General features: G+C 33.5%; 57 protein-coding genes and 1 pseudogene (1 of these 58 running past the window's edge). 42 read left to right on the top strand and 16 right to left on the bottom strand.

Going from position 1 to position 57,671, the window contains the following annotated elements; translation table 11 throughout:
• The 3 genes from ERX40_RS10155 to ERX40_RS10145 all read left to right on the top strand — a co-directional run.
• Positions 1-1,175, top strand: partial view of an AAA family ATPase gene (locus tag ERX40_RS10155; protein ID WP_133418391.1) — the 3' portion only. Its footprint begins 736 nt before the window's first position; only the last 1,175 of its 1,911 coding nucleotides appear in the window; its start codon lies off the left edge, out of view; the stop codon is at positions 1,173-1,175.
• 24 nt (positions 1,176-1,199) lie between these two features.
• Entirely contained in the window at positions 1,200-1,796 is a 597-nt protein-coding gene (locus ERX40_RS10150; protein ID WP_133444697.1) for a hypothetical protein, read from the top strand.
• A gap of 210 nt (positions 1,797-2,006) precedes the next feature.
• A complete protein-coding gene (locus tag ERX40_RS10145; protein WP_133418389.1) occupies positions 2,007-2,597 on the top strand; it encodes a hypothetical protein in 591 nt (196 codons plus the stop codon).
• Between the two features lie 26 nt (positions 2,598-2,623).
• Here the strand turns inward: ERX40_RS10145 and ERX40_RS10140 are convergent, their stop codons facing one another.
• Complete coding sequence (locus ERX40_RS10140; RefSeq protein WP_133418388.1) at positions 2,624-2,821, bottom strand: hypothetical protein; 198 nt, start codon at positions 2,819-2,821, stop codon at positions 2,624-2,626.
• Between the two features lie 73 nt (positions 2,822-2,894).
• On the opposite strand from ERX40_RS10140, the gene ERX40_RS10135 reads away from it, so the two are divergent.
• A complete protein-coding gene (locus tag ERX40_RS10135; RefSeq protein ID WP_133418387.1) occupies positions 2,895-3,206 on the top strand; it encodes a hypothetical protein in 312 nt (103 codons plus the stop codon).
• Positions 3,207-4,369: 1,163 nt separating this feature from the next.
• Here ERX40_RS10135 and ERX40_RS10130 read toward each other — a convergent pair.
• From ERX40_RS10130 to ERX40_RS10120, 3 genes are all read right to left on the bottom strand, one after another.
• Entirely contained in the window at positions 4,370-5,326 is a 957-nt protein-coding gene (locus tag ERX40_RS10130) for an SAV1803-related protein (protein ID WP_133418386.1), read from the bottom strand.
• 41 nt (positions 5,327-5,367) lie between these two features.
• Positions 5,368-6,699 (bottom strand): hypothetical protein, encoded by a 1,332-nt coding sequence (locus ERX40_RS10125; RefSeq protein ID WP_133418385.1) that lies wholly within the window; start codon positions 6,697-6,699, stop codon positions 5,368-5,370.
• Positions 6,700-6,835: 136 nt separating this feature from the next.
• Entirely contained in the window at positions 6,836-7,747 is a 912-nt protein-coding gene (locus tag ERX40_RS10120) for a helix-turn-helix domain-containing protein (RefSeq protein WP_133418384.1), read from the bottom strand.
• A 662-nt stretch (positions 7,748-8,409) separates the two neighbouring features.
• On the opposite strand from ERX40_RS10120, the gene ERX40_RS11350 reads away from it, so the two are divergent.
• From ERX40_RS11350 to ERX40_RS10050, 16 genes are all read left to right on the top strand, one after another.
• Positions 8,410-8,553, top strand: coding sequence for a hypothetical protein (locus ERX40_RS11350; protein WP_165980747.1), 144 nt, complete (start codon positions 8,410-8,412; stop codon positions 8,551-8,553).
• A 168-nt stretch (positions 8,554-8,721) separates the two neighbouring features.
• The gene (locus tag ERX40_RS10115; RefSeq protein WP_133418400.1) at positions 8,722-9,090 is read left to right on the top strand and encodes a type II toxin-antitoxin system RelE/ParE family toxin; all 369 of its coding nucleotides are present in this window, start codon (positions 8,722-8,724) and stop codon (positions 9,088-9,090) included.
• Positions 9,087-9,413: a helix-turn-helix domain-containing protein gene (locus ERX40_RS10110; RefSeq protein WP_133418383.1), complete on the top strand. Its 327-nt coding sequence runs from the start codon at positions 9,087-9,089 to the stop codon at positions 9,411-9,413. Before ERX40_RS10115 ends, ERX40_RS10110 begins: the two co-directional genes overlap by 4 nt.
• Before the next feature lie 94 nt (positions 9,414-9,507).
• A complete protein-coding gene (locus ERX40_RS10105) occupies positions 9,508-10,791 on the top strand; it encodes an AbiJ-related protein (protein ID WP_133418382.1) in 1,284 nt (427 codons plus the stop codon).
• Positions 10,792-10,964: 173 nt separating this feature from the next.
• Positions 10,965-12,356 (top strand): nucleotidyltransferase, encoded by a 1,392-nt coding sequence (locus ERX40_RS10100; RefSeq protein ID WP_133418381.1) that lies wholly within the window; start codon positions 10,965-10,967, stop codon positions 12,354-12,356.
• Positions 12,343-13,263, top strand: coding sequence for an SMODS-associated NUDIX domain-containing protein (locus tag ERX40_RS10095; RefSeq protein ID WP_133418380.1), 921 nt, complete (start codon positions 12,343-12,345; stop codon positions 13,261-13,263). Before ERX40_RS10100 ends, ERX40_RS10095 begins: the two co-directional genes overlap by 14 nt.
• Positions 13,264-13,792: 529 nt before the next feature.
• The gene (locus ERX40_RS10090; RefSeq protein ID WP_133418379.1) at positions 13,793-17,272 is read left to right on the top strand and encodes a DUF4064 domain-containing protein; all 3,480 of its coding nucleotides are present in this window, start codon (positions 13,793-13,795) and stop codon (positions 17,270-17,272) included.
• 12 nt (positions 17,273-17,284) lie between these two features.
• The gene (locus ERX40_RS10085) at positions 17,285-18,097 is read left to right on the top strand and encodes a hypothetical protein (RefSeq protein ID WP_133418378.1); all 813 of its coding nucleotides are present in this window, start codon (positions 17,285-17,287) and stop codon (positions 18,095-18,097) included.
• 101 nt (positions 18,098-18,198) lie between these two features.
• Positions 18,199-18,870, top strand: a complete 672-nt coding sequence (locus ERX40_RS10080) for a hypothetical protein (protein WP_133418377.1) — start codon at positions 18,199-18,201, stop codon at positions 18,868-18,870.
• Between the two features lie 15 nt (positions 18,871-18,885).
• Positions 18,886-19,050 carry a hypothetical protein gene (locus ERX40_RS11345; RefSeq protein WP_165980746.1) on the top strand — a complete coding sequence of 55 codons (165 nt, stop codon included), beginning with the start codon at positions 18,886-18,888 and terminating at the stop codon, positions 19,048-19,050.
• A gap of 56 nt (positions 19,051-19,106) precedes the next feature.
• Positions 19,107-19,391, top strand: a complete 285-nt coding sequence (locus ERX40_RS10075; RefSeq protein WP_133418376.1) for a hypothetical protein — start codon at positions 19,107-19,109, stop codon at positions 19,389-19,391.
• Positions 19,392-19,465: 74 nt separating this feature from the next.
• Positions 19,466-19,708 (top strand): hypothetical protein, encoded by a 243-nt coding sequence (locus ERX40_RS10070; RefSeq protein ID WP_133418375.1) that lies wholly within the window; start codon positions 19,466-19,468, stop codon positions 19,706-19,708.
• Between the two features lie 3 nt (positions 19,709-19,711).
• Complete coding sequence (locus ERX40_RS10065) at positions 19,712-21,832, top strand: hypothetical protein (RefSeq protein ID WP_165980745.1); 2,121 nt, start codon at positions 19,712-19,714, stop codon at positions 21,830-21,832.
• A 12-nt stretch (positions 21,833-21,844) separates the two neighbouring features.
• Positions 21,845-22,732, top strand: coding sequence for a tripartite tricarboxylate transporter TctB family protein (locus ERX40_RS10060; RefSeq protein ID WP_133418373.1), 888 nt, complete (start codon positions 21,845-21,847; stop codon positions 22,730-22,732).
• A gap of 37 nt (positions 22,733-22,769) precedes the next feature.
• The gene (locus ERX40_RS10055; protein ID WP_133418372.1) at positions 22,770-24,728 is read left to right on the top strand and encodes a hypothetical protein; all 1,959 of its coding nucleotides are present in this window, start codon (positions 22,770-22,772) and stop codon (positions 24,726-24,728) included.
• Between the two features lie 16 nt (positions 24,729-24,744).
• Complete coding sequence (locus ERX40_RS10050; protein WP_133418371.1) at positions 24,745-25,215, top strand: hypothetical protein; 471 nt, start codon at positions 24,745-24,747, stop codon at positions 25,213-25,215.
• 32 nt (positions 25,216-25,247) lie between these two features.
• Here the strand turns inward: ERX40_RS10050 and ERX40_RS10045 are convergent, their stop codons facing one another.
• The 3 genes from ERX40_RS10045 to ERX40_RS10035 form a co-directional block, all read right to left on the bottom strand.
• Positions 25,248-25,586, bottom strand: a complete 339-nt coding sequence (locus ERX40_RS10045; RefSeq protein WP_133418370.1) for a hypothetical protein — start codon at positions 25,584-25,586, stop codon at positions 25,248-25,250.
• Positions 25,587-25,602: 16 nt separating this feature from the next.
• Positions 25,603-26,334, bottom strand: a complete 732-nt coding sequence (locus ERX40_RS10040) for a hypothetical protein (RefSeq protein WP_133418369.1) — start codon at positions 26,332-26,334, stop codon at positions 25,603-25,605.
• A gap of 75 nt (positions 26,335-26,409) precedes the next feature.
• Complete coding sequence (locus ERX40_RS10035) at positions 26,410-26,874, bottom strand: hypothetical protein (RefSeq protein WP_133418368.1); 465 nt, start codon at positions 26,872-26,874, stop codon at positions 26,410-26,412.
• A gap of 83 nt (positions 26,875-26,957) precedes the next feature.
• On the opposite strand from ERX40_RS10035, the gene ERX40_RS10030 reads away from it, so the two are divergent.
• From ERX40_RS10030 to ERX40_RS09980, 11 genes are all read left to right on the top strand, one after another.
• Complete coding sequence (locus ERX40_RS10030; RefSeq protein WP_133418367.1) at positions 26,958-28,388, top strand: phage tail tip lysozyme; 1,431 nt, start codon at positions 26,958-26,960, stop codon at positions 28,386-28,388.
• 87 nt (positions 28,389-28,475) lie between these two features.
• On the top strand, positions 28,476-29,573 hold the full coding sequence (locus ERX40_RS10025) for an RNA-guided endonuclease InsQ/TnpB family protein (RefSeq protein WP_133418366.1): 1,098 nt from the start codon (positions 28,476-28,478) through the stop codon (positions 29,571-29,573).
• Between the two features lie 195 nt (positions 29,574-29,768).
• Entirely contained in the window at positions 29,769-30,305 is a 537-nt protein-coding gene (locus tag ERX40_RS10020) for a hypothetical protein (protein WP_133418365.1), read from the top strand.
• Positions 30,289-30,870, top strand: coding sequence for a hypothetical protein (locus ERX40_RS10015; protein WP_133418364.1), 582 nt, complete (start codon positions 30,289-30,291; stop codon positions 30,868-30,870). The genes ERX40_RS10020 and ERX40_RS10015 overlap by 17 nt, the downstream gene beginning before the upstream one ends.
• A 21-nt stretch (positions 30,871-30,891) precedes the next feature.
• Positions 30,892-31,344, top strand: coding sequence for a MerR family transcriptional regulator (locus ERX40_RS10010; RefSeq protein WP_133418363.1), 453 nt, complete (start codon positions 30,892-30,894; stop codon positions 31,342-31,344).
• A gap of 339 nt (positions 31,345-31,683) precedes the next feature.
• A complete protein-coding gene (locus tag ERX40_RS10005) occupies positions 31,684-31,920 on the top strand; it encodes a hypothetical protein (protein ID WP_133418362.1) in 237 nt (78 codons plus the stop codon).
• Between the two features lie 72 nt (positions 31,921-31,992).
• Positions 31,993-32,721, top strand: a complete 729-nt coding sequence (locus ERX40_RS10000) for a hypothetical protein (RefSeq protein WP_133418361.1) — start codon at positions 31,993-31,995, stop codon at positions 32,719-32,721.
• A 124-nt stretch (positions 32,722-32,845) separates the two neighbouring features.
• Positions 32,846-35,224, top strand: a complete 2,379-nt coding sequence (locus tag ERX40_RS09995) for an FtsK/SpoIIIE domain-containing protein (protein WP_133418360.1) — start codon at positions 32,846-32,848, stop codon at positions 35,222-35,224.
• 2 nt (positions 35,225-35,226) lie between these two features.
• A complete protein-coding gene (locus tag ERX40_RS09990) occupies positions 35,227-35,913 on the top strand; it encodes a hypothetical protein (protein WP_133418359.1) in 687 nt (228 codons plus the stop codon).
• A 15-nt stretch (positions 35,914-35,928) separates the two neighbouring features.
• Complete coding sequence (locus tag ERX40_RS09985; protein ID WP_133418358.1) at positions 35,929-36,684, top strand: helix-turn-helix domain-containing protein; 756 nt, start codon at positions 35,929-35,931, stop codon at positions 36,682-36,684.
• Entirely contained in the window at positions 36,671-37,135 is a 465-nt protein-coding gene (locus ERX40_RS09980) for a MarR family transcriptional regulator (protein WP_165980744.1), read from the top strand. The genes ERX40_RS09985 and ERX40_RS09980 overlap by 14 nt, the downstream gene beginning before the upstream one ends.
• A 17-nt stretch (positions 37,136-37,152) precedes the next feature.
• On the opposite strand, the gene ERX40_RS09975 is transcribed toward ERX40_RS09980, so the two are convergent.
• The 4 genes and pseudogenes from ERX40_RS09975 to ERX40_RS09960 all read right to left on the bottom strand — a co-directional run bounded on the left by ERX40_RS09975 (position 37,153) and on the right by ERX40_RS09960 (position 39,252).
• Positions 37,153-37,404, bottom strand: coding sequence for a helix-turn-helix domain-containing protein (locus ERX40_RS09975; RefSeq protein ID WP_165980743.1), 252 nt, complete (start codon positions 37,402-37,404; stop codon positions 37,153-37,155).
• 141 nt (positions 37,405-37,545) lie between these two features.
• Positions 37,546-38,651 (bottom strand): annotated as a pseudogene (locus ERX40_RS11625) (IS30 family transposase).
• Positions 38,652-38,736: 85 nt separating this feature from the next.
• Positions 38,737-38,991, bottom strand: coding sequence for a helix-turn-helix domain-containing protein (locus ERX40_RS09965; protein ID WP_133418355.1), 255 nt, complete (start codon positions 38,989-38,991; stop codon positions 38,737-38,739).
• Positions 38,992-39,018: 27 nt separating this feature from the next.
• Positions 39,019-39,252 (bottom strand): hypothetical protein, encoded by a 234-nt coding sequence (locus tag ERX40_RS09960; protein ID WP_133418354.1) that lies wholly within the window; start codon positions 39,250-39,252, stop codon positions 39,019-39,021.
• Positions 39,253-39,525: 273 nt separating this feature from the next.
• On the opposite strand from ERX40_RS09960, the gene ERX40_RS09950 reads away from it, so the two are divergent.
• On the top strand, positions 39,526-39,717 hold the full coding sequence (locus ERX40_RS09950; protein ID WP_133418353.1) for a plasmid replication-associated protein: 192 nt from the start codon (positions 39,526-39,528) through the stop codon (positions 39,715-39,717).
• A 221-nt stretch (positions 39,718-39,938) separates the two neighbouring features.
• On the opposite strand, the gene ERX40_RS09945 is transcribed toward ERX40_RS09950, so the two are convergent.
• From ERX40_RS09945 to ERX40_RS09935, 3 genes are read right to left on the bottom strand one after another with little or no spacing between them, the layout of a single operon-like run.
• Entirely contained in the window at positions 39,939-40,658 is a 720-nt protein-coding gene (locus ERX40_RS09945) for a coenzyme F420-0:L-glutamate ligase (protein ID WP_133418352.1), read from the bottom strand.
• Positions 40,651-41,514: a sugar phosphate isomerase/epimerase family protein gene (locus tag ERX40_RS09940; protein WP_133418351.1), complete on the bottom strand. Its 864-nt coding sequence runs from the start codon at positions 41,512-41,514 to the stop codon at positions 40,651-40,653. Before ERX40_RS09940 ends, ERX40_RS09945 begins: the two co-directional genes overlap by 8 nt.
• Positions 41,505-42,359: a shikimate dehydrogenase family protein gene (locus ERX40_RS09935; RefSeq protein WP_133418350.1), complete on the bottom strand. Its 855-nt coding sequence runs from the start codon at positions 42,357-42,359 to the stop codon at positions 41,505-41,507. Before ERX40_RS09935 ends, ERX40_RS09940 begins: the two co-directional genes overlap by 10 nt.
• Before the next feature lie 185 nt (positions 42,360-42,544).
• Here ERX40_RS09935 and ERX40_RS09930 point away from each other — a divergent pair, with 185 nt between their 5' ends.
• The 7 genes from ERX40_RS09930 to ERX40_RS09900 are packed head-to-tail and all read left to right on the top strand — an operon-like array spanning position 42,545 to position 51,582.
• The gene (locus ERX40_RS09930; protein ID WP_165980742.1) at positions 42,545-43,477 is read left to right on the top strand and encodes a hypothetical protein; all 933 of its coding nucleotides are present in this window, start codon (positions 42,545-42,547) and stop codon (positions 43,475-43,477) included.
• Between the two features lie 2 nt (positions 43,478-43,479).
• On the top strand, positions 43,480-44,712 hold the full coding sequence (locus ERX40_RS09925) for a methionine adenosyltransferase (protein WP_133418348.1): 1,233 nt from the start codon (positions 43,480-43,482) through the stop codon (positions 44,710-44,712).
• Positions 44,699-45,667 (top strand): hypothetical protein, encoded by a 969-nt coding sequence (locus ERX40_RS09920; RefSeq protein ID WP_133418347.1) that lies wholly within the window; start codon positions 44,699-44,701, stop codon positions 45,665-45,667. The genes ERX40_RS09925 and ERX40_RS09920 overlap by 14 nt, the downstream gene beginning before the upstream one ends.
• A 25-nt stretch (positions 45,668-45,692) precedes the next feature.
• Positions 45,693-46,415, top strand: coding sequence for an FkbM family methyltransferase (locus tag ERX40_RS09915; RefSeq protein ID WP_165980741.1), 723 nt, complete (start codon positions 45,693-45,695; stop codon positions 46,413-46,415).
• 5 nt (positions 46,416-46,420) lie between these two features.
• A complete protein-coding gene (locus ERX40_RS09910) occupies positions 46,421-47,461 on the top strand; it encodes a glycosyltransferase (RefSeq protein WP_133418345.1) in 1,041 nt (346 codons plus the stop codon).
• A gap of 9 nt (positions 47,462-47,470) precedes the next feature.
• Positions 47,471-50,389 carry a non-ribosomal peptide synthetase gene (locus tag ERX40_RS09905; protein WP_133418344.1) on the top strand — a complete coding sequence of 973 codons (2,919 nt, stop codon included), beginning with the start codon at positions 47,471-47,473 and terminating at the stop codon, positions 50,387-50,389.
• 20 nt (positions 50,390-50,409) lie between these two features.
• The gene (locus ERX40_RS09900) at positions 50,410-51,582 is read left to right on the top strand and encodes a nucleotide sugar dehydrogenase (protein WP_133418343.1); all 1,173 of its coding nucleotides are present in this window, start codon (positions 50,410-50,412) and stop codon (positions 51,580-51,582) included.
• A 101-nt stretch (positions 51,583-51,683) separates the two neighbouring features.
• Here ERX40_RS09900 and ERX40_RS09895 read toward each other — a convergent pair whose 3' ends face one another.
• On the bottom strand, positions 51,684-52,865 hold the full coding sequence (locus ERX40_RS09895; protein ID WP_133418342.1) for an ATP-grasp domain-containing protein: 1,182 nt from the start codon (positions 52,863-52,865) through the stop codon (positions 51,684-51,686).
• Between the two features lie 3 nt (positions 52,866-52,868).
• Positions 52,869-54,044, bottom strand: a complete 1,176-nt coding sequence (locus ERX40_RS09890) for an ATP-grasp domain-containing protein (RefSeq protein ID WP_133418341.1) — start codon at positions 54,042-54,044, stop codon at positions 52,869-52,871.
• A 73-nt stretch (positions 54,045-54,117) separates the two neighbouring features.
• Between ERX40_RS09890 and ERX40_RS09885 the strand changes: the two genes are divergently transcribed.
• The 3 genes from ERX40_RS09885 to ERX40_RS09875 all read left to right on the top strand — a co-directional run bounded on the left by ERX40_RS09885 (position 54,118) and on the right by ERX40_RS09875 (position 57,276).
• The gene (locus ERX40_RS09885; protein WP_133418340.1) at positions 54,118-55,287 is read left to right on the top strand and encodes an MFS transporter; all 1,170 of its coding nucleotides are present in this window, start codon (positions 54,118-54,120) and stop codon (positions 55,285-55,287) included.
• A gap of 11 nt (positions 55,288-55,298) precedes the next feature.
• Positions 55,299-56,489, top strand: a complete 1,191-nt coding sequence (locus ERX40_RS09880) for an ATP-grasp domain-containing protein (RefSeq protein ID WP_133418339.1) — start codon at positions 55,299-55,301, stop codon at positions 56,487-56,489.
• A gap of 61 nt (positions 56,490-56,550) precedes the next feature.
• Positions 56,551-57,276, top strand: coding sequence for a DUF6270 domain-containing protein (locus ERX40_RS09875; protein WP_133418338.1), 726 nt, complete (start codon positions 56,551-56,553; stop codon positions 57,274-57,276).
• The last annotated feature ends 395 nt before the right edge of the window (positions 57,277-57,671 follow it).

Below are 57,671 nucleotides of genomic sequence, written 5' to 3'. Positions count from 1 at the left end.
CCTCTAAGTCTATAGATATTCTTGAGACGATGCTTTCCATTCATGAGACAGATGGACGGACGATGGATAGAGAGCTAGTCAACTATGTATTCAGGACTTCAAATAACGTTGACCTTAACCCGCAGATTGATCCTGTACATACGACGAACGTTTTGAGAAGACGAGTGAGAGGACAGCCTCTAGTACTGTACACGATGGAGCGCATGATTGATAACACGGCTTGGGAATCACAAAGCAATGAAGTCAACCAGAGACCGACAACAGTCCTGATGGTTGGGACGTCGGGTACAGGTAAGACTGAGACTGCTAAGGCAATCAGTGAGGCTACAAAAGGCGATGAATCTGAGCTTGAAATATTCAGTATGACTGATTATGACAATGCGGAAAGTTCTGACCGCTTCCGTCTTGATCTCGGTATGATAGCCCGTCATAAACGCTCTGCCATATTTCTTTTCGATGAAATTGAAAAAGCGCATCCCAGTGTCATACTCGCAATGCTGCCTATACTCGATGAGGGTGAGGTGACATTCTTTGAAGAGGGTGCGGATGGCTATATGGTTAGACAGCATGCTTCTCTCAGGGGGTCGTTTATCTTCGCAACATCTAACTCAGGTTCAGAGATGTTTGAAGACATCAACCGTTACGCCAGAGAACTTCAGGATATAAAGCAGGATGAGATAGACAATTACTCTGAGGAATTGAAGTTCAGCTCAAGAAAACTTGAGCCTGTTATTCAGAAAGGACTTGAAAAGGACTTTCCAAAGGAGCTTCTCCAGAGGTTCACCTACTTCATTCCGTTCAATTCACTCAGCAATTCCACGAAGCTCGATATTGCTAACAAAATGCTGGCAGAGGAACTGAGACAGTTCAAAGAGAGAGGTTACAACATCTATATAAGTGACCGTCAGGACTGGATGCCAGGCTATGCTCAATATAAGGCTAACGAGATTGCCATGTACATTGTATTCGAGCGTATGATGTCACGTAATGCAGGTGCAAGCGGTGCACGTAATATCAGAAAAATTATCAAGACTGATATTGTCTCTGAAATCCTCTATACCATGAGAAAATATCCTAATCTGAAGCGGTTCAGACTCAAGACTAACGGCAAATGCAGCTTTGAGTCCAGAGATGATGCAGTGACTCGTGGTGCAATTATAGTAGAACCTTATTAATTTTAGTAAAATACAAACAAAAGGGTGATAAAAATTAATAAAGATACTATAAAAAAATTGATTGATGATTATAAGATATTGCAGAACCCTAAAACAACTACAGTGAATAAATACAGTGGAAATTATAATAATGTACGAATAAGCATATACTTCGATGCATGGGATCAAGCAAATTATAACTTTCAATTATTGTTGGTGTATGAAAAACAGTATTATCTAGTGAACTTGAGGATAATTGATGCAAATATTACTTCACGCTTTCTGCCTGATTTGCCTGTAACTTTACAAAGACAAATTATAGTCGAAGGAACATTGAACGCTTTCTATGAGCAAGTTGAGCATATTATCAATAATAATAAACGGATCACTCTTAATATAGAGAGAGATACCACATATATTAAAGCTCGTAAATATAGCCCATGTACTGGAGAAATGTTTCTTAAAGGTCTTACTCATAAAAATATGACATCTAAGATGATGATATGGATTGAGAAGAATACTAACATCAAGAAAGAGGACATCGAAAAGGTGAAAAGAGTAAGAAAAACATTCGTCAGAACAGACGATATAAATTTGAGAAAGAAGATAGATATTATCCTAAGAGATAATAATATTCAATAAGAGAAGCCGACCAAAGTATAAATTTTGGTCGGCTTCTTATATAGAAATTGATTTTTAAGACAATCATTAATTTATCTAAATATATAGTAAACGATATTATTTTTAATTAATTGTAAATTTCTAATTATTTATAAGAAAACGATTGCAATACGTATCAAATAGAGTAAAATATTATTTGTATTACAAATATATGAAAAAAGAGGGATTTAAATGAAGAAAATTGTTAGTTCATTTGTAGCCACTTCAATTATTTTAACAGGATTTTCGGGAGTGGTTCATGCTAGTGGAAACACATCACCTACTTCACAAAGTGTAGAAAGTTATCAGGCTCCTAAACTTTTAGAAAATCAATATGTAGATGAAAACGGGGATTTATACACTTTTGAATCTAAGCAGAAAAAAGATCTGTATGTTCAAATGCAAAAAAATACAGCATCTGCTAGTACTCAGGTTAGAAGTATTACAATTGGTGGTGCTCCTGCATACAAAGTATCTTCTAAACGTTACAACATGCAATTTGGCGGATATATTTCATCCTCATGGACAAAGAAAAAGGAATATACCATGGTTGCTGGTAGATCTTATGGATTCAGTGCAACAGTAGAAGGATTTGGGGTTAACTTCAATTTTACTTATGAAGATGGCGGTGTTATTCCGGCTGATTCAAAAAGATACAGTAAGTTAGCTAAATATGCTGATTTTACATTAACTAAATATAGAGTTGTGCATCCAAAAGTAGGAACATACTATGTAACAAAGAAGAGTGTGCATGATACTTATATAAGAGTGAAATATAAATAAGAATATAGCTAATACAAAAGATAAGCCTATCTAACGGGCTTATCTTTTGTATCTTTATTTATTTTAAAGTAAAGCATAATTATTAAAACTACTGTTAAAATAATCGGTACAATCAATGGTCTCCATTCTTGAAATAATTCAATATTTGATCGCACTAAATAATGTAAAAAAAACATCCAGGCAATATTCAAAGCTAAAATAAATATTTTGTCATTTGTTTTCATTATTGTCACCCCATTATATTTTAATAAGTTAATTGTAAACGCTTTATTATTTAATTGAAAGGATGAATTTCTAATGAAAAAAAATAAAATAATTACAGCAAGCATTATAGCAGCAGGAATTCTCTTGTCTGGTCTTAATATTAATTCCCAAAATAATCAAGTTTATCTAGTCTTAGATAAAGCTGAAGCAGCTGCTCAGAAAACAGAATTTGTAAAATATATATCTGCGAGCTGGGGGAAAGTTTCATCCTACACGTATAATGGGAAAACATTTTCTGCTGATAAGAGTAAATTTAGTAAATTAGCACAATATAGAACTTATGAAATTAATTGGTTCGGGTGGAAAGTAACCAAATCTACTTTCTATAAAGTTGTATATAAATAAAAGTTATCAAATGGTATTGCTGAAAGAATAAAGATGATTTTAACAATGGAGAATTATTTAATTCTATCGGTAAATACAACTGCACAGTGACAGTCAGACATAGCTCTAAGAGCAAGTATTATAATTTTGGAGAATATATTAGTGATACTTACGATTTCTCTCTACTCAGCTCTCGTGACAGTTTTAAGAATAAAGCACCTGTAACGTTCGGCAATAACTTTGCATACGCATGTGAAAAGTTAGGCGTTGTATATGATTTCCCAGTTAACTTATATGTTCAAGGTACTTTTTAAATCTTTAGCCTAGTGAAACCAAATTTATCAAACTATATAAGAGACTAGATAATTGATATGCTCAGTCTCTTTTTAATTGAATTAGTCTTTTAAGCACTATATCTTATTTGTTAAAAAAAGGATATAATGTAAATACGTTAAAATATAAATGTATCATATAAGGGAGTTTTTATAAGTGGGAAACAAATTATTGCCAAATATTATATTTATTAGCATGCTAATATTCTTCATATTAACATTTGTAAAGAATCACGGCTTTATATTAATGATTGCAGGGATTGGCTTTATTTCAATATGGACTGTTATCTACTTAGAACAAAAAAATAAGACTTCATCAAAAATAGAACATAGAAATAAGTTTTAGCATCTAATTAATGTTTTTAGAGGCGACAGTAATCACTGTATAGTTAAGACAACTAACAAAAGAGCAACAGGACTGGCTGACTTAGAGGCAAAAAAAGAGACTGAGCAATAATGCTCAGTCTCTTTTTAATTGAATTAGTCTCTTTAAACAACATACTCTTTAAACAACATATAATTAAACATCATATCTTGTTTATGATTTTATTATTAAATTTTTTCTCTGTCAATCATTATCAAGAGAAGTATATACATTCATTTATAGAGTCGGTTGCAAGTATCAGTTTCTTGTAATGGTATTGAAAATAGGTTTTGCAGCATTAGTTTGGTTACATACTAGAAATATGTTATTGTTCATCAGTTCAAGTCTGTACGTCAGCATTAAGATTAACCTCCATTCTTTAGAGTTAACCTTAATATAACAAAACTTTTAATATACACCTCTAACCAGAAAATAAAACGTTATTTTGGTTTTAATCTAATATGAGCTTGTAGAATAAAATATCGTTGCTATCTACTTTTTACAATATTATTAAATTCGCTTATTAAATCTTCTTTCAAAATACTCATCTTGTAAGAATAGAACTCCTTTTTCTTTGGAAATGTGTCTTTATAATGATAATCGAATAAATAATCCAGAATCTTTTTTCGGGAGGTATAGGGTGTAATTTTTAAATCTCTGAGAGCTGAGAACTGACTGTTAAAATCACGTATACGCTTTTCAATCTTCTCTTTTTCTTTGATTTTTCGTTGTCTATCCAGAAGTTCGTATATGTTGTACTGTAACTCCTTTTTCATCAATTGTTTTCTTTCTTTGAGGTTTTTGTAATCTTCATACTGTTTTATAGTCAAATTGAGATTCAAACGTCTGTGTAACTCTCTACGTCCTGACTTTTTCATATACAGCCTTTCGGATGCTGATTTTACTATGGGATCGACATAGGTCAACAGACTATAGATTTGCTCGGAACTTAGATGTGCCCTTTCCTTGCATATCTTCATCCATTGCGGCTTAGGCTCCTTTTTATCTATATACCATTCCTTAGCCTGCGGAATGAGGAAGAGCACGAGTCCTGAGTATCCTTTTTCACCGTTGGTTTCCTTTGTTATTAGAGCATGCAGAATAAGGTGCTCTATTAAATCACAATAGACCAGTCGTTCTTTTCTTTGATATTTAAACGAGTATTGATAGAACTGTATAAAGGCTTTGTTCGCTAAATTTTCAAACTCATATTCATCTATGTGATGACAATATAGACCATCAGATGTCCGTGAATAGTTGCTTTTTGTGATATTTGCTATTTCTCCGTTTAAAAAGCGTATATAAGACTGCTCCTTGAAATAATCAGTTGTTGCCGATCCGTGTTTTAACAGCAATCTTTCTACAGCCTGATGATAGGAAAGGCTCAGTAGAGAAATATAATGATTCAGGCTGTTACTGGATTTAATAAGGGGTACTGCACTCAATTAAGTATTCCTCTTTTCTATGCTGTATTTTAAGAGAGATATCATTGATTGAATAATTCATTAGCTTCATAGTGGATTCCCTCGACAGGTGTAAATACATGTCTTGTCTTTAGAGAGGGTACTTCATTCACGTTCTTATTAATATATGACTTCTTGTAATGGCGTGCGTTAGATACCTTTGAAACGTTTTTTGCTAAATCAGTAATATTATTATTTAATTTTAGTATGTCCAGAGCTTGGGAAAGAGGCTCGACTTTAAGCAGTTTCCTCTCATTGGGTACATCTATTAATAGAAAATCATTCGTTATACTGAATGATTCTACTAAATGGTTGTCTGTACAAGACTCTAGGAAATTGTATATGTTGTCTATAGTGACAGAGATATTTACATATGGCTTAATGTCGTCAATTTGAATTGACTCTCCTATAATCAATTCATTTTGATAATTTCTAAAAAGTTTTAGCTCATCCACTTTAAATACAATAGATTTCTTATTAATCACAGTGCTCATGAACAGGTAGCCGCTTTGATCTGTAGAGAACTTATAACGAGTGTCTCTATACTGATCAGTAAATAGTTGGATAAGATGCGCCTTATGGTTAGGCTCTAACACCTCAGACACGTTTGACTTCTCATAGATGCCCGTATATAGGAGTCTATCCATTACTACTGAAGCGGTTGTTTTATCGGTATTGGTGTCACTCAGTCTCTTGTACCACTCGATAACCTCCGTCTTTACAGCCCACTTGTTGTCAGTGTTATCCTTAAGATATTCGTCAATTTTGTTTCTTGTTTCAAGAACTTTTTCCCGTCTTTTTATACTCTCTGATATATGACTTTTTTCGTTCACAAAGCTTTTCTTCGCTTTCTCTAACTCTGTTATTCTCTTTTTTAGTTCTGAATATAGAGGAGAGGGGATGACAATCGTGGTATCGGGAATAGTTATCAGTTCATCATAGTCAGGAATTTCTTGAGAGAATGCCATTTCAAGCGCTACGTTGGTATAGCTCTTTACTTTATCAAGTCCGAACTCTTGTATACAGCTAGAGCCGACCCAGAACTCCTTGCCAGTAATTTTGTTCTTTATCAGATAAAGAGCTGATAACCCTGTGTGGCCGCATAGTTCACATTTATAGTCCTGCTCTTTATGTCTGACCTGATTAGCAAAAGTATACTCTTTTTTGCAGTTGTTCAGGATATCACTGCCATACTGTCGGATGTATGATTTAATACTATCGTCAGCCGCTTCAACATGATGAGGACTGTACGCCTTTATTCCGTTTGCCCGGATAAACTCTTTGAACCCCTTGTATTTATCTATCTCGGAACTATAAAAAATGATATTGATATTCTTTTTAGTCAAACTTTGCATAAGAAGCCCCCTTGAGAAATACTTTCTGTATTTTGATTATATCAAGGTTAAGACATAGATGAATATCATACAACTTAACCTGCCTTAATCGTATATATCGGCTATACTCAGAAACCTATTCCATGTCAGAGAGAACTTAGTACACGTAATCAGCTAAGCCCTCATGCAATTTAGGCAGACTGGTATTTGCCCATTTTTCCATAGCTGCACTCAGATCCAGATTGTTGCAGCAAGTCCTTTCATCCATGATTTCTACCAGCTTTTTACGAGCGATCTTTCTTGTATATGAAAACATATTCTTGATAGGTGCCGCACCGTCTTTATAGTGTCTGCGCATCGCCAGAAGAAGCCCTTTGAATGCATACTCCGCAATATCGTTGATCTCCTCACCAGTCAGATTACAGTCCTCAGTCTGAGCGACTATCATGCTGTAGAGTGTAGCTATCTGTTTGTCTGACAGAAAGGCAGAGTAAGACATATAGATGTCATAAGGTACATTATCAGGGCATGCTCTGAAGTCCATGATTTTATTAATTCGACTGATGAGTGCTTTATGCTTACGGGATCCTGTAACAGTAAAAGAATTTTTAATAGCTTTAAAGAATATAGTTTCTTTTTTAATCTTCACATACGCCATCGCTTGCTGTGACAGGGTTTTACCGTCCTTTTTAGAGGCGTTGCGATAGCCAGTTTGCGATAGCCGATTTTTTTCATCAAGCAGTTCATTTCGTCTGTCAACACTGTTAATGATATAGATGTTTGCCCCTTTTCCGCCCTTTATCACACGCATTGTGTTCACCTTTGTGATGAAAAAGTTATCGATGAGGTATTTGATATGGTCTTTGACTGTGCTGAGTGACTTTCCTGACAGTTCCGCTATCGTTCTATTCTTAAGGTAGGAAACACCTGTTACTACACAGCTGTGCTGTTTCAACAGATTATAGACGTCAAAATAAATCGGCTTGATGGACTTTTGGTGCTGTTGAGCATGATGATCCATCTCCCTTACGCTACTGAATGCTCGATACTCGGATAAATTAATTGTCATGTACGTCATCTTAATCTCCTCTTCTCTTAATGGAATATACAAAAAAATGGGACGGCAACAATGTGCCATCCCACCTATTGAATATCCATTAGCCCCTGAGAAGAAGATTTGACGGTTCGCCGACTAGACCTAAAAAGCCCTGAAAATCATGTTGATCCGGTCTTGATAGGTTTACGAAATATCAATCATCTGATATATTTGACTAAACGGTTAGACATTGTGGTGCTTTCACATTGTCGAGTCTTTTAAAAGTGGTTGGTACTTTTAACTGAGCCGTTTTCAAAGGAGCGGCTAGAAATGTGGGTCTATCACATTTTGAGTTCTTTCTGGAAGCCTGCCAGGGCGACCAGAAAGTGCCGTTCAAATTTTTGTATTAATTTACCTATATCATAGACCTTTTAAGAGAAGTTGTAAATAGATACATCATAAATATAAAACGTTATCAGTGAACTCCTATCTAATAGGAGTTCTTTTTTGTGGATGCTACGGAGCCCGTAGTGACAATATTCTTTAGAGTAAAAGAACATTTTAGTTATTTATAAATAATTAATAGTATATAATTAATTTAAAAATGTTTATTTGTGGTAATTGTGGTGTAATATTGTATAATATTAATGAGCATTATTCGATGGTCAATACACATAAGCTAAGGAGGCGTCTCAGTGAGTGATACTGTAAAGAAAGTAACAATGAAACAGTTAAGAAACAAAGGGATTGCTGATCAGCACGGAATCGATGGTCGGAAGTACCGTGAATTTGTTAAGGCTATGGCATTACGAGGTTTTGCAGTAAAGATTATTTTTTGAGAAGTAATCGGACATTTGAAAATGTATAAGATGCATAATATATCATTAATAATTACAGGTTCCTAGAGCATGTGCTCGAAAGAAAATGCTGAGACACGACTTTGATCGTGTCTTTTTTATGGACAAACCTGTTTGAATGAAATATTACTTATATGTTATAATTCGATAATGGCAAATAATAAATGGAAAATTGATATCTACAGGAAAGAAAATGGTGAGGAGCCCGTCAGGAATTTTCTTGATTCTCTCCCTAATAAAGAAAGAGCGAAAGTACTGAGAACTTTTCAACTGTTGGAGGAATTCGGAACTAGTTTAGGCATGCCACACAGAAGACATATCGATGAGGATATCTATGAGCTTCGTACAGTTTTAGGTAATAATATATTCAGGGTGTTTCATTTTCACTATAAGGAGGGAACTTTCATCCTCCTCAATGGTTTCCGTAAGAAAACAAATAAGACTCCTACAAAAGAGATTGAACGTGCTAAAAGATATCGTGATGATTATTTGAAGCAGAAAGGAGAGGGTAAAGTATGAGTTTTCTAAATGATTATTTGGAAGAGAACCTTAAAGACCCTGAGTTTGCTAAAGAATGGGAAGATAGCGAGCTTGAGTATACTCTCGCACGTAATATCATCAATCGAAGAAAGAATCTGCATCTTACTCAGAGAGAGGTTGCTGAGCGTATGCATACCAAACAGAATGTAGTATCGCGTATTGAGAATGGAAACATCAATGTGACTCTGAAGACCCTTAAGGCGATAGCAGGCGCATTACAGACTGATGTATCATCTCTTGTGCGGAATGAAGAGAGTGGGAGGACTAGTCAGATAGATCATTCCAATTTTATAAGAAATTAATTGATATTTTTATAAGCATTGACGATAATGCAGTGGATCAATTAAATTTTATATATAATGAAATATTTATTGAAAGAATTCAAAAGGAGTAAGGATGAATAAAATATCGAAGATCACAAAAAGAGATATTTTTGATTTATTCAATAACGGAATTAAACAAGTCCATTACTTTGAAAATTCAATCTATAATTGTAATTACCACGGAAGGCTTGAAGAGATTGAATTTCTTGAAAGATTGTATCACTTAGAAAGTATGGAGAGTTCAGATCACAGATATCTGAATGCAAAAGGAGATATTTGGCAACATACTGTAAATAATAATGACTATCCTGTTAATTGGGTTTTTAAGGATGAAAGATTTGAACTATTTGATGGTGATGATACAGTATTTTTAGATTTTATTTGTGAGATATTTCATCCGGAGGTCAGAGATGAATCTACTAATTGGAGACTTTTTTTCGACAGGATAAATGAACTGCTAAAGTATGATGAATTTGAGCTCTATTCATATCAGAAAATTTCTGGACGAGAGGTATTTACATGGAGGGTTTATTCTGAAAAGCACTTATATTTAATTCCGTACTCGATAAGACAGGAACAACGAATAAAATCTAAAGACATTAAGTTGAAATTATCGAAAGAGCTTAGATATCAAATTTTAAAGTTGCTTGAAGAGTATGATGAATTAAGATATTTTACTGATGAAACAAACTGGAACTATACGAAGCAACTCAGTGAACTGGCTATGGAGGAATTAGAAAAATTTTATATTCCTAAAAATTATGAAAACAATCATTACGTGCCTGCCAAGGACTTTGATTGTTTTATATATAATACCTCTCCATTTTCAGTGCTTGATGTGATAGAAGCTTTTGCTTATTTGTTAGAAGAGAATAGTCATTTTAAGGAAAGAGTCAACGATTTATTATCTCATCATAAAGTGAGTTTTAATTTAACTGATGGTGGAGAAATCATCAATACAAATGATGAGTTGTTTCAACTTAATCGTAAGAAACCAGTTAGAGAACCTGGATTGGAAAAGCTCTTGTTAATTGCAGAAGAAGAATATACAAAAGGTAATTATTCTACTGCTGTAGAAAAATTGTGGGATGCTTTTGAGCGACTTAAGACTTACTATTCGCCCTCCTTAGATAAAAAAAGCTCAGCAGAGAAAATTGTAAAAGAAGTTGCTAAAGAGCAAGAAGAATTTCAAAGGCTCTTTAATGATGAATTTAAGAGTCTGACCACAATAGGAAATAACTTTAAAATACGACATCACGAAACAACAAAAATAGATATTTCTGAAGAAATACATTACCAATACTTTTATAAAAGATGCATGGCTTTAATTTCTACAGTAATAAAAATTTTATATTAAATAGGCATAAAATTATAGCTAACTTAATACATAATTTACTTTCAATAATCATGGCAAGAAGCAGATATTTACAATAATATCTGCTTCTTTTTAAAGTGCATAATAAGCGCTTCGGAGACAACGGTATCGTATAATGGGAATAACTATCAAAAACAAGAAAAGGGGTACGATATATGTACGATTGCTCCAAAGAGATCAGCAGGTTCTATAACAAAAAGGTCGTCCTATCAGCACAGGAGCAGAACGAGCTGAGAAAGAGACGGAAGCAGAATATCAAGAGGATGAAAGACGGGCTCAAGGAATACAATGAGGAGGAGAAGACGGCCTATAAAATCGCTGAAGACCGGATACAGGGCAGTATGGCCATGCACACCATCACACAGAACGACGAGAAGGACTATGACATCGATGTGGGCATCGTGTTTGAAGCGGATGACCTGGATTATCTGGGAGCTCAGGCCACCCGCAACATGGTAGCGAATGCGCTCGGAAGAAAGACCAAGCAGTTCGCGGAACAGCCGGAGGTCAAGACCAGCTGTGTACGCCTGAAGTACAGCTCTCTCGGCTATCATATGGACTTCGCAATATTCCAGAGAAGCAGAGCTTCCGATTGGCATGACTACACCTATGAGCATGCAGGGTCGGACTGGTCGGTGAGAGATATCAGGGGGCTCGAGGACTGGTTCACCGAGCAGGTGAAGATGCAGGGGGATGACTTGCGGAAAATCATCCGTCTGTCCAAGATGTTCTGCAAGTCGCGGGACTCATGGAAGATGCCGAGCGGGCTCATCCAGTCCGTCCTATGTGACGAGAATTTCAAGAAGAACTATTCCCGTCTGGACGAGAAGTTTTACTACACCATGTGGGCGATTGTCCACCGTCTCGATATCTGGATTGATGTTAGTGCACCTGTCGACAACGGTCGGGCACTGGTGACGCGGGAGGTCGACCGTCAGAGGATGAGAAACTGGAGGAGCCGTCTGAAGGCCAGTCTGGAGAAGTTGGACATCCTCTTTGATGATGACTGCACGCAGGCAGATGCCCTGAAGGCTTGGTCTGAGTTCTTCAATCATCTTTACTGGGATGAGATGTACGAGTCCGCCTTGAGAAGAAGCCTTCGGGAGAGAAGTACGCCCGCCTTCGATGACACCGAGCAGTTCATCGATGAGCTCTATCCGGTTTACGAGCAGTACGACGTGTCAATTGACTGTTTTGTCACCGGGGACGGCTTCTCCGTCATGCCGATTGAAAGGTTCTTGGACAGATTGTCTCCACAGATCAGGAGATTCATTCCCTTCAACTTCTCCATTAGATGCAGGCTCGGGGAGACCGACTGTCCATCCTATGACAAGATTCTGTGGAAGGTTCGGAACATCGGCATCGAGGCGGAGAAACGCAATTGCATCAGGGGGCAGATAATGGATGGCAGGGGAGTTGAAATCGTGGAGAGCTCAGACTTCGCAGGCGCCCACTATATCGAGTGCTATCTGATTAAGAACGGCGTATGCATCGGTGTTGGACATGTGCCTGTCCCGATAGGAGGAACCAGACATGAAAAAATATAGCTACAGAAAGAAACTTATGAAAACGGTCGGATTACTGACTATATGGCTGATATCTGTCTGGTTCATCTATTACACTAATGAAAGGGAGATGTCTTTCGGAGAGGCAATGGCCAATCTGATTGCAGGCTCCATTATTTCCTACCTTGTGGCGAGTATCAGCCAATTGACTGACAACACCAGCTGGAAGTCATCACAGAGCACGCTGAAGAAAAACGGAGAGATAAATGACGACTCTGCTATCAGAATTTCATTCGCCTATCTCTTCAGAATCAAGATTGACGGCCATTACTTCTTGGTACCGAACAGCAGATCAGGCAAATATCAGCCTGTGGGGGGCGCTTATAAATTCTACAAAAAGGAAGCAGAGTATATGGCCTATCATTTCTCAGCTGAGAATGACAACCGTATCGCGGTAGATGAAGTTACCAAGATGGACTACAGACTACTGGTCAAGAGCAGAGACCTCAAGAAGTTTATCAGACGGTTCGATAAGACATCGTACAGAGAAGATGTCAGTGACCTCAGCAGAGAGTTTGTCGAGGAGATTTTCAGTACGGGCATTCTAGACAGGGAGACGTTCGGTGACCTTACCTACCGATTTGTAGGTCGGCATATGACGGATGTGGAGTATGGCCGTACATTCAGTCACTATGAACTGCTTCTAGCCGACATCATCGAAGTCCGACTGACTGATAGGCAGGAAGAACTGTTCAGAGACCTCATGCGACAGAAGTCTGACAAATATCTCTTTGCGTCAGCGGATGAGATTAATTCGCTTGGCGTCAACTACGTTACTCAGGAACTTGATGACAACATCGCTAACCATACCCCTAAAATCTTGAGTGAAAATACGGATGACCTGATCATGAGAAACAGACATCAATCATCTGTTACGGTCAGATTGTAACTGCCTCCATCTTGCTTATATTCCAATAGATAATAAGACCTCATTAGGTCTAAGATATGCTCTGGTCTGTCAAGGCGATAGCAGTCGCATTACAGACTGATGTATCATCTCTTGTGCGGAATGAAGAGAGGGGAGGACTGGTCAGATAGATCATCCCGATCTGATAAAAAATTAAAAATCCAGATAAGCTGTCTGGGTTATTATCGAATGAAAGAAGCGGATGTTATTAAGACATCCGCTTCTTTTTTTGTTCAATTAGAGTATATCATCTCGTCATTACAATAGCTGAAAACATAGATACCATTAGCATAATAGACTATTTATAGTTTTTTAAAATTAATTAAGTAAAATTAATGGAAAAATCTATAAATTTAAGCGGCTTTATAGTAAAATTAGCATAGATATTTATAAATATATTTGAGGTGGAGGAGATCTTCTGGACATATTCCTATATAGTGATAAATTGTGTCTTGATTGTGATGCTGAGTATGGAGTGGAAAACATAAAATTGAAAGGAGCGTGCTGACGTTTGAAGAATAAATTAGTATATCTGACTGTGTTGCTGTCTGTAATCTTGGTTGTCTGTGGTTCACTATTTTCTATCGCAGCATTTGCTGAAACCACGCAGCCCGTTTCTCCCGAACGACTCGATTATATAGATGAGGGTTCGTTGGATAATACAGGTAAGGAAAAAGACACATCAGATTTAGTGACAGAAGCTCTTAATGGTGGAAAAGAAGTGCCTGACAGTGAAAAGGGGCGTATGGTATCGAATGATAGTATGTGGACTATATATGCTCAATTCATAATGTCATCTTCAAAGAAGAATGAAAAAGGATCTGAAGATAAAAAAGATGGAGGGATAATAGGTGATGCCATATCAAGTGTGATCGGAGATGGCGGCGTTTCTTTAGATGTTCCTTACAATAAGATGAACTCACTTTCAAATGAGATAAGAGGAAAAAAAGATGGAGAAGAAGATAAATCAGGTACTCAAGTTGCTTCATTTTTGAGTACATATTCAAATTACAACTACATTGATACTGTTTCTGGCAATCGTATAGCCTCCGAGACATCTAATGGATTTGTGTATATCCTGAAGCAAATTGCGGGGATGCTGATAATGGGTTCTCTCACTCTCTATTACATTACGTTCGCTTGGTTAAAATTGATTGTGAATGGTATGACTGAGATAAATCCTTTCCGCATATTAGGGTTTGGAGATGAGAATGTCATTCTCAAAAATCCTATTTCCAGAGCCTTGCAGACTTTCTTCTCTGAACTAGGTCTCAATAATGCTTTCTTTACTGCGCTTGCTGATTTCGGTCTCATATTCATCGTGGGAATATTCGGATACTCGATGATGAAATATCTATCTGACAAGAACCTCGAGGGTGTATGGAAAACTTTAAGAAAGTTCGGTGTACAGATATTCACGATGTTTGCGATGATACCGATATTGATGCTGATTTACAGCGAAGTAGGCAAAGGAATCAAGCAGATGACTGAGGAAACATCAGTCAACAGCAACCTTGCCTCCCAATACATCCTGAATGTAAGAGGATGGGCAGCCTCTCAGAATTTAGCACCTCAAGGGTTAAATTCAACAACTGTGCCGGAATCAACAACGGACAAAGGGTTCATCGATAGTACTTATGATCCCGCAAGCTCACGCTCAATGATTGCTGACCTCAATCGTACCACCTATAATTCTCTTTACGGAAAAGGTCTCAGCAAGGAAACAGGTTATGATTTAGTGCGTAACTGGATGGGAAACAGCAATTTTAATGTCAACACTTATTTCGGTGATTTGAATCGGGGACAGACGGCAGGAGGGGATCGTCTGCTTCCTGCACATACTAATTTTAAGACTCATTATCCGAAGATGGAATACAAGGATATTGAATATGCCATGTGGTCTGGCACACAGAACATCAATGAAGAACTTCGGGATGTAACGAATGAACAGTTTAAACCTGATAAAGATGTAGGCGTTGAAAATAGATCTACATTCTCAACTCAGTCGGTGGCATTGATGCTACAGTCATCATTTGATGGTGGAGGTGCACACTTCTACGCATACAACCTAGCACCATCAGGGCTACAGGGAAATATGAAGAACCTGTCGACTGTAAAGACAGAGTGGAAATCATATACGATGCCAGGTGATGGACCACTCGGTGTATTTGGATCAGCTGTGTCATTGACAGCAAAGTCTCTAGGCTTTGCAATTCTTACGATCGCATGCATTCTGGCACTGCTGACAGTCAATCTGTTTGAAACAGCAGGACGTTTCTTTAAGTCTTTATTGAAAGCAGTCGGTTTCGGTAACTTCAACCAGTCAGTCGCAAGCTTCATGCTAGCATTAGCGTTTCTGGTCTCAGGACTCATTGCATTCCTGCTGCCGACATTATTCATCAACTTCATTACTGCGATTGTGGGGGCATTCAATAAAGCGAGCAATAACATTGTCCCGTCAGGCATCCTTGAGATTATTACGGGTGTAGCGACACTTTTTCTATGCACATACTTAGGATGGGGAGCAAATGTAGGCGGCAAAAGAGTGTCTCCTGTCAAAGCCTTTATCGGTATTCCTAATGACATGGCACTCGCATTCGCAGATAGAATTGATATGATGTCAGGTGATGACGTCAAGCGTGGTTTCACACAAGGCATGAGAGGCGCCAAACAGGCAGGTAAAAGATCAACGTCAAACGCAACTAAGACCGCTTCAGATACAGTCAAAGTGGGTGGCAGAAAATTACGCAGAGGCGCAACAGAAGCCACAATGACAGGTGCTAAGGAAGCGGTGGCAGGTATGGCTGCTGGAGGTGTTGCAGGTGCAGTTGTTGCAAGGTCAAAAGGCGCGGTTAAGGGAGGCTACAGCGGTTATACGGGCAAAGGATCAAAAACCCAAAAAGCTCAGGTGAAAGATAACGCCAAGGCGACAATGGATGAATACAAGGATGGCAGAAATGAAAGAGAGCTTACCACGGCAGAAAAGTTATACGGTAGAAATAATGAACATTCATATCCTGTGGAATCAGCAGGAGAGACAGTCAGCAGAAGTGATGATAACCATATTGTCTCTGACGATGATGCACATCCTGTAGAATCAGCAGGAGGAATCGGTCAGGAAGACGGAGATATGAAGCAGTCACTAAATGGAAGAAGAAGTGTAGGGAACAGTGGCACTTCAGTGCCTACAGGCGTAGCAGGAGGAGCAGCTAAAGCAGGAAAGTATAGTCAGCTCCCTGAGCGAAACAAAGCACTTGAGACGGCTTCTAACGCAAATGAATATGCGAGAAAACTGAAATATACTCAGAACGGCGAAGCGCTTGCCATGAATACCGAAAGCGCTAAGAGTCAGCTGAGAGATACAGAGTTTGTGAACGAAAAAGGTCAGGTAGATCATGAAAAAATCAAGAAGTTTAAATCTGACTACAGTAAATCATTGGAATCAGGGGATGTAACACCTCAGATTAAAGAGAAGAATGATAGATTGGATAAGGCTTATAGAAGCGGCGCAGCTGAACTGTATGATAAGCAGAATAAAAGTTATAATGAAATCAGCAGTCAATCTGGAGGTGGAAGTGTAGCCAATAAGGATAAACCGATAGTTACAAACACAAAACCGACAGAAAACATGAGAAACCGAACTATAAGTAATGACAGCAAAACTTCAGGTGCTTCTGAACCATCAAGCACTCCAAAATTTAATCATCGAAGAGAGACACCTACAGAAGTATCGGAAAAGAGAACTCAGGGTTCTTTAGGGATTCAGGGTCAAGACAAGCAGCCAGTAGACAGAACTGCCGAAGAAAGCAGAAATAATGTGAATAACAACTCACAGGGCAGAATCAACAGAACGGAACGGTTAAACAAACGTCCGAGACCTGAGACTATCAGAGAACAAAGAATACGTGCACAGCAGAAAAGACTCGATAAAGCAAGACGATTGAAAGAACAGCTCAAAAATCGTAGCAACACACCAGATTACAGAGAATAGGGAGGAACTATCATGAAAAAGATTTTACCATTGCTTATTATATTTGCTCTCTTTGTCACCGCATGTGGCGGTAACAAAGAGGCTGAAAAAAAAGAAGAGAAGAAAGATGACGGAAAGATACTTCAGGACGATGGCATGTTGAACTTCAAAAATGCTCTGGAAAAGGATGGAGCGGTAGCATACTTACTCAGCAATAATTCTGCCGATAAGTCAGGTAAGCTGCAACCAGATAGCCGTGTTGAGGGGATTATAGTCAATGAGAACGGAAAAATAACGGTATACAATACAGGTTATCATTATGAAAAAAGTATCAAGTTGAATCAGCTTGATGATCTCTCTGAAGATATTGTTAAGGAAAACGGAGTAAACGGAGACAAGGCTATCATTGAAAAGAAGATACAAGAAGCACGCGCTGTATATAAAATTAATTACGAAAATATCAATACTAATGACAATAAAAGTGATGATGCAGTGATAAAGCGTTATGAGTCAGCTGTTAATCTGAAATATAGAGCACCAGAGCCTAAGGATTTGATATATAAAATGAAAGATCAAGGTGAGGAGAAAGCGATATTTATTAATGCCTTACCTAACGATGTTGAAGAAGTTGGATATAAAGATGACGAAAATATATCAGTATTGAAAATTGTAGATGGTAAAGATAATGGGTTTACCCTTACTGAACCTACTGACTTAATAAGCACAGGGAAAAAACAATATATCGGTTATAAGACAAAAGCCAATGAAAATAACAGTGATTTCAGAGCGATCGCAGTTGAAGCTCCTAAAGGTACTAAAGGCATCACGTCAGGTTTAGATCAGTAAGTTGGGATGATAGAAGTGAAAAAATATTATCTATAGCAGCACTAACGCTTGTTCTCACTGGATGTACGAATCACGCTGAAGAGAAAAACGAGTCAGCGGTTGTGACCGGCAAAAAGAGTGAAAATAAAGTAATGAACTTTTATCAGTCGCTCAAGAATGAGGGTACGATTGCCTTTCTTATTCAGGATAGAGAAATTAAAAAAGAAGCTCAGATAAATGCGGTTATCGTCAATGACAAGGGTAAGATGAAAGTATATAAAACAGGTTTAGAGGACGACAAGATGCTTTCCCTTGCTGACGTCGAGCAGCTATCCGATAGAGCGATAATTAAAGAAGCGGCAAGACTGGATCAGGAAATTTTAGAGAAATCTATAAGGCAGGCACAACAAGAAAGTAAAAAATATTATAGTGAAAGCGGCAAGAGCAAGTATATATATAAGGATGCGCAAGAGCTGAAGTATACTGAACCAAAGTTGAGAAAAATTGAACTAAAGAAGCAAGAGGAGATCGGACATCCCTCTTATATGACTATTAATGCTAAACCGAGAGACCTTAAGCAGGTCGCAAATGATGTCAGACAGGGTTTGATGGTCTATAAAATAATTGATAATGATGACAAAGGTTATACACTCACAGATGAGTCAGATATGAGGGTGACAGGTCTTAAAAGGTATGCGGGTTACAAGACCGAAGAACGTGAGAGTACAAAAGAAGCAGGAATGTTCATTATCAAGACAGATGTAAAAATAGATGAGGTTAAAACAGGTTTATAATAAAGGGGGATGTAAATGAATAATTCAGAGCAAGAAAACAATAAAATAAGCCGTATAAAAAGGTTGAAAAATAAAGTGAAATATCGTCTCAAGGATGATTTTAGGAGTGTTGCAACAGTTGAGGATGGAAGTATAGTGAGGGCTTTAGAACGTCTTTACAAATATTTGTTTCAAAAATAAAAAAGCTATGGTATAATTAATTTAAATTAATTAATTGAAAAGAGAGGGATGATCATTTGGATACTTTGACAGAGTTATTTACTTCGCTTTCACCGGGTGTTAAAACATTAATTTCAGCAGTCGTTGGTTTTGCAGCATTATTCTTTGGAGGGAAAACTGGTATCAAAGCAATGGCAGCATTTTCTGACAAAAACATTACTGAGGGTCTAATGTTTCTTGGACTTACTATTGCGATTGGAGCTATTTCAATCATCCTCTTCGTAGCTATCTGGGGTCTGGCAGGCGATGCAGGACAAGACCTTAACTCAGAATTTGGTCTTTTACTTCTCTTTCTTCAGTAAATAAAAAGAGCGTTTATACGCTCTTTTTATTTATAGTGTTACTCAATTTTATGTAAAAAAATAGGTGGTTTATGATGGTGTACTTAGAAAAATATGAAGAGGATAGAGATGTAATGATCGGAAATGCAAAGACGGTATTGAATAGTCATATGCAAGGAAATCGTATCGCAAAGGAGTCGGGAATGCACTATCAGAGGATTTATGATTACAGAAAAGGACGTCGAAATATTGAAAAGGCAGACAAAGAAATTTTGATAAAAATAAACAGGGTATTTCACACGCACGCATTCTTTCAAATTAACAGAAAAGAGGACTAAGAAATGACGATAATTACTGAATTAGACATTAATCCTATAAAAACTATTGATAACTCAAATATGTATGTTGTTATTCTATTCACACTCAGTGATGAACAGATGGAGGGTCAGTCAGATAAAAGAAAATCAAGAATGTGGAATACATTCTCTAAAAAATATGGCAAAGACATCGCAAGAAAAAACTACTACGCTTCGACTGAAAAAGAATTGCTGAAAGAGAATGATGACTTCAGTGAGAAAGAGGTTGTTGTCTTCACTAACCTCGAAAGTCTGGCAGCAATAGATGAGCGTGATAAAGAGAAGATTGAGTTTGGTTTCAGAATACTAAAGGATGGCAATATCATTCCGTTGGATCATTCAATTACAAATGACCTAGAAAAAGATGACCTCAACAAAAATCTTGTATTTGATGAGGTTGAGGATCAGTATACAAAGCTCAATCAATATCTTGAAAAAAGAGTAGAAGAAAAGAAAATGCAAGAAGAAGAAAAAGAAAAGAAAGCAGAAATTGTTGAAGAAGAGACGCCTCAACAAATTGATGATGCTCGGGACGATAAAACGGAACTTCCTGCGGATTTATCAAAGGAATTTGAGGAACAAGAGAAGCTTGCTGACAATAACAAGGTCGAGACTCAACAAACAGATGCCAATACAGAAAGTGAAGTGAGGTATTCTGCTCAGGAAAAAGCAATAGTTTCTGAAGATAAGGATGAGATAGTTGATTTTAGAAACAGGCTCTATGCTTATCTGGAAGCTCAGATTCCTAATCCTGACCTTAATTCTATTGATTTAAATAATATCCTATCTAAAGTCGATTATAAAGGCTATAAGGATTTATATATCCTAGCACTTGACGGAATTGAAAAGAGAATCAATCAAAAAAATTATCTCATTCAGGAAGAACGAAAAAAACTTATCAATGATATATATAGGCAGATGGTAAATGAGCTGAATAAAAGATATCGTGAAAATACTAACTTAATAAACTACAAATCAGCTGATAATGAATACGGTCATATATATAAAGACATTGTAGAAAACTATGATGCAGCTATAAAGTCACTGGAAGAACACCGAAAGGAAAAAGAATTATTCCTTACGGAACAATTCAATATCAACAAGAAGCAGTATGTTGAAAGGGAAGCAAAGCGAGCAGAGGAAGAATATGACAAGATCAACAAGCCTATTATTAAACAGGAAATTAGAGAATTTATAGATGATATAAGAGCGCAGGCAGATAAAGAAAAACAACTGCAACTAGAGAAACTGGAAGATGATATTTATCTTGATGTGTCAGGTCGTAATGATGAGCTTATGGATAATCTGATAAAAGATTATATGCCATCCATTGATAGTCTGATAACGACAATCAGTAATGATTTTCAAAATCATGTGACTGAAATTCTTAACAAAACTGAAATTGCAGTGGTAAAACTTATCGACCAAGTACAGGATGTTGAGAAGAAACGTGTAGAAGCCGCTTCTTTATCAGAGGAAAAAATCGATGCTGAGGTTGCAAGAAAGACTGTAGACTATTCACATTTAAAGCAGCAAGTCAGTGAACTGGAACAGCTCATCTTTGATAAGAAGAAAGAGGCGGGTAACTATCAGGAAGAATTACTCAAAAAGGATGCGCAGTTGCAAAGTGCCGCTGAGGAAAGAAAAGCACTTGCTGACGATAGAGAATATCACAAATTACGTGCAGATAATGCATCAAGAGAACTTAACGAACTTCGAGAGCTACAGATAAAAGCGATGCAAGAAACGGCGAACAACCCTTACGTAACTGTAAGAGCGACTACTATTGAGAAAAAACGTAATAACGGTGAAAAATTAACGTTATCTGAAAAACTAGAGGGCATTGATAGAAAAATCTATAACATGATTGGTGCAGCACTAATCGCCGCTTCTCTTTTGGGTAGTGCAGCTATTCTGGGTGATAACGATGATAATCAGAACGAAATTAAATCTCTTGAGCAGCAGGTTAAAGCGCAACAAGAACAGATTAATGAAGCAAAATCGGTAGAAGAAGCAACAACAGAAGCACCTACGACGGAAGAACCTAAGACAGAAGCACCCAAAAGTAAAGAAAGCAGCAAAAGTGCAGAAACAAAGTCTCGTTAAGGAGGAGTCAGGTTGGAAGACTTGAATAGAGAAGAAAACATCGTATTGAAAGAGACCTATGGGATCAAAGCGAATCTAAGGATTACAACCTCAAATGTCATATATCCTATCGAGTTTTTAAGGAAAATAGGAATATTTTTTGCGATAACAATCAGGAGTTTAATTGTTTCAATCCTTGCGTTTTTTGGCATAGGTGTATTAGTGACTCTATTTCTTATGACAAGCCCGCTCAGAGCAAAGTTTTTATGGCTGCCGACTATTATCATATTCATAGCATTGCTCATGCTACTGTGTCAGTATGCGTTTATCAATCCCTCATATGGATCATTCTTTTCAGTTGGGTCATCAATGGCGAATCAACTTAAAGAATTTAAAAAAGTGATTAAAGGGAAAATGGCACGTGACAGAGACAATGATATAGAAGAAGTAGACGAAACGGGACTGATAAAGTTTAAATCTGGTTCATTCGGAAAAGTAGTGTCAATTGATGGTTCAACCTCTTTAGTCGCTTTTCCAAGTGAAATAAGAGATCAGGAAAGAAGAGCGATCAGATACCATAACACGAGAGAACGGACAACAGCAGAGATTGATATAACATCATCACAAAAACAGAATGCAGATAAGCAGATTAACAATACAAAACACCTTATTAGAGCGAATACTCATCCTGCTATCATCGCAAATCAGAGGCAGGAAGAATACTTCCTAGCCAACAAAGTAAACGGGAAAAAATCAACAATCATACAATACAAGTTACTGAGAGATGATACACAGAAAGGGCTTGAGTTAACGCTTGAGCATCTATATAGATACGAGGCAGAGGGTTATTATTACAGTGTCATAGAGTTAGGTAAAGAAGAAACAGAAGAAGTTCTAAGAGATATATACTTCTTGAAATAGTTAGAACACACACGCAAAGGATATGAGGAGGAAAGTTATGAATTTCAGTAAGAGAAGAGAGAATATACGTTTTTCCTTAAAGAAAAATCCGGACAAGAAAAGTAAAAGAAAGAACCAGAATTATCTTGCACCAGTCGCAGGATACGAATACACTCCATCAATCATCAAAAGCGGTAACAGATACGGCACTGTAGTTTCTGTAGTCAATAAATTCGGAATGAACAGGGCTAATCAATACGGATGGTTTGTGGATATCATTCCTCAGGCTTCAATCCCTAGCGTCAAAACCTATTTATTCATGTCCAGCAAGCCACTTACAAAGAAAGAGCAGACATCGATATTCAACAAAAAACTGAATGACACAATTAAGACCCTTGATAACACAAATGCATCAAAAGCTGAGACAGAGGGTGAAGAAGAACTGAGGGCTCTTCACGTTAAAGACTTGGCAGAATACTCAAGAAAGGACACTAAGCAGGAACTTGCAATAGATTTTCAGATTTTGATGTTACTGGTCTCAGACAATCCAGACGACGTTGTAGAGCAGCTCAGAATACTGAAAAAGAACTATGCGGATGATATGAATGGTATCGATCTTATGTCAGTAGCAGGCGATCAGAAGTCATTATTTAAAAGACTAATTGCCATGCCTCGTAAGTCTGTGTACGACTATTCAACAATGTCATCAGAGTTCGCAGGGTTTGATCATTCAGTTCGTAAAGGTCTCGATGATGAAAAGGGCGTTTCCATCGGCGAAATAACATTATCACTGTCTTCAGGAAATGCCTTGATGGACTTAAATGGTTCGTTCTCTAAAAGAATACTGGTGTCCGCTTCTAGTGACTCATATATCTATAGTTATGACAAAAAGCTCGCTGCAGCGAGTATGTGGGGGCAAAAAATAGCCAATCATGCTATGGCTTATAATCATCGGACATTTCATATTGTACTCAATGACTTCAAATATTATGGCGATAATCATCCGACTCTCGGTAATTCACCTTTCAGCTGTGAGCCAGTCATGAATACGGCGCTTAAACACATCGATTTAAGCAGAGGTGGACTGAATCCTCTTGAGATGTTTGGAGACCCTCGGAATGCAACTGAAATTTACAATTCAAATAAACGTAAGATTGCACAGATGTTCTATTACGCCACGGAACGTTATCTCGACAAAAACACTACTCTTGAGCTTCAGGAGATATTGAATGATTTCTATTATGGTTCTAACTTATGGCATCCGAAAGTAGATGAATATCCTGAACTTGCTCGTGTACTGGACGTTAAGAATCATGAATCTGTACCGACGTCAGGTGATTTCATCTCATGGCTCAAGCAAAACCTCACAGTAACAAGGGAGCATGGTACAGAGCAAGAGGTCAATAATGCCAAAGCACTTCATCTTGCTCTTCAGAATGCTTTAGACAGCTATCCTAATCTATTTAATACACCGACGACATTATCTAAAGCAAATAATCCGAATATTCTACAGTATTACTATGAATTTTCAGGTTTGCGTGGTGATCCCTCGATACTTGAGGCTCAGTTTCTTAATGCCTTTGACTTCATTACACACTTAGCTCTTGAAGGCGATATTATCATGATACACGGTGTCGATAATCTCACAACAGAGACACTTGATATAGTGAGAACTAGAATAAATAGGCTTATGGACTCAGGCATCAGAATGGCTTATTTGTTCGATAGAATCGCAACAGGCAATCCTATTAAAATTAGTAAGGATGAAAATATATACTACTCTGATATGTTTAATACAAAGGATATTCTGTTTGAGAACTTTGAAAGTCAGTTTGACTATACGATCCTAGGGACGATGAATAAAGATGACTTTATCAAATATGAGAAGCTTATCAAGCAGAAACTTCCTAAAGATTTGCAGGATATAATTACAGCAACTAATCAGCCGCTTCAATATCAAATCAGAAGACCATCAGATTTGACATCGAATTATATACTTGGGGACTTTATAATATGACAAGGGGGATGTAAAAATGATTAGATGGCAGACTACACACATGGTCACAGGTAATATTGTGAATATATTTGAGGATAAAGGTGTTGTTAATAGTCTGAGTTGGCATATTGTTGACGATAATCAAAAGAGAAAATATATAGGATGGACACAAGTTTTAAAAAATTGTAAGGAAATTGATGGGATTAAGGCGGGCAACAACTCAATATATTCTCTCGAAAAAATAAATATTGATAATGAATATAGAAAGAAAGGCTTCTCAAAACTGATTATCGCATATATAGTACTGGCATTACTTAAAAGAGAAACCGAAGACTTTTACGTGACATGGAGAGATACCTCAAATATAAGAGGTGTGTATAATACAATCATTAAACTATGTGGAGGTATTCAAAAAGATAAACAGGTAATACTCACATTCTATGGTCACGAAAGAGAAGCGGATATTCATACGCTTATTAATTTCATAAAGAATCTCAGTACAAGATAAAGGGACTACATCATGTAGTCCCTTTATGTTTATCAAGAGTTATGCTGGTCTCTAATGTTATCTATTACCTGCTGATCGACATTTGTTTCAATTTCATTATAGTATTCCTGAGCTAAGAATGTATCATCCATTGTAAGACTGAGTATCTCAAAAAGCTCACTCTTTTCATGTTCAATCATGACATCTAGCTGATAGTAGATAAAAAGACGTGCTTTGTAATCATAATCATTGACTATTGATCTGATTGCTGACTCTCTATCAGATTTGCTGATAAAGTAATTTTCAAGTGATAGAAACAGTGCGGAGTATTGATCTGGGAAAATATTATGAGGCTGACTTTTTAAGGAAATAATATCTTTGATTGTTTTCATATCTGCAATCCATCCTTTAATTTGATATACAATCACGGAAGTATTTAAAGAGATAACTTGACTCATAGTAATTCGTGACTCTCGATTCAAACGTACTTACGCTATTACAGGAAGTACTTAGCCTGACAACCTTTATAATGTCGGCTGCTTGGGCTAATAGAGCGCTATCTAATCGGGAGAGCATGATGTCATTCTGAATTAGTTCATCTAAGGATAGGTAGTAACTTGCAATAGAATCATAACCCTGCTCTTTTGCATAACTTACTCTATGGTTGCCGTCAATCACTAAAGGAACGTCCATCAACATGTCCTCTGGATATTGTAAGGAACGACCAGTGACATAATCAGCGGCAACTATAATCGGATCTCGACGGAGAGTATGTATGGGCTTTTCATGCTGATAAACAAATGGAAGATTTTCATTAATTTCACCAAACTGTATGAGGTGAAACTTAAAAAGTTCTTTCTTACTATCACTGATATATCTCTTCGCTTTTTCTATATTGAAACCGAAGTCATAGAGAAGATCTCCTTTATAGTCTAATCTGTCGATCGTAAAAACCTCGTGTATCATACTGGTGTCAACATGAAAGGATTTTGAAAGGGTTGTGACAACGGAGGCCCATTCATTATTAAATGTTTGAATAATATTGGTCTCTTCAAAGGATTTACTAAGTAAACCGCTGAAAAGATTGAAAAAAGAGTCATCTAATTTATATAGATATCTATCCGTATAATGTAGTTTCATCGGGCACCTCTTCTTAGTTAATAAATGAAAACATGCTTAATTATTTTTGACGGCGAAAATAATTAAGTATTATGATTATCTTTCTTTATTGGGTTCAATTAAACTGGATTTGCCGCTATAGGATAACCTAGAGTCCTTAGAGCCATAAATAAGGCTCTTAAGTGAGGAAGTATCAACTGACGATGTGACTCTTTTTCTTTTCAGTTCAGTGATATCGTCAGTCAAGGCTAAAGTAGCTTTCTGTATAGTCTCAAGCATATTATCCTTATAATTTTCTAGTAACTTTATCAGCTTGTCTCTTTCTTCTTCAGACAGATCACTTCTTAATTTTCCATCACCTAATTTGCGGAAAATTTCAGTGAGGTATTCGTGTGACTCTTTGAAGTAATCAGTTAAATCAGAGAAATGCTGATTACTTTTAAACAAGTTGCTTTCTACGGACGATTCTAGATCTATCTCCTTGTCTGGAGCCGCTTCACGGGAGGGTTCATAGAACTCTTTCATTAATTCACTCGTATTTTCTGTTACTTCATTATTCACTTCAATCAATCCTTTCAACAAGTATAGCAATTATGATATTATAATAACATAAATAACAATAAATAATAAGGTTGTGACAGTTATTGAGGGATAAACACACACAAAAATTATTAAAAACTATAAAAGTAGTTGCAGCATTTTCAATGATAACTACTTTATATCCTTACGCACAGGATGAAATAGGTATACCGCTAAGGATAGCTCACGCAAATGTCTCAGTATTAGAGGGACAGAACAACTGTTATACGCCAACAGACAGGGGAACGTCGGATGAAGAGGTTTCGAGTAGTGATGATGATAAAGGAAAAAGTTCAAGCGGAAAAATACCGAATGCTGAAGTCTTACAGGATATATATGATTATTTTCATGGTAAATACGGCTTCTCTGCTGAGTTTATAGCAGGTATAGCGGCGAACTGGGTAAAAGAGGCGCAGCTCGACCCAACTGCAAGTGAACCGATGCAGTCAGGTGTAGAAGCAGCCAGAAAGGCAACGGGAGGACAGCTTGGTATTGGTTGGGGTCAATGGAGTTTTGAGAGGCATACAGCGCTTGTTAAGCATGCTGAATCCTTAGGAAAAGATTGGTGGGAACCTGAGGCTCAGTTAGATTACATGGTGAAAAAAGACGGTATGTTTGTGGGAATCCTCAAAGAACTTGCATTGAACTCTGGAGATGATCCTATCGAAGAAGCAGTGACATTCCATGATCAGTGGGAAAGGTCAGCTGATAGTCGTGCAACTGTCATGTCAGACAGAGGTCAGACAGCTAAAGATGTTCTGGAATATATGAAACAGAACGGAATGGATGGAGCCAAAGATGAGGATAAAATCAATAAGATCAATGCGACAAGTAATGGTGACTCATCGAATTCAGAAGATGGTTCCACCATATCTGCAAATGATGATGCGGGGGAAACAACGGTTACATCACTATGTGGTGAAGCATCAGAGTCTGACTCAGAGGTCTCTGCGGGAAATGGAAAACTGGGTGAAAGCGTTAAGGCGAATGGCAAGTCAGGAAAGAATATCACTCAAAATTATGAATATAGTGAGCTTCCAGACAAATACAAAAAATATATAAAGGTACCAAAGTTTGACACAAGTTATCTTGATAAGCCTGGTAATACATATGTCGGATCAGGTAACAAAGGACAATGTACAGAGTTGACATGGGCGTACATGTCGCAGTTGTGGAAGAAAAGGCAGACAACTGGAGACGTAGGTGGGAGTACAGATGGAAATGGGAATGTGATCTATAAAGCGTACAAGAATCATGGGGCAAAAATCACAAAGAACCCAACGGTTGGCTACGGTTTCTCTTCAAATCCACCCTATGCAGGTGCTGGAGATGCAAGTGTAGGACATACAGGTGTAGTCGTAGGTGTTATGCCAGATGGAAAATGGATTATGGCAAACTATAATGTACCGCCAAAAGCAGCACCGTCGAGAACGCTATATTATACGGTGGTTGATGGTACAGATGGAAATATCATCTTCTTCAGTGGGATAAAATAATAAGGAGAACAAAAACAGTACTCAAAAACATATAAAAATATACTAACTTATAGAATAGTATTTTATATAGTTAAGGAGGAATTCGTCGTGAGAGCCTATAAGTCAGAGATCAAACCTACAGGGGAACAGGCCCGACTCATCAACCAGACAATCGGTGTGACACGTTATGTCTATAATCTGTTTATCATGAAAAATCAGGATAGATACAAGAGAAATCTATCATTTATGAGTGGCTATGACTTCAGTAGATGGCTTAACAATCGTCATTCCAAACAGAATCAGTGGATTAAAGACGTCTCCAGCAAGGCAGTCAAACAGTCCATCATGAATGCCGATAAAAGTTACAGAGGTTTCTTCAGTAAGAAAACAGGCTTCCCCTCCTATAAAAAGAAATCACTGAAAGGGTCGTTCTATCTGATAGGGACAATAAAAGTTGGAAGACATCGTATATTCCTGCCTAAATTAAAATGGATCCGATTGAAGGAATACGGCTACATTCCTAATGACAACATCAAGTCAGCAACTGTGTCCAGAGAGGGAAACAGATATTTTGTATCGGTACTTGTGGATGAGAGTCCCACTCAAACCATCAGCACTGAAAAGTCTGAACCGATTGGCTTAGATTTAGGTCTAAAGGAAACAGTCTACCTATCGAATGGGCAGAAATTAATGAGTATTTACAGGAATAAGCAGCTTCTTAAGCTGAACCAGTCTTTAAAAAGACAACAGCGTAAACTGGCAAGAAAGCAAAAAGGTTCAAATAATAGATATAAGCAGTTACTCAAAACAAACCGTTTATATCAAAGAATATCGAATATCAAATCCGATATGAAACGAAAATTTATACACGCTATAATCGCAACCAATCCACAATACATCACAATCGAAAATCTGAATATTAAAGGGATGATGAAAAACAGGCGACTATCCAATGCATTGCAGCAGACAGGGCTTGGATATATCGTGGAATGGCTGAAACTTAAATCAAAGCAGTCAGATATAGAATTAAGACAGGTCAGTCGCTTTTATCCGAGCAGTCAGCTATGTCATTGTTGTAATCATAGACAGAAAATGCCATTGAACAAAAGAATTTTCAGATGTGAGAATTGTGGAAATGAAACAGACAGAGATTTAAATGCAAGTATCAATCTAGTCAATGCAAGAGATTATGTCGTACTTACATGATCAAAAATATCAGGAAAGGAAAACTACTAAAAGATAAGTATCCATCTAAAATGTAGAAGTATCAAATACGGTGGGCTACACCGGAATCAACGCCTTCGGAGTGGACTTGAACTTACCGTCTAAGACTGTATCCACGTTGAACAAGGAATATTCTAAAATATACATTTTGGTATGATTTTAGTAGCAGGACAAAGGATGAGTAGAAATATCAGGTATATCATAATTGGGCTGTTGGTAATTGGTTTGTTAGGACTTCTTTATATGAATATCAATACAGGAAGAAAAGTTGAGAAATTAGAAAAAGACATCAAACACACTGTAGTGCCTAAGAAGCAGGAGTTAGTCCGTAAAATGAACCAAGAAGAGGTTAAAGAACTGAAGCAAGTGACTGAAGAAAAGATGAACGACTTCCTGATTGGTGATTACAGGGGCGATAAGAGCGGAGACGGGTCGGCTTATGACGTGATGAGAGGCTTATTCACTTTGACGTCTCACAAAATTATACTGAACGATGACTCATCAGAGAAAGAAATAATTGAATATTATGATCCTTTTGAATATAAGTTGAAAGACGTTGCAGGCAGATATACACGGGATGGAAAAGAAGTCATTGCAAACGTTGAGGTGACGTATAAAGGTAAAGAGGTAAATCCTTTCTACTCAATGGTTAAATTTAAGTATGATGACAACAACAGGATGACGGGAGGTATGCTCTATGGTGAATCTAAGTGAGTATAGAGAAAATGAAATCATCAGCAGACTTAACCTTACAATATTGATACTGCTTGCGGCAGTACTTTTACTAGGCATTGTGACCTATAATAAGAGCTCCTATCAACATAGCTTATCAGATGAATTGACGACTAAAGAAAAGAAGAGAAAAGAAGTGACTCAAGAAAATGAGAAGATTAAGCAGGAACAGAAAAAAATTGACGATTCTGTAGGCACTCAGGACGTGATTGCAGCCTCTGAATTTTTTAATGATAAGTATTTCGTCTGGAGTACTTGGAAGATGTATTCACAGAATATGAACGATCTTAAAACCCGCTATCCTAACCTAGAATCAAATAAATACGTTGATATTTCAGGGATGAGTGTAGGGACGGGCAATAGTCCTAACAGTGACTATTCAGTTGAGACCTATACCACAATAAATAACAATGAAATTGCAGAGATCATCAATCAGAATAGACAGTATGATGATAAAGTGACAAAACGATTGCTTTATAAGGTATCAACTTTTGAAGAGGGTAAGTATGATATCGAAACATTAAAGGCATACAGCGAAGCATTATAATAGTGACGGCAGGTGTAACGGATGAAGATATATAAAATAAGCGAATTTGCGGATGAGATTGGGGTGACTGCTCAGACACTCAGGATATGGGATAAAAAAGATAAACTGAAACCCGCTATGAAGCATGACAATGGTTGGAGATACTATACTGAGGCGCAACTTGAACAGTACAGAGATACAGTTAAAGATACTTACCGCAAGAAAATTGGTTATGTAAATGATGTTGACAGCCATTCACACCAAATGTCACTCATTGAGTCATATGCTGCTAATGAAGACATTGAAATTGAATATTTTATTGAGACAGGTAGGCACTATGAACTGAGTGAGCTCAAAAAAGTAGTGGGACAAATGTTGGATGGTGATATTGAAGTTATCATCATAGAAAGAAAAGACGTGATATTCAGTGAAATATTGACAGTATTTCTTCAGATAGCGGAATCAAACGACATAGAAATACGATGTATAAAATAGTAAAAAAATAACGATTTATCGATATAATGTAAGCATAAAAAATATGTAATTATGGTTAAATAAAATTAATTAATGTATCACAATTGTATAACAACGAATAGTAGTTGAAAAGAATGATCCTGTGATAATATATCAATACAGCGCATCCTTAGCTGCTGTAAATTGCATATCCTTAAATTCCTTTTCTGGGTATGCGTGTGTGTGGGCATATAGTGGCGACTATATGCCTTTTTCTTTCGCTCTTTACATTAAAAAAATTAGACTATATAATTAATGTAAATTAACTAAAATACATATTTCATAATGAAAACAAATTAATTAATTGAGTGAGGTGATTACATGTCCTACACAAGAAAGATAAAGAATAAGGTACAGCTGCTGATTGATGATGATACAGTCACAGGTTATCAGATAGAGAGAGCTACAGGGATACATGCGCCCACTGTTCATCATTTAAGAGCAGGGAAAATGAAGATAGAAAATATGAAATTTAAAACGGTCATGCTGCTATTTGATTACTATACGCAGATAGAGAAGCAACGGAAGAAAGAAGCAAAACTTAACGAGAAAGATTAGATCGGGACAGAGGAATGAATAAAATGATGACTTTTTGTTATATTGTAAGTAACCTGAAAGGAGTTGAGGATGATGGAATTTACCACAAAACAAAGAGATAGTCTTAAGAGTGGTTTTTATAATGCATTTCTTTTAAAAGCTAGATTAGAGGATGCATTCAAGCAGAAGCATCCTGAACTATACGATGAAATTGTTACAGATTATCTTGTTTACGATGGTTTCCCAAGAGAAGTCGATAAGAGCAAGGTTGAATATAGTCTCGAATTATTTGCAGAATCAGATGTAATGGTAGATATACTTGAAGATAGAGATGTACTTGAAAATGAAGAACAGTATCTTAGCTCAGTGAATAGTGAAGACTTCTATATAGAGAATATAGTTGAGGTTCCTATGTATTTAGAGCCTACGGTTAAAATTAAGACAGATGCAGAGCAGTATTTACAGCTTAACCCTACTGTCGAATATCTAGCAGAAAAAATCTACAACGCTTATGAAGAAAGACAATTTGCAGAAATGTTAATTCAAGACAAGGAAATACAGCAAAATATTGTATATGAAGCAGTACAGAATGGATTCTCGGAAGATGTTGATCTATCTCGATTACGTTTCAGTATAAATCCACGTCTGACTCAAGATTTTGATGGAATTGCCCGTCGAGTGATTGATAAAGGGGAAATCGGAGAAAATTCGACAGTTGATATGTTCCTCAATGACAGACTGTATGCATATATCAAAAATGAGAATTTATTTGAACCTAATATAACAATTGATGATACTCCTGAAGAATATGAAGAACTATAAAAGGCTGAAAAGCCTTTTTTTAGTAGTTTATATTCACAAATAAAACTATATATTATATAATTGTAATATATTATTGGGACTGCGGACCTGAAATATACACACACACGTAGAAAGGATTAATGTTATGACTAAAAGAGATGTTCAATATCCTTATGCACAATTTTCAAAACGAGTTTATATGAGTATTCGGAAAGTAGTGTTGCTCACTATTGTGCTTGCTTCTATTGCATTTATATTCTCATTGCTCTCTTCGGCGTTTATATGGATTGCAGATAAGTTATTCAAACCTAACTTTATGCACGATTGGTATGTGAGAACGAACGCTAAAAATGATGGGGCAATGGATAGAATACCATTTATGAAGTATCTGTTTCCTGATACTTCAGATTGGAGCGATAATTTAGCAGACTGGCTGAGTTTCAAGGATGGAGGGCTTGTTTCTATAGTGTTGATGACTGGCCTCACAATAGCAGGTATTATGCTTTTGATATATGTCATCACAATCATTCTTAGACACCATAAAGGAGAGATGGCTCCATTTCTCAATGATATCGAGTCAGTAAAGTTAAAGAAAAAAATTATTCGATCCATTGGAGCGGGTATCTGGGATATTTATGATGAAAGTGATAGGAAGCTCAAAAGGGTCGAACATGGTGCAAGATATCATTTAAGAAAAATGAAAGTAGATATTCATACGACTCTTGATAAAGGGCAGCCCAAACCAACGAAAAAATACTCTGTTGTAATTAGAAAGCCCCGTAAGATTACAGTTAATAAACTCGTACTTCATAAAATCAAGGACTTACAGGATATACTCACAGATTTAACCGATGGAGTCAGTTTCGATCAAATGAAAGTTACAGCAAACCGCCGCTACTATACATACGGGGGGTCAGTTGAAAAAGAACTAAAAGAGGCGAGAAGTGTTGTAAGACGAAGAGAGAGAGCAAAGAACAAAGTTGAACAGGCATTAGAGGTTCCAGAAAACGGGCTTACTTTCCCGATTGAAATGCTTAATGATGTCAGTGACCAGGTAAGAGATGAAAAACAAAAAGCTGAAGACTTCACTGAGTCTGTTAAGCATAAAGTTGCGTTGTCCCTCTCCAACTCTAATTTACAGACGGAGTTAATTGACACATTTGTGTCTAGTAAGACCGCTGTACTTAAATATTCTTACAGTTATACTAAAAATCATCCGTCAGACGACCGTATTGCTAAGTCGGTGAGTGATGAATTAAAAATAGAGGGTGTGACTTGTTCATCCAGTGCAGGTTCGCTTGAGATAACAGTTCCATTTTCAGACAAGGGCATTAATGCTATTCAGATTCCTATTGATTTCAAGAACATCGTTGAAAAACATATTGCAGGAAACAAAAAATTGAAACCGACTGATACATTGATTGGAGTTCTGCCTAACGGCGATTCCGTCATAAAATCATTAGCAAGTGCCCCGCATCTATTAGTGGTAGGTACTACAGGTTCAGGTAAGTCAGTAGGGCTAAACATATTAATAATGACTATGCTTGCTCATAATACGCCAGATAATGTGCAGCTGATTATTATTGACCCTAAGAAAGTTGAGTTTCCTCACTATAATGACTCTCCTTACATGGTTACTAACCCTATAACGGAAGTAGAGGATGGAGCAATTGCTTTAGAGTATGCGGTTATAGAGATGGAAAACAGGTATAAACTACTTGAACAATATAAAGTGAAAAATATCGAAGCATACAACAAGTTAGCTGCTAAAGATAGTTCATTGAAAAAAATGAAATATCTCTTCATCGTAATCGATGAGTTCTCTGACTTTAAGGATTCACTAGATGACTTTAAGGCTGTAGAAAAGTCTATACGACGTTTAGGGCAGAAAGCACGTGCCTGTGGTATTCACTTGATACTTGCTACACAGAGTCCTCGTAGCGAAGTTATTACAGGTATTATCAAAGCGAACTTACCTATGAAAATTGCCTTTGCTGTTTCAAGTCGTCTTGAAAGTAGTATCGCACTTGATGACACAGGTGACTCGATCAGTGCAGATAAGTTGCTCGGTAGAGGGGACATGCTGATTAAGATTGGGTCATCATTTACACGGGCTCAAGGTGCATATCTCTCTGACGAAGAGATTATAAACATCACTACTCACTGGAGAGAGAAGTTTGATAAACCTGTATTCGTAGATTACAAGAGTATCGTAGCTCGCGAAAGTGGCGATGAGATGTCTTCAGAAAAAGAGGAGATGTATAGTGCTGTCACAAGTCTTCAGCAGACACGGACTGATGCTAAAAAGACAGAACCTAGAATGAATGCACTTGAAAAGGCTGAAGAGCGCAAGGAAGCGAAGAAAGAACGTGCTTACAAGGTTGATATGTCTAAGTATTTCAAGGATGTACCACCTCCTAAAAAAAGAGCAGAGAAGAAAGTCGATACCTCTCAAAAGACGGCTGTTGATTCCTCGAAAAAAGATGATAATAAGAAAACAGCAAGTGATATTCTGGGGATATAGTTATGAATATATTTGAGCGGATAGGTAGATGGTTGACCCCATATAAGTATGCTTTTGAAGATAATGATATGGTTGAATATAAATTGTCTGAAAAAGCGACTGCTGTAAGAAGACAGAGGGTGAAAACGAAAAGACAGGGGCTTGATGAGGAAGCAAAGAAAGAATTAAGCGACTTTCTTGAACGTGGTGAAATAGGCATTAAAGTTGTCGATATAAACAATATCATGAGTAAAGAAGACGCTTATATTCGGCTGAAATCCAGTGATTCACATATTGGTTACTTTATTCATACAGACAATCATCATCAGCTGGCTGTTAAATTTGAGGAAAGTTCAGCTTGGAAGTATTATGAGCGCAGTAATAAGAGAAGAATGAAGCTGAGACCACTTATCGAGTATACAAAGAAAGGCAGCAGCGATAGAACACATCTTATTCCTGTAGGCTTTCATGGATCGGAGAATGATGAACGTCTTTTGATAGACTTCGATAGTACCATTAACAGACAGAACCTGAGGAAATTTGAGGAGTATGTATCAGGTGTCAACGAGAAGTCAGAGGTATTATGGTTTATAGATATTGTAAGGCAAGATGACGACTCTGTGATATGGAATGCTGTTGTTTGGGACGAAGATGGAAGAATTATCATTGAAGATCAATTCCATGATAGAAATAAGTTTAGATGGAGATAGATCGGAGCGGCGCATATGGCAAATAACTTACAGAAAGCGATGGACTACTTAACAGCGAACAATCGTGAAAACCTCAATAGATTCAAAGAGGGTATGTTAGATGTTCCTCATATCACTCAGAAGACAGGAGTTTCAAATCGCACAGTTTATAAGGTGCTAGAGAATATAGAACCTGAAGCGGTTAAGACTAGAAAGAAGAATATTGAAAAAAGAAGAAAGAACGAAATAACACGTATTATAGATGCAGTGGAGCAAGGCATTCCCTACGAATATTTGAACTATAATAAGGCTGATCTATTTGGATATAGTTCCAAGTTCCTGACAATGGATGACGGAGATAAGATTAAGAACAGGATTCAGAATTTATTGAGAAGCTATGATCCAGACAGTGCCTTTACATTTTATAAGTTGGATTACCTCACAAAAGCAGTCAGAAGAATTAAAATGCTACAGGAGATAGAAAAAGGTAAGACGGTTTTTGCTGTAGCAAAGGAATTTAATATCCATTCTCCTACTCTGTATAGGATTCAGAAGCAGTATGTTGAAAGCTCGAAATACTTGCCAGAAGTAACGACAGAACAAAACAGTATTATCATAAAGAATATGAAGATATTTGAGGATTTTAAAAATAATTATAATATCAATAAAATTGCAAAGGTGTATAAGATTGACAGAGGTTTAGTTGTGACCATAATTAAAGTTATGAAAGATGTGGAAATACGTATCAATAATCACAGAGACAATGGAGGGAAACATAATGAATTTAAATGAATATATACAGATGGAGATTGAAGTAAAACGTGTGAGAGATAAGATGAATGGTAAGATAGAAGTAACTACAGAAGAGTTGCTGCTTTTAATGTCCATATATAACAGTGAGGGCAAGAGAAAACCGTTCAGAGATATTTTAGCAGAGACAGGAAGAACATCTGCACTAGCGTCCAGATATCTCAAAAGTCTTGAGAAAAAAGGGTATCTCACACGTAAGCGATTAGAGTCCGATGAACGACAAACAGATGTGCTGATTCAGGATGATCAAATAGACAATGTGGAGATTCTTTTAGCATATGTTGAAGAAATTGTTTCAAGTGAGGAAGAGCCTGAAGATATAAATGAAAATGATGAGAATGTACAACAAGTAGGACATGAGATGGCTGAAATGAGTGAACCAGAGACACCGAGCTTCCATGAAGAAAACTATAGAAAAGAAGAGACTTATTAAAAAAAGATCAGCCGAGATTAAGGCTGATCTTTTTCGTTAGAAGAACAGTTTGAGAAAAAATTTTCATCAAGCAGTCTTATATCATCTTCTATATTCTTTAGCAGTTGTGATGGCATCATGTCAAAAGCTTCTGACAGTCTAAAGAATGTGTCAAGGGTGACAGAACCACGTTTATTGTTCTCAAGTTGATTGATATAAGCAAATGATATTCCTGTTTTATTGGAGAGATCACGAACTGTGTATTGATGATCTAATCTGTTTTTCTTCATCTGTTTGCTCAGTGCGAGTATCATTATCTCTCTTCTTTTGATATGTCTGTTGAACTGATTTGACATAATTTTCTTCGGTCTCCTATTGAATAGTATAATAAACGCAAATTGCAATTACAAGTTAGCCACCCTGACTCATCCTTAGTCTATATAGAATCCTAGGGATTCACTGAGTATGTTCTCTTTAATTAATTCCTTTAGGAATACTTCGAGGACCGACTGGCCATTTAATATCTTCCTTGGATAGTTGTTCATCCATTCCTGAATCTTATGGACAAGATGATCAGACACAGTTGAAACAGGCTTATCTTCAGGTATATGACGGCGGATAAACCTGTGCTGATTTTCTTTTGTACCTCATTCCCAGGATGAATAAGGATGTGTGAAGTAGACATCAGTGATTCCCTTAAGTCATCCAGAAAGTCCGCTGAATTCAGAGCCGTTGGCTGAAGTGATGGATTTAAATACCCTAGGAAAGGAATCTCCGATTTCTTCAATCAGCTCACTTACTGCTTTATCGACGTGTCGTCTTTGCTTGCCATCAATCTTCATGACGATTTCGTAACGGCTCTTCCTTTCAACCAGAGTAAGAAGCACCTGGTCCTTCTCTGACTTTTGACCGATCACAGTATCTATCTCCCAATGACCGAAGGTAGTATGTGCATCAACGACTTCAGGACGGGATTCAATAGATTCGCGCTCAGCACTCTCCTGTTGCCCTTGGTAAAGCCTTTCGGCTTTCTGGGTTTAAGCCTGAGCTTCATCAGGAGATCGATATTCCTTGTCCTTATCAGTTTCTGGTCGATCCAGTTGTAGAGCGTCTTCACACAGGGTATCAGTTCCCCAGCGAATTGTCTGGACGCTTTAGCCTTCATAATTACAGCAGCAGGTGATAAATCCTGATGTATCATCAATTCATCTGCTCATTCAACAAAAGGATTGCCTGTGATGGCAAGAGGACGTCGTCCTGATCTAATACGATTTTCATAATATCTGTCCTGTGCCAGATCGGGTGAATAGACTGATTGATAGTAGGTATAGGTCTTATTGTTCTATACCTGTTGATTCTTCCTTGTGTAAGAACCACGTTTTACCTCATTATTGATAGTCTGTGGCGCTCTGCCGAGTTTTCTAGCGATCTGCCTGTTGGAGTAGTTCTCATTAAGCAGAGTCTGAATAATGATTCGTTCATCTCTGGAAAGATGTTTGCCCTTCGGAGTTTTCGTGGTATCATTGATATGCGTCATGCGAATTCAATCCTTTATTGTTTGTGTGAAAACTACAATATTAACATGAATTCGTCATGGCGTATTTTTTATGGAATCATTTGATTTATTTCCACCTCAGGTGGCTAACTTGATTATAAAACTTGCCATTAAATTTGTCTTTTTGCTGAAAAAATTTTAATGGAAATTCTAATTTTGAAATAATTTTTTGATATACTTCTATACTAGGAACAGATTCATTCCTTTCATATTTTGAAATCATCTGTTTAGATACTCCTACACTTTTAGCTAATTCAGTTATGGACATTTGTCTAAATTTTCTCACTTCACGTAGTCTATCTCCTTCAAATATTAAAGACATAATTATTGCACTCTTTTCTATTTTACTTTATTTTAATTTCACTAAAACTTCTGCATTATCATTTATAGAATTATCTTTATTTGTTGAACTTTCTACTGTTTCGTTATCATTTTCATATTGAGGAGTTAACAATAAACTGATATCTTTTTTACTACGTACTTCTAAATTTGATGTAAATTCTATCAATTCAGCATATATAGCTAAATTTTCATGATAAGTAACGCTTATAACTTTTACTTCTTTTTCTATAACGCCAAGCATCTTTTGATTATCAATTTGATTTAATTGGTGATATACCTGTATTAATCAAAAAAATGGATTAATTGATGCACAAATTATAGAGAAGGCTAAAAAAACATTTGGAGCTGCTCTATTTGAGAATCAAATATATCAAAGAGAAAGAATTAAAAAATTTGGGGCAGAAGGTATAACAAATGAAGATATTCACGACAAAATGGTAATGAAAATGTTTAATGATATCTATTTGGAATTATTTGAAAGGTTAAGTATGACAAAGAATGTGGGGAACTAATAATGTCAGGATTTTTAGATAATATAGATACATCTGAAGTTAAATATACACCTAATTATGGTGTATCAAAAGAATCTGCAACAATTAGAGTTAGAAAAGATATAAAAAAAAGATTAGAACAGATGAAAGTAGATAAGGATATTAAAATAATAGATATTGCTTCTAAAGTTTTAGAGTTATATTTACGTGAATAAGGATATTAATTTTTATAAATTTATATTTCGAACTATTTTTCATTATCAAAACCACAAACGTGGAATTATTTACAAAATATTACTATGTATATAGAAGTGTCCTCTTTTTCAAAAGGACACTTCTATATTAGTTTATCATCTTTAGATAAATATCATAAATCATATATTTAAAATTAAATTGTTTTCTAAATTATTTTAAAATAGTTATTAATAAGTAATAACTAGCGATTTACAATGGCGTCTGTTATAGAAAATGAATTATTAAATTCAAATTCAAAACCTTCAATTAATACAGCAGGTTTATTATTCCCTCTTTGCCCCATAATTAATCCAGCTGAAGCTGCTATCATATCACATATAGTTTCAGATGTAGTTTTACCATCTATATTTACAACTCTCAAAGGGTTTATTCCATAAATACCTATTGAAATTTGAGTAGCTCCCATTTTATCAATTCTACCGTCACTATCTGTTATAACAATCGCTACTTTTTTATTTAACTTCTTATAAATATAATCACCAATTTTTTTTGCGCTCATATCCGGATTTTCAGGAAGAAGTACGACTTTATCATGATCATATTTATCTACTCCTCCACTTGTTAACTTTAGACCATTTGGTAACCATGCTCCTATATAATTATCCAATACCTCTACTTTGACGCCATCTTCACTATCAGTAACATCAATTATTTTTTGAATTACTTTAGGGTCTTTTCTGGGTATTTTTTTATTTATTTCATAAGCTATATTTGATGGTTCAACTTGATTTAGATTACAAATTCTATTTTCAGATATAGAAATAACTTTAGAAGCTATACAAATAATACTATTATCTTTAAGAATAATATTACTTTCCTTCAAAGCTTTAATTATTTTTTCGGAGATATTATCACCGATATTTATTTGTGGCATGTTTGGAATTTCTTGTATTTTAATCATTTTTATCCTCCAATATTCTCCTGAAATAGGTTACAGATTTACCTGAATAAGTGTACTTTACTTGTTCCCAGGGAGCATGTGTTTCAATACTAACTATTGTCTCGGACTTTAGCTCATTTTCCAATAAATTTAGTATGTAATCATAATCAATGATACCATCCCCTAAAGGTACAAATTCTACTTTCTTAGAATTCTCTAGTATTTTATAATCTTTACAGTGCACATAGCCGATATTATGTTTTATTTTTTTTATAAAATTTTTATCTATATATTCATCGTTTCTATATATATTAGCTATATCTAACCATATTTTTATGTTTTTTATGTTTTTTCTATCAATAAAATTAGATAAATTCACGAGGTGCTCTTTACTATAGAAATTACAGACTAACTCATTTTCAATAAAAAATTCATAAGGTTGATTTATTAATTCTCTTACTTTTTCATCACTAAAATAAGATTCAATATTTCCTACTTCTTGCTCATTTTTTAAATAAGAAAAAATCCTAATTTTTTTTATTCCTAATTTTTTTGCATTTTCTAAAACTGTATCAATAATTTCATCTTGTTCATTTGATGAGAGACTAGTATTAATACCAAAGCTATCAACACAGGCTATTTTTTCATCGCTTTCTTTCTTATACCATTTAAATATTGGAGAAGCAATAGCAATAGGTGTTATATGATGTCTATCTAACTTTTTCTTGAAAACAGCCAGTTTATCTTTATTCATCATTGCTATATTATTTCCATTTAATAATCGGATTTCACACTTATTGATATCATAATCCTTCAAGAAATTAATAGACTTATCTAAATCATCAGAAATTTCATCTAAATTAATAATTAATTGCATTTCTCTATCCTCCCCACTAACAATTCATGCAACGCTTTAAAATCAGTTTCTCCTACATATATATCTTTATCAATCCATATCGAGAGAGCCCTCTGTGCTTGGTAAATCATCATCCATAAACCATCAATACAATGGGCTCCTCTTTCATCGAAAATTTTATATAGTGGAGTTTCAATTGGATTAAAAACGGCATCAAAAAAAATTTTATCCTTTAAATCCAAATCTCTAATTATCTCTAAATCGAATGGTGCCTCATCTTTACCTATCATCCCAGCTGAAGTCGTATTGATAATAATATCAGAAGAGTTAATTCGATTCACAATATTTTTATAATCTTCAAAATTTATATTAGAATTCTTGTATTTATTAATTAGATTTATTGTATTAATACTCTTGAATTCCCTATAAATTACTGTTATATCTTCAGTTAATTTTTTAACAGCATATATAGCTGCTCGACTTGCTCCACCTGTACCAAGTATACATACTCTATACCCTGAAACATTCAATTTTGCTAATGGCTTATAAATTCCTATCCAATCAGTATTGTAACCAATAAGTTTTTCATCTCTTATATCTATAGTGTTAACAGCGTCTATAGCTGCTACTTCTTCTTGAATTTCATCTAAATATTTTATAATTTTCATTTTATGAGGGAGAGTAACATTTAGGCCAGAATAACTTGAATTTTTAAATGAATCTATTTTTTTCTTTAATTCATCATCTAATATATTTATTTTCTCATGGTTATAAATAGTATCATCAACTAATTTATACATCTCCTTAAATAATATGTCTGATATGGAATGATCCGTTGGATTTCCTATTAAAGCTGTATTTATCATCTAGTATCACCTTTACTCATTTATATTTTACTCCTTTGAATATTTACACAATTCTAAAAATTATGATACTATTTTAACATAAGAAATATAAAATTTGCATTCTTTACATTAAAATAAGGAGTTGATATATAATAGCTAATAAGAATTATTTACTAATAGGCTATGGAAAAATAGCTAAAATTAAGTTGAAAGTTCTACAAAAATATTATAAAAATATTTTTATATTTGACTTTAACAAAACCATTAATGACATTCCCTCAAATTTTATATTCTTAAATTCTCTAGATAACCTAGAAATGGAATTCGATATTATTGATATATCCACACCTTCTACTACTCATATCATTGTATTAAAATCTATTCTAAGTAAAAAAATAGTTTTTAAAAAAATTATTATTGAAAAACCATTATTTAGCAGCCAAGATGAATATAATCTATTATTATCAATTTTTGATTCTTACAAAGGCTTAAAAAATAAGATTTATGTTAACGAACAGTATTATTCTTCTAAAGCTTTAGAAAAATTCAGCCGAAGTTTAAACTTTAATACTATTAATAAAATATCCATTGACATGTCTAAAAATAGACTACTCGATCAAATTAATGGTCGTTTTATTGATTCAAATCTAGAGGCATATGGAATAGAAATCCCTCACATTTTAGCAGTATTAGATTACTTAAAAATTAACCTAGATGAAATCACAATTGAAGAAAACAATCACTACATTGATAAAAATAATTACAATAATCAAGGAGTATCAATACATTTCAAAATTAATAATATAGATATATTTATAACTAGTTTTTTAGGAGACTTTTATGTTAAAGGGCATTTTAAAATACCAAATAATATGAATAGGTCTCTTTGCATTAATGAAGATAATTCTATCAATTCCTCTCTAAAATTCGATCCGGTTCAAAATGTTGAGAGATTATATACAGAAATACGAATAAATGATTCAATAAATTATTTATTTGATAATCTATTAGATAATCATTATAGGAATATCATTCATGATAAACTCCCTAATCAATATTCCTTGGAAAAAATATTGATTATAAACCATTTATTACTATATTTATATAAAAATAAAAATACTATATATTTAGGAGACTAACAATGACAATTTCAATTAACTATTCACATACTAGCCCTGAAAAATTAGATTATGAGGTCGTAGAAAGAAAAGGTTTAGGTCATCCAGACACCCTAGCTGATGGTATTGCAGAATTAGCTGAAATAGAATATTCTAAATACTGTTTATCAAAGTTCGGATGTATCCCTCACCATAATTTTGACAAACTAATGATTTTAGGCGGTAACTGTGAACAAAAATTTGGAAAAGGAGTTTTTAAAAATCCAATCCAAGTAATTTTCATGGGTAGAGGCACAAAAGACTTTAATGGTACTCCTATTCCACTTAAAGAAATTCAGATAGCTTCTGCTAAAAAATACATCAAACGTGTTCTTCCACATTTAAATGTAGAGGATCCTAAAATGATTACTTTTGATTCAGTTACTTCTAATTACACAACTAAACCTTTCTGGTTTAAACCTAGAGATATAAATGATTTACCTGAATATTCTGAAGATGGACCATTTGCTAATGATACCGCAACAATGATTAGCTACTGGCCTCTCACTCCATGTGAGCAAATAGCACTCTTTCTTGAAAGTTATTTCTATTTAAAAAATGAAGATGACCTCCCTTACCCTAGATTTAAAGAATTTGGTGGAGATATTAAAGTAATGGTTGTTCGTGATAAAGATGAAATAACTGCGACTCTCGCAGTTCCTCAAGTAACAACTTTTACTCATTCAAAAGATGAATACATATCAAGACTTAAGTCATTAAAAATGTCTTTGGAAAGTATTGTTTCTCAAAATTTTCCTCACAATAAAATTAATTTAATTATAAATCCAAGTGATTCATTGTATTTAGTTACTGCTGGTTCTTGTATAGACTTTGGAGAAGAAGGAGCTGTAGGACGTGGCAATAAAACACATGGAATAATTTCTAGCTTTAGACCGAATACTATGGAAGCACCTCATGGAAAAAACTCTACTTATTTTGTTGGAAAAGTTTTAGGATATCAAGCTGATAAGATTGCTAAAGATATATATGATACTTTAAATACTCCTTGTCAAGTTATTCTAAGAGCAAATATTGGAGATAAGTTGTATAGTCCTTCTAAAATTATTGTTAGTACCACTGAAAAGGTTGATGAAAAAATAATTGAAAAGATTGTTCTAGATTCTCTTTCATTAAAAAGGAAAACAACTGATATTTTAATTGAATCTCAGCCTTTCCTCCCAAATTTTAAACAAGAGTGCTATTATGAAAAAAATTAAACTTGTTTTTCATGAAACTATAAAAGTAAATTTAATCTTAGATAACTCTATAAATATAAATAATATATTAAATCTATACTACAATAGAATGTTTAGTGAGAATCGTACTAAAGAGATTTTGTTAGAAATTTCAGTGTACTTTATACCTAGTAATACTGCTACGGTAATTTTTGATGAGTCTGAAAATAGATTTTACATCTCAGGTCCTATTGGTAACTTTCAAGAAGGGACAGCTATATATTTAATTGTTGACTATATAGCAGAGTGCTTGCAAACGAGTTATTTACAAACTACTTTGATACATAGTGCATCCATCTATTCAAACAAAGATAATAAATCATATTTAATAATGGGAGAAAAAGGCTCAGGAAAAACTACTTTAGCCTACTCAATGTGTTATAATTACGATTTCAAAATTATAGGGAATGATTTAACTAGGATTGGTATTAATCCTAAAGGTGAATTATGCACTTACGAAGGATCTTCATGGTTCACCTTTAGAGAAACCGCAATAAAAGCAAACTCAGAACTTAATAAATTCTCCAAATTATTTACATCGAATAGCATCCATAATAATGCTTCATGGAATAATAAAATAAAGTTGTCAGCTAAAGAGCTTTCACTTGAGTCATATAGTCAAGAGGCTGTTATTAAAAAAATAATAGATATTAGAATTGATCCTTTTCAAGAAAAAACAAGTATCAAAAAATGGAATAATCTGCAGTCAACTCTACTTTTACACGAAAGAATTGGAAGACACATTTCAGGTCAGACTATGCCATTTCAAGATGATAATGGTAAATATCTTGGATCTCTTCCTCAAATTAATTACATGAGTTCTGATAAATTACGAGAAAAAATTATATTTAAAATGCTTGATATGAACGTATATCAAACAAATAGCCCTAGTATATCTGATTTATCTAAAGTTTTTATTAATGATACTTTCAATTAAAATGAAAAAATAACGAGGTAATATGATGAAGTTTAAATACGTACAAAATAAAAAAGGTCTTTATAGAAAAATCTTTAAATTTGGCACCGTTAGTTACTCTCATAGAGAAGAAGATATGCTAATCAACAATTTACTTAGATATGCTTTTAAAATTGACAAAGATATTAACTATATAGATATAGGAGCTGGTGAACCAGTACTCTATAGTAATACCTACTATTTTTACAAAATGGGACATAGTGGAATTTGTGTTGATCCTCGCAAAAATGTAAAAAAAGCTTTTATCAAGAAAAGACCTCGAGATACATTTTTATCCTTGGCAATAGGTGAAGATACAAAAACAGAAAAGTTTCATGAATTCGATTTAGGTTTGATAAGTACAACAAATATCAATGATAAGGAAATATATGAAGAAAAAGGGTACAGTATTAAACAAACGTACGATGTGCAAGTCGTTAATATAAATAGTATACTCTCTAAGTATTTTAGAACAAAAGACATACATTTGATGGATATAGATATTGAAGGAAATGAATTTAAAGTACTAAAAACTATAGATTTTGAGAAATATAAACCTTTTATAATATGCATAGAAGTTGTTAATCCTAAAAATGGTCAGCATAGAGATGATACCAAAAATATAGTTGATTATCTAAATGATAACGGATATAAGTTTTTTGCTGATACAATATCTAATTTAATTTTTATACGTAAAGATAAACTTAAAAATAATTATTATGGAGAGTGAAGAAAATGTTTGTTATCGGAATTCCCAGTTACAATGAATCCAAAAACATTAAAGCTCTAGTTGAGAAAATAGATACTTATTCCTCAAATTTAGGAGAAAAAATTATTATAGTGAACTCTGACAATAATAGTCCCGATGGTACTTCTAAAGTATTCAAAAACACACCGACTGTACATAAAAAAATCTCAATAATTACTAAAGAAATAGGAAAAGGATATAATATTAGAGCTATATTTGAAGAAGTCGTTAAGATTAAAGGATGTTTAGGTTGTATCTTAATAGATGGCGATATCACTTCACTAGATGAAGAGTGGCTAAAGAAAAACTTCACCGCTTTAAAAGATGGGGCAGACTATGTGATTCCAAACTATAAACGAAGTTTTCAAGAAGGTAATACTACCAACCATTTTATTTTCCCTCTAATACAGTATCAAATTCCTAACTGTCCAATGCAATTGATAGCTGGGGACTTTGCTTTATCGAAAAAATATGTACAGTATCTCATTAATGAAATTGTGTGGCATAAATATGCGTATACTTATGGTGTCGATATTTTCCTCTCATTACATGCCTTATATGGAGATTTCAATGTCACAGAGATAGAGTTAGATAGAAAAGTACATAACCCTAGCTTTCATAAAATAGAAAAAATGTTTTACGAAGTTGCCAGCAGCTACTATGAAACTAAAAAGATTCTTACCCATTTACCTAAATCTAAAGTTATTAAATCAAATAAAGATTATTCTCTGATTGATCCAATTTATAAAATAGATATAAATATTATAAAAAATCAGAAAAATAATGCTATAAATATGTTAAATACATCCTTATATAACGATGATTACATTATGTCAGATAAAGAGTGGTCAAAAATATTATTTGATAATGAAAATATTAAAGGTCAAAGTAGTTCACAACTTGCAAAAAATATACTTCCTTTCTTCTTACTTAGAGTTACAAGCTATCTACAATCTTGTACTAATAAATCAGTTGCTCTAAAATCTATTTTTAATGTTTCACATGAATTAAGAAATATGTATAGATGAGGTTTATATATGATAATAAATATATTAAAAAATAATGCTTTACTATTTCCTGAAAAAATCGCATTAGAAGATAATAATCAGAGCTACACGTATAGAGAAGTTGATACTATAACTAATTACCTTGCAAATAAAATAAACCAAAGTATAGGTAAAAATAAACGTATCCTATTAAGATTAACTCATTCTCCTGACATCATTTTAGCGGTACTATCAATTATCAAATCAAATAATACATTTGTACCATTACCTCTTGATATAGATAGTGAAAAATTTGAACATATTTTTGTAAGCACAAAAGCCGACTTACTTATAACCAATATAGATTTAGACTTTCAACAGCCTCGTGAAGTCAAAATTATGGATATTAGAAACTCAATTAATAAGAGAAATCTAGAATTTCACAATAACTACGAGTACTCTGAAGAAAATGAGATATATATAATGCATACTTCTGGTAGTACAGGAAAACCAAAAGGAGTAATAATAAATCAAAAAAATCTGAATTATATTCTGAATAACATTCAAATTATTAGTCCGGTAAATTACTTATCTACTTACTTATTTTCTACTCCATACACATTTGATGTATCTATTACAGAAATTCTTGGATGGATACAAGGAGGAGGAAAAGTGTATACTATGCCTCTTAAAAGTATTGAAAACTATAGGTTATTTACCAATAAAGTAAAAAAGTATAATATAACACATTTTGCTACATCTCCTTCAAATTTTTCTACTCTTATTAGAATACTAAAAAAATCTGAATTCTATTTATTGGATCAATTGAAGTATGTATTAATTTGTGGTGAAAAATTCACCAAGAATATACATGATTTTTATATATCAAATAATTTTAATTTTACATTGATAAATGTATATGGTCCAACAGAAACAACTGTTTATGCATCATATTATATATTACCTCGTCACCAAATAAACGATATACCTATAGGTATTCCAATTCTAGATACTACCTTCAAGATTTTTAATGATGATAAAAAAGAGTGTAACGAAGGTCTATTACATATTTCAGGTAAGGGAGTATCTAATGGTTATATTCAGGAAGAAATGAATGGAAATTTTATACAAATAAACAATGAAATGTATTATAACACTGGAGATATAGTTAAAAGAAATGAACATCTCTATTATTTTAAAGGCAGAACTGATAGTCAAGTAAAAATTAATGGTGTCCGTGTAGAATTAGGTGAAATAGAATCAAATATTGAAAAATTTAAAGGTGTAGATAAATGTGTAGTAATTAAAAATTATAGGAAATTATATGCTTTTATTTTGAGTGATATAAATTTGGATGGTTTAAAGAAAAAAATTGAACAACTATACCCTAGTTTTTTAGTTCCCCACCATTTTGTAGTTATTAATCAATTCCCTATAACTTCTAATGGTAAAATTGACAAGAAAAAACTTATAAAGAAATACATACAATCAGACCCGATTAACGAATCTGATAATATGGATATTGAATATTTAGATTTATTAAAAGAGATTTCTAGAATCTTAGATATTCCAATTTATGACCTTCATTCAAATAATAATATTCTTGATTTAGGGTTAGACTCTCTAAATATTGTTCAACTGATACTAACCTTAGAAAATTACTTTGATATAAAATTAGAATACAGTGACATTTACTCTTCAGAAAATCTTAATTTATTAATAAAGAATTGTTTAATAAAAAAGGAAAATGATTTTATAATAGTCGATAAAAATCTTAATGATATTCAAAAAAATAAAATTTATAAAAAGTTAAATGATTATTTATTTCAAGATTTTTCACCCGTACATTCTTTCCCAGTCATACACACACAACGTTTGCAGTTTTACAATAAGTTTAGAAGCGCCGCAATTGTGAAATACAAATTTGATAAAATTGATAACGCTTTAAAAGTTCTAAACAAATTATTTTTGAAGCATCAAATACTAAACTCTAGAATCACGAGTACAGATGGATATTTAGCTTTTGAAATCAAAAAAAATATATCCTCTGTTATTACTATAGATGATTTTAATAACTCGACAGCAGTAATTAGTCACATAGAGAACATCGCTCCTGAAATTCTAGAGACATCTAGAAAACATAATGGTTTATTATCTATACCTATAATAATAACTAATGGTTCAGAAACATATCTTTTATTAATATTAGATCATGCAATAGCTGATAAATCTGTAGAAAAGATATTAATGGAGGAGATATCATTTATTATTCAAGGTAAAGAAGTCCCCTATTCAATATCATACGAGCAATATTGCAACTATGTATTTAAATTTAACAAAAATAAATATCTAAAAAAGAATACCATTCATAATAATTTAATATCTTTCAATCATGATATCAGAAATTTTAATATAAAATTAATTCCTCAGAAAAAAACGATAACAGCTATACCAGATCCGAAACTATTAAAATCCATTGATTATATATTATTTGTTTCGTATCACATTTGCAAAGAAATTCATAGAATTTCAAATATAAATAAAATAATAGTAGCTGTTCTTTATGATGGAAGACCCCTTAAAGATATGAGATATACTGTTGGATCTTGTGCTAGTTCAAAATATTTATTGTTTGATAAGGAAAATTCATATAAAGATTTTTATGAAAAAAATATTGATGTCTTCCACAGCACAAACTATATAGATGTTTTTTATCGTCCTGGTTTTTTATTTAATAAAAATTATCCTATTTTTACCGAAAAAGAGGTTTTTTACAAAGAAAAACTATCAGATATTTCAAAGATTTCATTTAATTTTTTAGGTGAGTTTGATGATTTAACAAAAAAAGAATATCTAAATAATATAAAAGATACATTTTTAGAATTACAAAATACAAGCAAAAAAATATATATCAATTCATTTATTAATAATGGATATATCCATATAATTTCAACTCATGAAATATTTTAATAATATAAAGAAGGGTTTTAATGAAAATTTCTATTTTTGGACTGGGTTACGTAGGCTTAGCTAACTTAATTACACTTAGTAATAATAATAATATCATTGGCTACGATGTAGATAACTATAAAATTGATATGTTAAAAAACAACGTCTTACCCATTGATGACGGAATAGGATTTAATTATAATAATTTTAAATCTAATAATGTAGCCTTTAAGTTGATAAAATCTAACTTAGCTGATTTATCGAATCCAGATATTATTATCATCTCTGCCCCAACAGACTATATTGAGAAAGAAAATAAATTTGATACTTCTATTATTGAAAGTATTATAGAACAAAACATTTTTCAAAATAAACATACTATCTTTGTTATTAAATCCACAATCAATATCGGACTTACAGATGAATTAAATAAAAAATATAACACTAATCGTATCATTTTTTCTCCTGAATTTTTAAGGGAAGGAAATGCCATATATGACAGTATTCACCCTAGTAGAATAATTATCGGAGGAGATAGTCTTATTTCAAAAAAAATTGCAGATTTATATCTAGAAGCTACCGTATCCTCGGATGTTTCTTGTTTAATCACTACCTCTAAAGAGGCTGAATCTATAAAATTATTCTCCAACACCTATCTAGCTATGAGAGTTGCTTTTTTTAATGAAATAGATAGTTTCTGTATAGAAAATAAAGTTTCTGCAAAAAATATCATAAGTGGTGTGTGTTTAGACCCTAGAATAGGTAATCATTATAATAATCCATCATTTGGATATGGAGGTTATTGCTTACCGAAAGATACTAAACAAACAACTATTCACTTGAATGAAGTGCACAGTGCTTTAATCAGTTCTATTAATCAATCTAATCAAGAACGTAAAAAATTTATCGTTGAAAATTTAATGAAATTAAATCCAAAGGTTATTGGAATTTATCGTTTAACCATGAAAAAAGATTCATCAAATTTTCGTGAATCTGCTATATGGGATATAATCAAATATCTAAAGTCTAATAAAGTTAATATATTAATATACGAACCTTTATTAACTAACTTTAATTCTTCTGATGTAGAGTTATGCAAAGATCTCGATGAACTCTTTGAAAAAAGTGACTTTGTATTATCTAATAGATACGATAAAAATTTAGAAAAGTTTAAAAATAAAATTTTTACAAGAGACGTATTCTATAGAGACTAAAAAAACTAAGGTTTGGGGTAAAGTTCATCTATCATGGCAGGGGAACTTAATACTAACCTTAGTTTGTTTTTTAGAATTTTTTTATGAGTAACAAAAAAATTCTAATACGGAAAATACCTTTTTATATTATTTATATGCACAGTTATTTCTTCTTCAAGAGGTACAGTAAGAACCATCACAGCCGCAGAATCTACACTGTGCTTCATCTCTTTTATATCATCTCCATTTTTTACATATAGAGAATATTCTGATATAAAAGGCAGATTTATAGTTTCTTTATCAGGAAATCCATTAACCTCACCGATAACTTTAGGTATTAGAATAGAACAGACTTTACTTTTCTGCTCTACTACTTTGTCTTGAGTAATTCTTCGCTCAAATAAACTATCTAAATACATATCGTATACATTAACTTTAAACGCATTATTTAATAAATCAGGTATTCTAGCTCCACCAAATCTGCTAGCAACTTCACATATCATTATTCTATCATCTATTGTATGAAAAACTTCTGTATGCATAGCGTAACTTGAATTCTCATTTTCCAATTTATCTATCAAAGATTTTTGAATTTCAATAAGTCTTTTAGAAAATGTACTATCTATATTGAGTTGATTTACTACATGCCATTTCTTGGTATTTGTCATCATCAAAGGATCAATATTATATTTGTGAGCTGCATTTATAACAGAAACTCCATTTATAACTAAAGAATCAATTGAATACATTGCTTTAAAGTCAACATACTTTTCAAGCATATAATTATCTAGATTAATTTTGCAAACAATATTTTCTAAATCCGTTTCAGCATCTATTATAAATATACCTTTAGAAGCCACCCCATACAAAGGTTTTAAAACCGATTTTCCATTTTTTTTAATAAAAAATAAAATCTTTTCCCTAGTTAAATTACCTTCAAAATTTGAAACAATAAATTTCTTTTCTATCAATTTTTTCTTCATCACATATTTATTTCTAAATACTTCAGCATTATTAATTTTTTGACCTTCTATATTTAATAAAGATCTTATATAGGCAGCAATAATAACATCTTTCTCTCCAAATGAGATCACTCTCTTAACCTTATTCTTCTGATGATAGAAGATTGCTCTAGAAACTATAGACTCTTGGTTAAATTCATTAACACAGTCACAGTTTAATCCTTTATAACTTAACTCATTTTTTTTTGAGGTTATTAAAACATATTCTTTAATCCCATTATTTAAAATATACTCTTTTAACTTTGTATATATATTTGGATATGTGGTGATAATCAATATCATTTTTTACCTCCATATTTTTTGTTTTTCTATATATTTCAACAGAATAAAATATTTATCATTTAGATCCTTTTTATTCTCAGATTTTATTATTGACTGTGCATAATAATCAAAATAATTTTGGGGTGTAGTATAATCCTTATTAATTTTACCGGTAAATTCAAAGTGTACACACCAACTAAACGTCGGATTTTTAATAGGTTTGGATAAAACACCTTTCTTATTTAAATAATTGGTCTTTAAGTAATATTGAGAGTTATTATTTAATATATTAGATGTTATATTTCTACCTAGGTTTAGTTCGATATATTCTTTTTCCATATTCACACCATAAGCAATTTCAATCATCTTTATTATATTACCACCTCCTGCTCTACAAGCAATCTCACAAAATAATATCTCTTCCTTTACAAAAAAAACTTCTAAATGAAATATTGATTGCTCATCAAAATTTAAAATATTAGTTATTCTATCTGTGTATTCTGATAATAATAGAAACATCGGATCACTATTTGGAAGTAACATAGAATTTAACCCAAGTCCATTTGTATATTCTAGTGGTTGTGTAATATATTTTGTCACCGATTTAAAAATAACTTCTCCATTATCTATTATTCCATCAATATGAAACATATCTCCGTCAATATATTCCTCTATTAAACAAGGAAGAGAAACTTCTTCTTTAATTTCATTGTACTCTTCAAATGACGATATTTTTTTAACTCCTATTGAAGACAAACCATCTATTGGCTTCAATATTAGTGGATAATCCTTATTTCTAATAAAAGACTCTAGATCCTCAAAAGTATTTATCATTTTATATTTTGGAGTTTTAAATCCACATGATTCTATTTTTATTTTCATTAAATTTTTATTTCTAAATATTTTTGCCTCTTCTATTTTTAATCCTTTGATATTTAATACACTTCTCAAATTTGCAGCTCTTTCAATATCTCTTTCATCAAAAACAAATATTCTATCTATCTTTGAGTTGCTATTTAATAGTATTATATCTTTGTCCAATTCATCATCAAATTTATCATAACTCTTTACATTATTAAAAATTTCAAAGGTTAATTCATGTTTTTTAAGACAAAAAATGTAAAAATTTATTTCGGACAGATTTACGTGTGGGAGAGGTGTTCTGTCATACTTATCTCTCATAATAAAAACTATGTTCATTAGCTCTTACCTCCTATGGGTGAACTTTACTTTTTTTTAGTATAATATATATTATATGTAATAGGAGGGAATAATGAAAATTAATGAAATTAACTTATTATCTGCTAAGATAACATCCGTTATTGGAAGTACTATATTCAATACTATTATTAGTTTATATATTTTATCTGTTTATGGGAGCAACAGTATATTAGGTCTAACCCTTAGTATTGGTGGCATGGCAAGTGTAGTTTCTAGCCTAGTAGGAGGTTACTTTAGTGAAGGCAAGGAGAAAACTGAATCGTTAAAAATTGTAGATTTATTTTCTATGAGTTGTTGTATATTGATGATTCCACTAGTTAAATATGAAAACATTTGGTTTATTTTATCATTAATTATATTACTAAATATTAACAACTCCTTTAGTTCTCCAATATTTAAATCTCTTATTCCTGAAATATCTACTAAAGATAGATTGGTGACATTTAACACCAGCCTTTCTTCAATTAACGAGTTCAATAAAGTACTTACACCTATATTATCTACATATTTGTATTCTAATGAATTAATTGATATTACTTCTGTTTTACTAATAAATGCCCTAAGTTATCTTTGTTCATTTATATTTATAAATAACATTAAAACTAAAAAAACTAATTTTAAAAGAAAAAACTCATTCTTTAAAAGCTACAAAGAGAATATTAAATACATACAAAGAGATAAATTACTTTCTTATCTCTTATATACAGGTTTTTTTTCTAACTTTTTTTTAACAGGTTTTAACCTAATACTACCTATATATTCTAAGGAAGTGATTGAAGATACATCTATGTATGGATTATTTTTATCTTTTGAATCACTTGGATTACTACTAGGAGTTCTATCATCAAACTTTATAAAATTAGATGAGCAGTTAGTATCTGAAAGATTTATGATATTTGTCTCAGGTATTTTCCTATTGCTGCCTGCCTTTTTGTATTCAAGTCTCTCAATGTTGATTTGTTGTTTTATATTAAACTTTTCTTTAGGGAGATATAATATTGCATTCCAAAATTACATTCAATTGAATGTCGAACAAAAATACTTAGGACAAGTATTTGCAATTATTTTTACAATATCTTCTATGGCTACACCGTTGGGTTTTCTTATTTTTGGAATTATAGCTGAATATACAATAACTAAGGTTTTTTATATCATTTCCTTTGGTCTTATCTCTATAAATGCTATATGGATTATTTTAATATTAAAAAAAAATAAATATTAAGGAGACTAATTATGAAGAATATTTTAATTATAGATGGATTCCCACCTCCTCACAAATGGTTAAGAAATAGTAATCATCATGTAACATGGCTCTCTTATCCAGAAGAAATTAGACCTTATGAATACCACAGAATTATAACTATAGACTCTATACTAGAAAACAATATAGAAATTATAAATGTGCTCCATACACAAAACCCTTTTGATTATATCTATTGTTTCCGTGAAAGAAGTATGGAGTTAACTTATCGATTATCTGAACACTTAAAAGTGCCCTCTAATAGTAACCATAATATTTCTAAAATTAATAACAAATATGAAATGAGAGTTTTTCAAGAAAATAATAGTTTTAAATATGCTATTATTAACAATTATGAGGATTTAAAAAAAGGAATAATAAAAACTAAATATCCTGCAATATTAAAACCAATAGATGGATTTGCAAGTCAAAATGTTTATAAAATCAATAATGAAAGTGAACTGCAAAATAATTGGATAAACTTTTCTAAAGATAATAAAATAGGAATTCTAGAAGAATTTATTTTCGGTAAAGAATATAGTATTGAAGTTATTTCGATAAATAATATACATAAAATAATTGGAATTACAAAAAAATATAAAAATCAGAATTTTGTTGAGATAGGACATTCTTTTCCTAAAGTATTCCCTAATCTTTTAGAAGAGAAAATTAAAAGTTTTATTGTTTCTTTATTAGATAAACTTAACGTTAATGATGGTATTAGTCACACAGAGATTATAATAACCGAACAACAAAATATACAGCTAATTGAGACTCATCTAAGGCCTCCGGGTGACTGCATACCTATTTTAATAAAAGAAGCCTTAAATTTTGATATCTTTGATTATTTCTTAACTAATACATTAATTCATAACACACACACCGATATAAATATTGAACCTAAAAATATACATTCCGCTATTTGGTTTAAAACCAGTGATGTTCAAGGAAAAGTTATTTCAATTATTAATCAAAATGATGATAATAATATGAATTTTATAGAATTTTACAAATTTAAAAATGTAAATGATTTTATCACCCCCACTTCAAGCTCTTTAGATAGATTATGCTATGTAATTTCAAAAGGTCCAACTTCTAAACAAGCAATAGATTCATGTAAAGATTATTTAGACAAAGTATTTTATATTCTGCAAACTAAAGACAATAAAATTGTAGTTGTCTAATTAGATTTTACATTACTATTTTAAAGAATTACTAAAAATTATCGAAAGAGGAGCAAATACTATGAAAATAGATATATTTGGATCTTGTATTTCTAGAGATTCATTCAATTTCAAAAACTCATCATATTCATTAGGACATTACTTTGCTAGATCATCAATGGTAAGTGCCGTTTCCCCTCCTCTAAATATTGAATTTAATGATATTAAACTAGACTCAAAATTTAATAAAAATATGGTTTACAATGACCTCACAAAAACTCATCAAAAATATTTAAAAAGACCTAAAAATAATATTTTATTGATTGATATTTTTGAAGAGAGACTGCGAATCGCACAACATTCAGATACTTTATTTACATTTTCTAGAGAATTTCAAAACTCCAAAATTGATATTGGATATAGTCTTTTAAATCATGAGGATAAGTTATTATTACTAAAGAATAGGATACAAGAGATTGTCTCATTATTTTCTAAATATGAATTAGTAATTTTAAATAAAGTTAAGCCTACATTATTCTACTATGATAATAACTCTAATAAGTTGTTACATCAAAATCTAAATGACAATGCAAAATTTCTACTAAAAAACTCAGATTTAATATTTGACTTACTTGAATCTAATATACAAAATTTATTAACAATAGAATTAAACGGATTTTTCGGAACATCTGATCACAGGTGGGGACTATCTCCGTTCCATTACGAAGATGATTTTTACATAAAACTAAACGACGGTATTAAATATGTAATAGAAACTAAAAAAAATTTTTATTTTGACAAATTATAAATTAAAATTTTAAAGAACTTCAAGATTTTATCTTAGAAATGTTAAAGTATATATTCATCATTACCAATAGTATCTTATTGTTATTTATTAATAGTGTTTATTGCTGTTTTAATATTTGTTAAAAACAAGTAAATTAATCAGGTAAAATCATATAATTTACCTATACTGATAAATGAGAGCTAGAAGATTCTAGCTCTCATTTTTAATATTGTTGTCCATTTTCTTTAAATAGCGATAAATAGTTGTTCTAGAAACATTATTTTCTGTACACTCTTTATTTTCATAAGATTAAGTGAGAAGACAGGTCTCTAATATCAGGATGGCGAGTCAGGAGAAGCTGAGGATGAGGGAGGAACGGAAGCGTCAGGAGCGGATGAAGAAGCGGATAGAGGAGG

This window comes from Macrococcus carouselicus (assembly GCF_004359515.1).
In the GTDB taxonomy this organism is placed as follows: Bacteria; Bacillota; Bacilli; order Staphylococcales; family Staphylococcaceae; genus Macrococcus; species Macrococcus carouselicus.
Note: the sequence above shows the minus strand (reverse complement) of the source record. Positions and strands in the feature narration are given on the sequence as shown.

Coding starts and splice junctions, on each gene's coding strand:
- ERX40_RS10145 (WP_133418389.1), top strand. CDS start 2,007: ATGAAGAAAATTGTTAGTTCATTTGTAGCCACTTCAATTATTTTAACA.
- ERX40_RS10140 (WP_133418388.1), bottom strand. CDS start 2,821: ATGAAAACAAATGACAAAATATTTATTTTAGCTTTGAATATTGCCTGG.
- ERX40_RS10135 (WP_133418387.1), top strand. CDS start 2,895: ATGAAAAAAAATAAAATAATTACAGCAAGCATTATAGCAGCAGGAATT.
- ERX40_RS10125 (WP_133418385.1), bottom strand. CDS start 6,699: ATGCAAAGTTTGACTAAAAAGAATATCAATATCATTTTTTATAGTTCC.
- ERX40_RS10120 (WP_133418384.1), bottom strand. CDS start 7,747: ATGACAATTAATTTATCCGAGTATCGAGCATTCAGTAGCGTAAGGGAG.
- ERX40_RS10115 (WP_133418400.1), top strand. CDS start 8,722: ATGGCAAATAATAAATGGAAAATTGATATCTACAGGAAAGAAAATGGT.
- ERX40_RS10110 (WP_133418383.1), top strand. CDS start 9,087: ATGAGTTTTCTAAATGATTATTTGGAAGAGAACCTTAAAGACCCTGAG.
- ERX40_RS10105 (WP_133418382.1), top strand. CDS start 9,508: ATGAATAAAATATCGAAGATCACAAAAAGAGATATTTTTGATTTATTC.
- ERX40_RS10100 (WP_133418381.1), top strand. CDS start 10,965: ATGTACGATTGCTCCAAAGAGATCAGCAGGTTCTATAACAAAAAGGTC.
- ERX40_RS10095 (WP_133418380.1), top strand. CDS start 12,343: ATGAAAAAATATAGCTACAGAAAGAAACTTATGAAAACGGTCGGATTA.
- ERX40_RS10085 (WP_133418378.1), top strand. CDS start 17,285: ATGAAAAAGATTTTACCATTGCTTATTATATTTGCTCTCTTTGTCACC.
- ERX40_RS11345 (WP_165980746.1), top strand. CDS start 18,886: ATGAATAATTCAGAGCAAGAAAACAATAAAATAAGCCGTATAAAAAGG.
- ERX40_RS10070 (WP_133418375.1), top strand. CDS start 19,466: ATGGTGTACTTAGAAAAATATGAAGAGGATAGAGATGTAATGATCGGA.
- ERX40_RS10065 (WP_165980745.1), top strand. CDS start 19,712: ATGACGATAATTACTGAATTAGACATTAATCCTATAAAAACTATTGAT.
- ERX40_RS10055 (WP_133418372.1), top strand. CDS start 22,770: ATGAATTTCAGTAAGAGAAGAGAGAATATACGTTTTTCCTTAAAGAAA.
- ERX40_RS10050 (WP_133418371.1), top strand. CDS start 24,745: ATGATTAGATGGCAGACTACACACATGGTCACAGGTAATATTGTGAAT.
- ERX40_RS10045 (WP_133418370.1), bottom strand. CDS start 25,586: ATGAAAACAATCAAAGATATTATTTCCTTAAAAAGTCAGCCTCATAAT.
- ERX40_RS10040 (WP_133418369.1), bottom strand. CDS start 26,334: ATGAAACTACATTATACGGATAGATATCTATATAAATTAGATGACTCT.
- ERX40_RS10020 (WP_133418365.1), top strand. CDS start 29,769: ATGAGTAGAAATATCAGGTATATCATAATTGGGCTGTTGGTAATTGGT.
- ERX40_RS10015 (WP_133418364.1), top strand. CDS start 30,289: ATGGTGAATCTAAGTGAGTATAGAGAAAATGAAATCATCAGCAGACTT.
- ERX40_RS10010 (WP_133418363.1), top strand. CDS start 30,892: ATGAAGATATATAAAATAAGCGAATTTGCGGATGAGATTGGGGTGACT.
- ERX40_RS10005 (WP_133418362.1), top strand. CDS start 31,684: ATGTCCTACACAAGAAAGATAAAGAATAAGGTACAGCTGCTGATTGAT.
- ERX40_RS10000 (WP_133418361.1), top strand. CDS start 31,993: ATGGAATTTACCACAAAACAAAGAGATAGTCTTAAGAGTGGTTTTTAT.
- ERX40_RS09995 (WP_133418360.1), top strand. CDS start 32,846: ATGACTAAAAGAGATGTTCAATATCCTTATGCACAATTTTCAAAACGA.
- ERX40_RS09990 (WP_133418359.1), top strand. CDS start 35,227: ATGAATATATTTGAGCGGATAGGTAGATGGTTGACCCCATATAAGTAT.
- ERX40_RS09985 (WP_133418358.1), top strand. CDS start 35,929: ATGGCAAATAACTTACAGAAAGCGATGGACTACTTAACAGCGAACAAT.
- ERX40_RS09980 (WP_165980744.1), top strand. CDS start 36,671: ATGAATTTAAATGAATATATACAGATGGAGATTGAAGTAAAACGTGTG.
- ERX40_RS09975 (WP_165980743.1), bottom strand. CDS start 37,404: ATGAAGAAAAACAGATTAGATCATCAATACACAGTTCGTGATCTCTCC.
- ERX40_RS09965 (WP_133418355.1), bottom strand. CDS start 38,991: ATGTCTTTAATATTTGAAGGAGATAGACTACGTGAAGTGAGAAAATTT.
- ERX40_RS09960 (WP_133418354.1), bottom strand. CDS start 39,252: ATGCTTGGCGTTATAGAAAAAGAAGTAAAAGTTATAAGCGTTACTTAT.
- ERX40_RS09950 (WP_133418353.1), top strand. CDS start 39,526: ATGTCAGGATTTTTAGATAATATAGATACATCTGAAGTTAAATATACA.
- ERX40_RS09945 (WP_133418352.1), bottom strand. CDS start 40,658: ATGATTAAAATACAAGAAATTCCAAACATGCCACAAATAAATATCGGT.
- ERX40_RS09940 (WP_133418351.1), bottom strand. CDS start 41,514: ATGCAATTAATTATTAATTTAGATGAAATTTCTGATGATTTAGATAAG.
- ERX40_RS09935 (WP_133418350.1), bottom strand. CDS start 42,359: ATGATAAATACAGCTTTAATAGGAAATCCAACGGATCATTCCATATCA.
- ERX40_RS09925 (WP_133418348.1), top strand. CDS start 43,480: ATGACAATTTCAATTAACTATTCACATACTAGCCCTGAAAAATTAGAT.
- ERX40_RS09920 (WP_133418347.1), top strand. CDS start 44,699: ATGAAAAAAATTAAACTTGTTTTTCATGAAACTATAAAAGTAAATTTA.
- ERX40_RS09915 (WP_165980741.1), top strand. CDS start 45,693: ATGAAGTTTAAATACGTACAAAATAAAAAAGGTCTTTATAGAAAAATC.
- ERX40_RS09910 (WP_133418345.1), top strand. CDS start 46,421: ATGTTTGTTATCGGAATTCCCAGTTACAATGAATCCAAAAACATTAAA.
- ERX40_RS09905 (WP_133418344.1), top strand. CDS start 47,471: ATGATAATAAATATATTAAAAAATAATGCTTTACTATTTCCTGAAAAA.
- ERX40_RS09900 (WP_133418343.1), top strand. CDS start 50,410: ATGAAAATTTCTATTTTTGGACTGGGTTACGTAGGCTTAGCTAACTTA.
- ERX40_RS09895 (WP_133418342.1), bottom strand. CDS start 52,865: ATGATATTGATTATCACCACATATCCAAATATATATACAAAGTTAAAA.
- ERX40_RS09890 (WP_133418341.1), bottom strand. CDS start 54,044: ATGAACATAGTTTTTATTATGAGAGATAAGTATGACAGAACACCTCTC.
- ERX40_RS09885 (WP_133418340.1), top strand. CDS start 54,118: ATGAAAATTAATGAAATTAACTTATTATCTGCTAAGATAACATCCGTT.
- ERX40_RS09880 (WP_133418339.1), top strand. CDS start 55,299: ATGAAGAATATTTTAATTATAGATGGATTCCCACCTCCTCACAAATGG.
- ERX40_RS09875 (WP_133418338.1), top strand. CDS start 56,551: ATGAAAATAGATATATTTGGATCTTGTATTTCTAGAGATTCATTCAAT.